Annotated in this window: 33 protein-coding genes (1 of these 33 running past the window's edge); 24 read left to right on the top strand and 9 right to left on the bottom strand. The window is 36.7% G+C overall.

Features of this window, described 5'->3' with window-relative positions; genetic code table 11:
• The 8 genes from DF185_RS09550 to DF185_RS09515 all read left to right on the top strand — a co-directional run.
• On the top strand, positions 1 to 380 hold the final stretch of the coding sequence (locus DF185_RS09550) for a SusC/RagA family TonB-linked outer membrane protein (RefSeq protein ID WP_110360512.1). The gene continues 2623 nt to the left of window position 1, outside the view; only the last 380 of its 3003 coding nucleotides appear in the window; its start codon lies beyond the left edge, outside the window; its stop codon occupies positions 378 to 380.
• Positions 381 to 392: 12 nt separating this feature from the next.
• The gene (locus DF185_RS09545; protein WP_110360511.1) at positions 393 to 1922 is read left to right on the top strand and encodes a RagB/SusD family nutrient uptake outer membrane protein; all 1530 of its coding nucleotides are present in this window, start codon (positions 393 to 395) and stop codon (positions 1920 to 1922) included.
• Positions 1923 to 2327: 405 nt separating this feature from the next.
• On the top strand, positions 2328 to 4163 hold the full coding sequence (locus DF185_RS09540; RefSeq protein WP_110360510.1) for a surface glycan-binding family protein: 1836 nt from the start codon (positions 2328 to 2330) through the stop codon (positions 4161 to 4163).
• Positions 4164 to 4176: 13 nt separating this feature from the next.
• On the top strand, positions 4177 to 4851 hold the full coding sequence (locus DF185_RS09535) for a choice-of-anchor J domain-containing protein (protein WP_110360509.1): 675 nt from the start codon (positions 4177 to 4179) through the stop codon (positions 4849 to 4851).
• A 29-nt stretch (positions 4852 to 4880) separates the two neighbouring features.
• The gene (locus DF185_RS09530; RefSeq protein ID WP_110360508.1) at positions 4881 to 8024 is read left to right on the top strand and encodes a SusC/RagA family TonB-linked outer membrane protein; all 3144 of its coding nucleotides are present in this window, start codon (positions 4881 to 4883) and stop codon (positions 8022 to 8024) included.
• 64 nt (positions 8025 to 8088) lie between these two features.
• Entirely contained in the window at positions 8089 to 9678 is a 1590-nt protein-coding gene (locus tag DF185_RS09525; protein WP_110360507.1) for a RagB/SusD family nutrient uptake outer membrane protein, read from the top strand.
• Between the two features lie 91 nt (positions 9679 to 9769).
• A complete protein-coding gene (locus DF185_RS09520; protein ID WP_110360506.1) occupies positions 9770 to 10984 on the top strand; it encodes a glycoside hydrolase family 88 protein in 1215 nt (404 codons plus the stop codon).
• A 202-nt stretch (positions 10985 to 11186) separates the two neighbouring features.
• Positions 11187 to 14039, top strand: coding sequence for a ligand-binding sensor domain-containing protein (locus DF185_RS09515; RefSeq protein ID WP_110360505.1), 2853 nt, complete (start codon positions 11187 to 11189; stop codon positions 14037 to 14039).
• A 330-nt stretch (positions 14040 to 14369) separates the two neighbouring features.
• Here the strand turns inward: DF185_RS09515 and DF185_RS09510 are convergent, their stop codons facing one another.
• The 6 genes from DF185_RS09510 to DF185_RS09485 form a co-directional block, all read right to left on the bottom strand.
• Positions 14370 to 16709: a TonB-dependent receptor gene (locus DF185_RS09510; protein WP_110360504.1), complete on the bottom strand. Its 2340-nt coding sequence runs from the start codon at positions 16707 to 16709 to the stop codon at positions 14370 to 14372.
• 321 nt (positions 16710 to 17030) lie between these two features.
• The gene (locus tag DF185_RS09505; RefSeq protein WP_110360503.1) at positions 17031 to 17882 is read right to left on the bottom strand and encodes a DUF1961 family protein; all 852 of its coding nucleotides are present in this window, start codon (positions 17880 to 17882) and stop codon (positions 17031 to 17033) included.
• Between the two features lie 140 nt (positions 17883 to 18022).
• Positions 18023 to 19522 carry a sulfatase family protein gene (locus tag DF185_RS09500; RefSeq protein ID WP_110360502.1) on the bottom strand — a complete coding sequence of 500 codons (1500 nt, stop codon included), beginning with the start codon at positions 19520 to 19522 and terminating at the stop codon, positions 18023 to 18025.
• A 3-nt stretch (positions 19523 to 19525) separates the two neighbouring features.
• Positions 19526 to 22612, bottom strand: a complete 3087-nt coding sequence (locus DF185_RS09495) for a chondroitinase family polysaccharide lyase (RefSeq protein ID WP_110360501.1) — start codon at positions 22610 to 22612, stop codon at positions 19526 to 19528.
• A gap of 162 nt (positions 22613 to 22774) precedes the next feature.
• Positions 22775 to 23998, bottom strand: coding sequence for a glycoside hydrolase family 88 protein (locus DF185_RS09490; protein ID WP_110360500.1), 1224 nt, complete (start codon positions 23996 to 23998; stop codon positions 22775 to 22777).
• A gap of 12 nt (positions 23999 to 24010) precedes the next feature.
• A complete protein-coding gene (locus tag DF185_RS09485) occupies positions 24011 to 26263 on the bottom strand; it encodes a polysaccharide lyase family 8 super-sandwich domain-containing protein (RefSeq protein WP_110360499.1) in 2253 nt (750 codons plus the stop codon).
• A gap of 707 nt (positions 26264 to 26970) precedes the next feature.
• On the opposite strand from DF185_RS09485, the gene DF185_RS09480 reads away from it, so the two are divergent.
• The 5 genes from DF185_RS09480 to DF185_RS09460 are packed head-to-tail and all read left to right on the top strand — an operon-like array spanning position 26971 to position 36457.
• Positions 26971 to 27702, top strand: coding sequence for a DUF6250 domain-containing protein (locus DF185_RS09480; RefSeq protein WP_110360498.1), 732 nt, complete (start codon positions 26971 to 26973; stop codon positions 27700 to 27702).
• Complete coding sequence (locus tag DF185_RS09475) at positions 27695 to 29146, top strand: polysaccharide lyase 6 family protein (RefSeq protein WP_110360497.1); 1452 nt, start codon at positions 27695 to 27697, stop codon at positions 29144 to 29146. The genes DF185_RS09480 and DF185_RS09475 overlap by 8 nt, the downstream gene beginning before the upstream one ends.
• 22 nt (positions 29147 to 29168) lie before the next feature.
• Positions 29169 to 31580 carry a DUF4962 domain-containing protein gene (locus DF185_RS09470; RefSeq protein WP_165835992.1) on the top strand — a complete coding sequence of 804 codons (2412 nt, stop codon included), beginning with the start codon at positions 29169 to 29171 and terminating at the stop codon, positions 31578 to 31580.
• A gap of 60 nt (positions 31581 to 31640) precedes the next feature.
• Complete coding sequence (locus DF185_RS09465) at positions 31641 to 35171, top strand: chondroitinase family polysaccharide lyase (RefSeq protein WP_110360495.1); 3531 nt, start codon at positions 31641 to 31643, stop codon at positions 35169 to 35171.
• A 20-nt stretch (positions 35172 to 35191) separates the two neighbouring features.
• The gene (locus DF185_RS09460; RefSeq protein WP_110360494.1) at positions 35192 to 36457 is read left to right on the top strand and encodes a DUF4861 family protein; all 1266 of its coding nucleotides are present in this window, start codon (positions 35192 to 35194) and stop codon (positions 36455 to 36457) included.
• A 418-nt stretch (positions 36458 to 36875) separates the two neighbouring features.
• Here DF185_RS09460 and DF185_RS09455 read toward each other — a convergent pair whose 3' ends face one another.
• Positions 36876 to 38387, bottom strand: a complete 1512-nt coding sequence (locus tag DF185_RS09455; RefSeq protein ID WP_110360493.1) for a sulfatase — start codon at positions 38385 to 38387, stop codon at positions 36876 to 36878.
• Between the two features lie 394 nt (positions 38388 to 38781).
• Between DF185_RS09455 and DF185_RS09450 the strand changes: the two genes are divergently transcribed.
• The 4 genes from DF185_RS09450 (at position 38782) to galE (ending at position 43842) form a co-directional block, all read left to right on the top strand.
• On the top strand, positions 38782 to 40365 hold the full coding sequence (locus DF185_RS09450; RefSeq protein WP_133250010.1) for a sulfatase-like hydrolase/transferase: 1584 nt from the start codon (positions 38782 to 38784) through the stop codon (positions 40363 to 40365).
• 51 nt (positions 40366 to 40416) lie between these two features.
• Positions 40417 to 42012 carry a sulfatase gene (locus tag DF185_RS09445; protein ID WP_110360491.1) on the top strand — a complete coding sequence of 532 codons (1596 nt, stop codon included), beginning with the start codon at positions 40417 to 40419 and terminating at the stop codon, positions 42010 to 42012.
• Between the two features lie 143 nt (positions 42013 to 42155).
• Positions 42156 to 42797 carry a sugar-binding protein gene (locus tag DF185_RS09440; protein ID WP_110360490.1) on the top strand — a complete coding sequence of 214 codons (642 nt, stop codon included), beginning with the start codon at positions 42156 to 42158 and terminating at the stop codon, positions 42795 to 42797.
• A gap of 22 nt (positions 42798 to 42819) precedes the next feature.
• Positions 42820 to 43842, top strand: coding sequence for a UDP-glucose 4-epimerase GalE (gene galE, locus DF185_RS09435; protein ID WP_110360489.1), 1023 nt, complete (start codon positions 42820 to 42822; stop codon positions 43840 to 43842).
• Between the two features lie 172 nt (positions 43843 to 44014).
• On the opposite strand, the gene DF185_RS09430 is transcribed toward galE, so the two are convergent.
• Positions 44015 to 45244, bottom strand: coding sequence for a type II toxin-antitoxin system HipA family toxin (locus DF185_RS09430; RefSeq protein ID WP_110360488.1), 1230 nt, complete (start codon positions 45242 to 45244; stop codon positions 44015 to 44017).
• Between the two features lie 2 nt (positions 45245 to 45246).
• A complete protein-coding gene (locus DF185_RS09425; RefSeq protein WP_110360487.1) occupies positions 45247 to 45522 on the bottom strand; it encodes a helix-turn-helix domain-containing protein in 276 nt (91 codons plus the stop codon).
• Positions 45523 to 47358: 1836 nt separating this feature from the next.
• Here DF185_RS09425 and DF185_RS09415 point away from each other — a divergent pair.
• The 7 genes from DF185_RS09415 to DF185_RS09385 all read left to right on the top strand — a co-directional run bounded on the left by DF185_RS09415 (position 47359) and on the right by DF185_RS09385 (position 57528).
• Positions 47359 to 48681 (top strand): sensor histidine kinase, encoded by a 1323-nt coding sequence (locus DF185_RS09415; protein WP_110360485.1) that lies wholly within the window; start codon positions 47359 to 47361, stop codon positions 48679 to 48681.
• Positions 48682 to 48695: 14 nt separating this feature from the next.
• Complete coding sequence (locus DF185_RS09410) at positions 48696 to 49409, top strand: LytR/AlgR family response regulator transcription factor (RefSeq protein ID WP_110360484.1); 714 nt, start codon at positions 48696 to 48698, stop codon at positions 49407 to 49409.
• A gap of 1307 nt (positions 49410 to 50716) precedes the next feature.
• Positions 50717 to 51832, top strand: coding sequence for a T9SS type B sorting domain-containing protein (locus DF185_RS09405; RefSeq protein WP_165835991.1), 1116 nt, complete (start codon positions 50717 to 50719; stop codon positions 51830 to 51832).
• Positions 51833 to 51899: 67 nt separating this feature from the next.
• Complete coding sequence (locus DF185_RS09400) at positions 51900 to 52886, top strand: type IX secretion system membrane protein PorP/SprF (RefSeq protein ID WP_110360482.1); 987 nt, start codon at positions 51900 to 51902, stop codon at positions 52884 to 52886.
• Positions 52870 to 54786, top strand: a complete 1917-nt coding sequence (locus tag DF185_RS09395) for a LysM peptidoglycan-binding domain-containing protein (RefSeq protein ID WP_110360481.1) — start codon at positions 52870 to 52872, stop codon at positions 54784 to 54786. The genes DF185_RS09400 and DF185_RS09395 overlap by 17 nt, the downstream gene beginning before the upstream one ends.
• A 76-nt stretch (positions 54787 to 54862) precedes the next feature.
• On the top strand, positions 54863 to 56581 hold the full coding sequence (locus tag DF185_RS09390) for a phage tail-like protein (protein ID WP_133250009.1): 1719 nt from the start codon (positions 54863 to 54865) through the stop codon (positions 56579 to 56581).
• 68 nt (positions 56582 to 56649) lie between these two features.
• The gene (locus DF185_RS09385; protein ID WP_110360479.1) at positions 56650 to 57528 is read left to right on the top strand and encodes a hypothetical protein; all 879 of its coding nucleotides are present in this window, start codon (positions 56650 to 56652) and stop codon (positions 57526 to 57528) included.
• Positions 57529 to 57671: the final 143 nt, after the last annotated feature.

The following is a 57671-nucleotide window of genomic DNA, read 5'->3' as shown; positions in this document are numbered from 1 at the left end:
AGGATCCTACAAATGTTGATGTTCTAAATCGTTGGTCACCTGAAAATCCAAGTAATGAAATTCCAGCATTTAGTACTACCTACAAGACTTCTTATTTGGATAACTCTTCTGCAACGGTTCAGGATGGTTCATACATTCGTTTAAGCAATATTTCTTTAGGATATACATTTGATAAATCATTCCTACAGCGCTTTAATATTGAAAAGATGCGTGTATATGTAAGCGGACAAAACTTATGGACATCTACGAATTATAAAGGTTATGACCCAGAGGTAAATAATCCTGGCGGATCGGATAATTCCGACTATAGAGTTGGATTTGATCGAGCTCCTTACCCAATGGCAAAAGTTATCAATTTTGGTGTTAATCTTACTTTTTAAACTTACAATCACATGAAACGATTTATAAATAAATTAAATATTGGTTTTAGCTTGTTGATAGGAGCGAGCCTATTAGGAGGCTGTAGCTTTTTAGATGAAGAGGATACCTATCTATTAAGCCCAGATAATTACTTTTCTACAGAACAGGAGTTGGATGCTTCCATTTATCCAATTTATAATTACATCTATAAGGATGATGCCAGATTGCTAGGATTAAGTAGTCGTGGTTGGGGTTTGAATTGTGGTGCTGATGATATTACTTCAACACGTGGACTAAACAAACAAAGACTACTTGAGTTTGATGATTTTGAAGTTTCTACTGAGAACAACGATCTTGAGATGGTTTGGAAGGCTTTGTACAGAGGGATTGGTGCTGCAAATAATATCTTGAATAATCTTGATAGAATTCAAGAAATACCAATGGCTGATGAAGTAAGAGAAGCACGTATCGCAGAGGTGCGTTTTATGAGAGCTTTTGCTTATTTTAACCTTGTACGTTATTGGGGAGAAGTACCAATTGTAACAGAGTTGTTGAATGGTGGAGATGCACAGAATGTAAAAAAATCATCTATTGAAGATGTATATGATTTTATTTTAACTGATGCATTGGAAGCAGAAAAAGGGTTGCCTGTAGAACAATCAGAGAAAGGGCGCCCTACATTAGATGCTGCAAGAACACTTATTTCATATGTGTATTTGCATATGGCAGGTTGGCCTCTTGAAAAAGGGACTGAATATTACCAGAAGGCTGCCGACAAGGCCAAGGAGATAATTGATGCTGCAAACTATCAATTAGAAAGTAATTTTTCTACGCTTTGGAGTTATGCAGATCAATTGACCGAAAAAGAGCATATTTTCGCGTTTTATCCTGATTTTGCTTCTAGTAGAAACTATGGAAGTTTTGGAAATAAAGCTTTTAGAGGTAAGGATGAAGGTGGATGGAGAGAAGTTCTTGTAGAAAAAGAGTTTGCTCGTAACTATCCTAACGATAACCGTAAGGAATGGACCATCTATGAAACCATTAAATATGACAAGAAGGGGAATTTGATGCCTGAGTCTAAATGGTTTTCTTGGGAGAATTCTGTGGAAGCACATCCTTTCATTGCAAAATTTAGAGATATTGGTGGTGCTACTTGGAAAGAAGCTACTTCTAACTGTTTGTTCCCGATTTTCCGTTATGCTGATGTTTTGTTGATTTATGCTGAAGCCGCTAACTTGGCAGAGGGATCTCCATCAGCTGAAGCGTATGCTGCATTGTGGGAAGTACAAGATCGTGCTTACCTGGGAAGCGCAGATGAAGCTCAAAAACTTGGTGCTGGAGCTACAAAAGAACAATTTGATGCTGCGGTACTTCAGGAGCGAGCTTGGGAATTTGCATTCGAAATGAAGCGTTGGCACGATTTAGTTCGTCGTAAGATGGTAAAGGAAGCAAATATGAATCATGCTGATGAGCGAAGTGACTTCGATCCTTCCACAATTACAGAAAACAAATATTTATTCCCTACGCCAGCCAGAGATATTCTTATTAATCCAGATTTATAATAAAAGGAAGTCGGTACAATTTGTACCGACTTTTTATTTTCTATTTCTTTCCCATATCCTCAGAAAAGGAATAGTTTTCTATTTAGTTGATCTAATACAGAATATTTAGGATCAATTCCCAAATGCAATTCCTGCCTTTTATAAGCTGTTTTTATATCACATTGTTATATAACTAGTTTGAGAAGTTTTGAACTTTGATATTTTTGCATCCAAAATTATTCATCAATAGGTGAAAAACGTTTGCTTAGTTGGATTTTCGTACTTGAAGTGTACATACTGAATGATATTGGACATGTTTTGAATAAAAATGTCACATAGGCTGATATCAGCAAAGATACATTTACGCAGTCGTTTTCGGAACGATCTTGGAAATCTTATACTAATCTAATATCAAAACGTAATTCAATGAATTATTCAAAAAAGTGTAAAAACAAATGGCGTTTTGGATCCAAATGGTTGGCAGTGGCATTAGCCTTGCTTTCAGTAGTTGCATATTCATGCGATGATGAAAGTGATTCTGCAGATGATATTTTGGTTCCAAGTGGTTTGCGTTATGCTTCAGTTACCGAAGTGTATGAAGGTAAAGGAATGGAATCTGCACAACCTGTGATTTTTTCCGATTCTCAACCTATATTCGAAATTGCAGGTGGAGTTGCAGAAGACAATGGTGTCTACATTGAAGATGTATTTACTATTAAGGATTCAACAGGTGTAATTAAACTTGCCAATGACAATGAGTTGGTTGCAGGATTATACAAGTTGGATATTAAAGTTACGAACAAGGCAGGGGAAGGAAATTTTGCTTCGGCATTTGAATTGAGAATTTTACCAAGTTCAATCGAAGGCCTACAATATGCTCCTTTTAAACAGACTATTGTACGCGGAGTAGAAGGTCAGAAAACAACTAAACCTGTGTTCAAAGGAACAAAGCCTGCAACATTCTCTTTGATTGAGGAAAGCAATTTTGTAATTGATGCAGCTACAGGTGAAATCTCTCTTCCTGTTGATTCAGATCTTGAGGCAGGTAATTACAAGTTGAGTGTTAAGGTTAGCAATATCGCTGGAGATACAGAATTTAGCGAGGTGGTAATGGTTAATTTGGAGACCAAGCCTTATAGTTTAGTATACACACCTCAACAATATCTTGACGTACAACAAAAGCAAGCAAAGAAAAGTGCAGCTCCAACAGTAAAAGGTACAGGTCCGTTTACATATGCTCTGAAGGATAATTATGGCGAATTTACGATTGATGAAAATACAGGGGTGATTTCATTACCTGAGAATCATGCGCTAGAAATTAATGATTACCCATTAACAGTTGTAGTAACAAATACTCATGGAAGTGTGGAATTTGAAAATGCAGTTTCTTTCCAAATTGTTGAGATCAAAGCTGTACTACCATCAGATCTACAGTACTCAACTACTTCTTATATTGTAAATGAAGGTTTTGCATTTGAATCAACACAGCCAACTGTGGTAGGTACAACACCAATTACCTATGCATTGGTTGATGATAAAGGAGCGTTTGCAATTGATGCTGCTACTGGAGTTATCAGTCTTGCAAAAGACAATACTCTTGCGGTAGGAGATTACACTCTATCTGTTAAAGCAACAAATGTAAAAGGTGAAGTTACATTTGCTGATGTGATTACTGTTACTATCCAAGTAGCAACACCAGAAGTTGTTTTCGAAGATGGATGGGATGCATTAAGTGCTGTTACTGGCGAAAAGAACCTAGGTAACATGAAAGAAGTGAGCTTGGAGACAGATCCAGTTCAGGCAAGTAATAATAAGTGGAACTACGGTTGGGGTAACTGGGGCGTTAAAGATGCAAATAATGAAAGTGCCAGAGGAGCAATCATGATTCCAAAGAAATCTGTAAATGATGATTGGTTGTATGCTGAGAATATTGATTTGACCAATTACATCAATTCTCAATTGGATTTTGCAGCTTATTCTAAATATGGAACTGATGCGAATAATACTCTAGAGCTTGTAATTTCTGAAAACTTTGCAGGCAATGTAGAAACAGCTACTTGGATTAATCTAAACTTTGCATCTGTTCATAATTTCGCCTTTTCTCAGGCAAGAACCATTGATTTAAGTGCATATGATGGCAAAATTGTTACCATTGCATTTCGCCACAAAAGTTTCTTGATTCCTGAGGATAATGGAGATCCTAAGAATCTTTCCAGAACTACATATATACAGGATTTCAAAGTAAGTGGTTTAAGAAAATAAAACCTTTGAATAGATGATTCTAAAGAGATTAAAATATAAAAGAATGATATCAGCAGGAATGCTGATATCAATTCTGTTACTTTCTTCGACGGGAGCTTGGGCTGTTAACAAATCTTCTAAGAAGAATAAAGGAAAAAAAGTTGTTCTTTTTGAAGATGGTTGGCAAGAACTAAAGCCTGTTGAAGGAGAGAGTCAAACCGGAAACTTTTCTCCTGTAAGTTTACAAGGAGAGCCAGAACAAGCAGATAACAAAAAGTGGAATGCTGGCTGGGGAAATTGGTCGGTTACTGGTGTTGATGGAGAATCTAAGCGAGGTGTAATTATGGTGCCGAATCGTATGGAGAATGATGATTATTTGGTATCCACCGAAATAGAACTTAAGAACTGTAAAAAGGCAGAATTACTGGTTGAAGCTTACTCTAAATACGGTACTGATAATGTTAATGAATTGAAGGTACTGATTTCTGCGAACTACAATGGTGATGTTGAAACTGCCCAGTGGGATGAATTGTGGATGGAAAGTATTCACAAGCAAAAGCAAGCGGTTGAACGAAAGATAAGTTTGAAGAAATATTTGGGCAAAAATGTTGTAATTGCATTCCGATCGGTTCAGTCGGGTAAGTCTGTAAAGAACATGACCAGAACGACATTCTTATCGAAAGTGAATGTTACTGCAGTATGTAAATAATATGAATTGAAGAATCTTAATTTGTGAAAATGAACTTCATAAAATCAAATAACAGAATAAGTAGCGTAATGAAATACTTTTTGGTATTGGCGCTTACATTTACCACTAGTATTTCCTTTGCACAAGGGAAAAAGGTTAGAGGAATTGTTTTCGATGATACGGGTGTTGAACTTCCAGGGGTTAGCGTTCTAGAAAAGGGAACTACCAATGGTACCATCACCTCTATTGATGGAAAATTTGAATTTAAAGTTGGAAAGAATGCTACAATTGTAGTTTCGTTTATTGGTTTCGAGACACAGGAAATTAGTGTTGGAAATAAAACTGATTTCAAGGTAGAATTGGCTCCGGCAATGCAACAGTTGGACCAAGTTGTGGTTGTTGGTTATGGTACCAAGAGTGTGAAAGATGTTACCGGATCAATTGTATCAGTTCGTCCTGATGAGTTGGCAAAAGCTCCTGTAGCAAACTTCGATCAGGCACTATCTGGTCGCATGGCAGGGGTGCAAGTAACCAACACAGATGGTCAGCCAGGTTCTGGTATGCAAATTGTAATTCGTGGTGCCAACTCGGTAACAGGAGATAACTCACCTTTGTATGTTGTTGACGGTATTCCAATGGAGAGTTTTGATCCAGGTATGATCTCTACTCGTGACATTGAAAGTTACGATGTATTGAAAGATGCTTCTGCTTCTGCAATTTATGGATCTCGTGGTGCTAATGGTGTTATCATTATTACAACTAAAGGTGGTAAAGTTGGTCCTTCGAAGGTAAGAGTAAATTCGTCGGTGGGTGTTCAATGGATTCAGGAAAGACTAGATGTGATGAATCCTTATGAATTTGTTTTGTTGCAACAAGAAGTGGCAAATGCTAAAGGTGGTACTTCAATCGATGATTTTAAAGAGCACTGGGTAGATCCTGAATTGTATAGAAATGAAAAGGGAACCAATTGGCAGGATAAAATCTTTCGTGAGGCAGTGATACAAAACCACAATGTTTCAATGAGTGGTGGAAACGCGAAAACAAAGCATTACGTTTCTTTCGATTTTCTTAATCAAGAAGGAACCATGATAGAAACAGGATATGAGAAATACAACGGAAGATTGAAGCTTGATCACAACCTTACAGATAAAATAAAGGTTGGTGTGAATATGAACTATTCTGTAATGAAGCAGACTGGTGATAAAGTATCCGGTAACAACAGAGTAAGTATTCTTGCGGATGCGATTACTTTCCGTCCTGTAGAGCCAATCAATGACGATGGTTTGCAAAACGGTATCGATTTGGAAGATCCAAACAATATGCGTTTTAACCCAGTTAAAACTTTGAAAAATACTGATAGACAAACTGACTGGAATGTATTCCGCGCTAATGCCTATGCAGATTTTACATTGGCTAAAGGTTTGAACTTGAAAATGACAGGTGGATATGTATCAGATAACAGACGTCAGGAATTGTTCTATGGTCAGGAAACATTGGAAGGATACAAAGGAGCAAATGGTATTAATGGTACTTTAACTGATAGAAGATACTATACTCTTTCTACTTCTAATGTATTGACTTACAAAACTAAGTTTAAATCTCACAAACTGACAGGTTTGTTAGGATATGAATTTATTACAAAGAACAGTGATTGGTTCAGAGCTAAGAACACTCACATGCCATTGGATAACCTTGGTGTTGACAATATTGGATTGGGAGAACAACCTATCGTTCCTGAATCATATGCTGAAAAGTCAACCATCATGTCTTATTTTTCTCGTGTTGATTATTCATTCCGTGAGAAGTATTTGTTAACGGCATCTTTCCGTATGGATGGTTCATCTAAGTTTAGAAACGGAAACAAGTGGGGATATTTCCCATCTTTCTCTTTTGGTTGGAGAATGATTGAAGAATCTTTTGTGAAAGACTTGAACTTGTTCTCAAACTTGAAATTAAGAGCAGGTTGGGGTGCAACAGGTAATAACAGAATTCCTACTTACTCAGCACACAGCCAGATGAATGCTGATATTTCCAATGGTTACAATTTTGGAGGTCAATATTCAAAAGGGATTTACATGACCAACCTTGCAGATAAGAACCTAAAATGGGAAACTACCTATCAGTACAATGCTGGATTGGATATGGGATTCTTTGATAACCGTTTATCTGTAAACGTTGATGTTTACAAGAAGAATACAGTGGATTTGTTGTTACGTAGATCTATGGCGCCATCTTCTTCATTCAAGAGTGTAATCACCAACGTTGGGGAAATTGAAAACAAAGGTTTGGAGTTAGCAATTACATCGAGAAATATTGATAAGGAAGACTTCAAATGGACAACCAACTTTAATATTTCATTCAACCGCAACAAAGCAGTTAAATTGAATGATGGAGAATCTTTCATGCTTACCAATCCTGAGTGGAACTATAAGTATACAGAATATCAGTACATCACTGAAGTTGGTTCTCCTGTAGGCCAAATCTACGGTTTGCAGTCGGATGGATTGTATCAGGTGGAAGACTTTGACTACGTAAATGGAGATGGTTATGTATTGAAACCAAATATAGCTGATAATGGAGGAGCTGTTGTTCCTGGATCAGTAAAATACAAGGATTTAAATGGTGATTTAACCATCGATGAGCGTGATAGAACTGTAATTGGTAATCCGGAACCAAAGCACTTTGGTGGTATTAACAATACTTTCAAATACAAGAACTGGGATTTCTCATTCCTTTTCCAGTGGTCATATGGTAACGATATCTTAAATGCAAACAGAATTGTATTCGAGAGTCCATCGATTAAGGAAAACCATAACTTCTATGCTTCTGTGGCGGATCGTTATACTCCAACAAATCCAAGCAATGATATTCATATTATCAGAGGTGAGAAGGCCATTTTAGGTTATGCTCCTGAAGGAAATAAAGTTTCTGATAGAGTAGTGGAAGATGGTTCATACCTAAAACTAAAAACAGTTTCGTTGGGATATAACTTTAGCAAGGAGTTCTTAAAGAAAACATGTTTCTCTCAGGCAAGAGTATATGCTTCGGCACAGAATCTTTGGACTTTGACTAATTATTCAGGTTACGATCCTGAAGTTTCTGTAGGAAAATTTGGAGCATTAACTCCAGGTTTAGATTATTCGGCTTACCCAGTTAGTACAACTGTAACTTTTGGTGTCGACCTAACATTTTAATTAAATGATTATGAACTGTCATTTCGGGTTCAGGCTCGAAATGGCATTTTAAAAATAAAATCAAATGAAAAGATCATTTTTTATCATATTAACACTTTTAACAGTTCTGTTTGCTTCTTGTGAATCAGAATTGGATCAGAGCCCGCTTTCTACCATAAGTCCTGATAATTTTTACAGGAATGAGGCAGATTGTAGATTAGCCTTGAATGCGGTTTACAGTGATATAGGTAACCGATATACTTATGGAGAGCAATTGCCAATTCAGTTTATGGTTGGTACCGATGAGGCTGTTTTCTCAAGATCTTATAATTCATGGACTGTTGGACTTTACATCCACAATGCTTCAACTGTTGATTTGGAAAATACATGGAGAACTTTGTATAGAGGAATTAATAGTGCTAATATATTGCTTGAAAATTTACCAAATGCTGATTTTAGCGATGAGAGTAGAAAGTTAAGATATGAAGCGGAAACTCGCTTTATAAGAGCTTTTTATTATTTCGAGTTGGTTCGATGGTGGGGAGGAGTTCCTCTAAGAACAAGCTCGGTTGGAGATGCTGCATCGAATGATATTGCTCGTACTTCGGCTGATAAAATTTATGAGTTTATTATTACTGAATTGGAAGCTAGTGCGCCAAACTTACCTTTACCTTCAGAGGAGCTGGAATATGGTCGTGTGAGCAGAACTGCAGCATGGGGATTATTGGCAAGAGCATATTTGACCAAAGCTGGTGTACCTTTGCAATTATTACCTGAAGAATCATATGGAAAAGTAATTGAGTATTGCGATTTAATTATTGATAGTGGTGAGCACAATTTGATTGCGAATTATGAAGATGTATTCCTTAATGAAATTACAGGAGTTAATGATGATACAGAAGTAATTTTTGAGGTTCAGTTTGAAAATCAAAGAGCATCAGGTATTCAGGAAGATGGAAAGCATGGAAACCTGAATGGAATCATGTGTCAGCAAAAAGATTCTCCTTATGGATATGCCTTTACTTATGCAGGTCTTTCTCTAATCAATTCGTATGATCAGAATAATGATGATCGTTACGATTGGAATATTGCCGACTTTAAAATTGACAAGAAAGGTGCAGTTAAAACTCAAAAGAACAGATATGAATGGTTCCCGGGAAAATTCAAAAGAGTTCAAAAAGTTACCAATGCTGATGGATCTCTAGGTTGGGAAGGATTAGAACCTGGTGATATTGATAAAAATTATACAGGAATTAATTTCCCAATTCTTCGATATGCTGATATTCTATTAATGAAGGCAGAAGCTTTAAATAATTTAAATAGAACTTCAGAAGCGATTCCTTATTTGAACATGATTCGTAATCGTGCAGGATTGGCCGATATTGATGCTTCGTTGGTTTCATCTGTAGCTGATTTCCACGAAGAGTTGATGACAGAGAGATTAAGAGAGTTCTGTTTTGAAGGGATTCGTAAGCATGATTTAATCCGTTGGGGTGTATTAGTTGAGAAGCTACAAGAGCTAAAAACTGAAATGCAGGCTGCTAATATTGCTTCATCTAGAGAATGGTTGTACAGATCATCGGATAATGTAGAAGAGAAACATTATTTGTTGCCAATTCCATTGAAGGAGATGAATGAAAACAAATTAATCGAACAAAATCCACTTTGGAAATAAAACACAAAGAAACCGGGTGCTACTCGGTTTCTTTAATTCAAATTTAAGAAAAGGAAAAATAATGCGTTTTATTTCAATAGTGATCATTGCGATGACAATTTTTGCATGTCAATCCAATAAAGGAAAACAGGCAGAAGAGAAGAGCAAGCTGATTGCAAATCAAATTTTTCAAGAAGAATTAGAGGTGGATCTTCAAGAGGAAATGGAGTTTTGCGAGGAACAGTTGAAAAAATCAGTTGTTGTTAATAGTGATTACACAACTCATCCTCGTTTAATTGAACTTGGAGAACAACATTGGAAGATGCCAAAGAATGATGTCCTTCTTTGGACGGTTGGATTCTATCCTGGAATTCTTTGGCAGATGTATGATGTTACTAAGAATGATTATTGGAAGGAAGAGGCTCTGAAGAGGACCTTGCCTTTGGAACCATATAAGTTCAATAAAGAGCATCATGATGTTGGATTTATGATGTATTGCTCTTATGGACAGGCTTATAGATTGACAGGAAAGAAGGAATACAAGGAAGTGTTAATCGAATCAGCCAATTCTCTAATAACAAGATACAACCCTAAAGTAGGTACGATTAAATCGTGGTCTAATGAGTTGCATCCACAATGGAAACAGCACATTACCATTATTGATAACATGTTGAATCTAGAGTTGTTATTTTGGGCTTCGAAAGAAACTGGTGATCCGAAATACAAGGATATTGCAGTTAAGCATGCCGAAACAACAATGAAGCACCATTTTAGAGATGATTTTAGCACTTATCATGTGGTAGAGTATGATGAGAATACTGGTAAGGTTAGAAACAAAAACACCTCACAAGGATTTGCAGATGAAAGTGTGTGGGCCAGAGGACAAGCATGGGCACTTTATGGTTATACAATGGTATACCGTGAAACAGGAGATAAAAAGTTTTTGGACTTTGCCTTGAAAGTGTCTGATCGATTCATAGCAGGATTGCCAAAGGATCACATTCCATACTGGGATTTTGATCTAACAGGAAAAGAAGGTGAACCTCGTGATGCTTCTGCCGCTGCAATTGCAGCATCTGGTTTAGTTGAATTGAGTAGTTTGCTGAAAGATGCTAAATTGAAGAAGAAGTATTGTGCAGCTGCAGATGGAATTCTGAATTCATTGGCTTCTTCAGCTTATTCGGCAAGAGGTGTTAACGATGCATTCTTGCTTCACAGTACAGGTGCAAAGCCGCAAGGAAATGAAATTGATGTAGCTTTGGTGTATGCCGATTATTATTATTTGGAAGCCTTGCGTAGACGAAAAGCCATGGAAAGATCCATGTAAGAATCAATAAAATTCAGATAAGCTTAATTTGAATTTAAAATAGTGAGAATGTTAAGCCTGGAGGCTGATGCATTTATTTGGTATAAAGCTCTCTAAGGTATTATTCTTAGAGAGCTTTTTTAATATCTCTGTAAATTGATTTCATCTCAGAAAAGGATGCATTATTTTTGTAGTTTCCGAAATGTACTAGATTAAGAAAAGAATGAGAGGAATAAAACTGATTGTAACGATTTGTTTCCAGCTAATTGTAGTGTTGGAAGGATTTGCAGCCGAGAAAGAGTTTCGTTTTAAAAAATTGAATTCTTCTAACGGATTAAACTCTAATGTTGTTTATTCTATTTTTCAGGATACGAATGGCTTTCTGTGGTTTGGTACCAAAGAAGGTTTGAATCGATATGATGGATTAAATATTACTCCTTACTTACTTCCCGATGTACCATTTTCAGAATCTGTTGATAAGCGTATTAATGGCATTACTCAAGATAAAGATGGAATGTTATGGATAGCAACCCAATTAGGTGTTGTGTCTATTAATATCGACAGTGCAAAAGCCAAATACTATGCTTTGCCCTATGAAACTAAAAAATCTCAAAGTAGGTATGCAAACGATATTGTAGTTTCAGAAGATAACCTTGTGTGGGTAGGTACACGAAACGGGCTTTATCATCTAAATAGAACTAAGGATGAATTTGAGATATACAAGCATTTTCCTTTTAATAGTAAAATCGTTAGCTACTCTAAAGGCGAACGAATAATTAACAATTTGTGTTTTGATAAAGATGGTCGCTTGTGGATTGGTACTGCAGGTAATGGAGTCACAATACTTGATATCTCGAAAAATAAGAAACAGATATTCAAGAGATCGTCAAAAAGAAAGTCTGGTGAGCTGAGTTCTAATTTTATTGAAGATATCTACAAAGACAGAGAAAACAGAATGTGGATTGCTTCTGCAAGTGGTCTGAATTTATTTGATGAGAGTAAAGAAGAGTTTCAGGTATTTCGCCACAAAAAAGATAACAAGAATAGCCTATCTGATAATTACGTAACGGGAATTGCCGAAGATAAATCAGGTAATATATGGTTGGGTACGAAGACCGGATTGAATTTATATGATACAGAACAAAATCGCTTCTATCATTACTTGCATCATCCAATGGTAGATGAAAGTATTTCAAGTAATAATGTTCTTTCTGTGTTGGCAGAGAAATCAGGAAGTGTATGGATTGGTAGCATGCAAGGACTGAACCATTTCGTTCCGGATAATCTTATTTTTCAGTTGTATCAAAATACACCGGGGGATGAGAATTCTTTGGTAGATAATACCTTAAGAGCAGCAATAGCAGATAAAGAAGGAAATGTGTGGCTGGGAACCATGCGCCATGGAATTAGTTTATTCAACTCTAAAAATAAAATCTTTAAGCAGGTTGAAATCGGGAAGCAAATTAAGGGGTGGAAAAAACATAAGAATGTTAGAACTGCCTATTATGATGTGAAAGGTAATATTCTATTTGGTACTGATAAAGGTGTACTGAAATACAATACTTCGAAAAGGGAATTTGAAGCATATCCTTCTCCTAAAAAATTGAATTTCAGAAAAGGAGTTTTTGAAATATTACAAGATGATGAAGGAAATTATTGGTTTGCAGAACTAGATAAAGGAATCTGGAAATGGAATCCCAATAAGAAAGCATCAGACCTTTACAATAGAGAAAACAATGGATTGACCAACTTGAATGTGAAAGTGATGACCCAGATGAAGAATGGAGATATTTGGGCGGCTTGTCATATGAAAGGTTTGTGTGTTCTAAAAAAAGGAGAGAAAAATTTTAAGGCATATCGTTCAGGAAAAACAAGTGGCACTTTGAGTAGCGACAAAGTTTATGCAATCTTTCAGGATAGCAAGAACAGAATTTGGATTGCTACCGGAATGGGCCTGAATCTTTATAATGATACAACAGATTCATTTCAAGTATTTGATGAGAAAAATGGCTTAGCAGGAAATGTGGTTTTGAGTATACAGGAAGATGAAAAAGGACGCCTGTGGCTGGGGACAAACAGAGGAATGAGCTGTTTTAATGTAGAGGAAAGGCAATTTGCAAACTTCTATCAGGAAGATGGTTTGCAAGGAAATATATTTGAATACAAGGTGGCTTGTAAAGCCCCAGACGGATTGATGTATTTTGGAGGGAATAATGGATTAAATTCCTTTGATCCATTAAAATTTGAAATGAATGATTTGCAACCAGAATTGAAGCTGATTTCTGTAAAGGCAGAAGAGTCGGAAGCAAAGATAAAAGGAAATGAGCTTCAGGTATACCATACATACACAGGCTTAAATCTTCAGCTGGCTAGCATGTCTTTTTGTGAGCCAGAGAAAAATAGGATTCAATACAAGTTAGAATCTGATTCTATTTGGAAAATGATGCCCATGGGAAGTCAGAAAATAAGTCTGCCAGTACTGCCTGTTGGTACCTATAAACTGGACGTGATGGCTTCAAATAACCACATGAGATGGAGCGAACCTGTTAGCATGCTAATTCAGGTAAAAAGAGATTGGTTAGAATACATATGGATAATTTATTTGTTGGTCATCTTCGTTTTAATTTTTGTGTTTGCCAAATTGTACCTGAAAAAATCAACCCATAAAGGAAGGAAGAAAACGAAAGAAAAGGCGGATTCAAAACTTCCTGTAAAGAACGGCAATACTAAAATTTGGAATGAGGAAATTGACAGTTTGGAAAACTTCATGAAAGACAATACTCCATACAGAGATAAACGATTGACGAAAGCCCAGCTGGCAGGTATGATGGATTGGAGTGAGGTGCAATTGTCTAATGTGTTACGAGATGGTTTACAGGTTAGCTTTAATGATTTTGTAAATGCATATAGGGTAGATGAAGTAAAGCAAAAATTGAAGGACCCTCAGAACAAGGATTTCACCCTCTTGGCAATTGCGGAAGACTGCGGTTTCAATTCCAAAACTTCCTTTTACAGAATTTTTAAGAAATTTACCGATTTAACGCCTAGTGAGTATTTGGAACAGTTCAATTCATAGAATGTAATTTGTTACTTTGGTTTATCCGTAGCACCTTTCTGTTTCAAAGTATAAAACCATTCACACTTAGGCTACCACACCTCGTGGTATTAGGCTACCGCATCTCGCGGTATAGAAATCCTTAAAATCCATTCGTAGGAATCGACACAAAACCTTTCAGCGAAAAATATATTTTTCATTTCAGAACTACACTAATTAATATGAAATGATCTTCACAAGTAAGTGTGAGCGGTCTTCACAGGTAAGTGTGAATGGTCTTCACAAGTAAGTGTGAATGGTCTCATATTTGAAAACAAAAATTCATGATTAATAAGGAAAGCATCGACAATATCAATGGTTTTGGTGACTCCACTTGTAAACCATTCCCAGAATTATTCTTCGGCTTTCCTGATGTTGTTTATTGCGTGAAATAAATTGTAGGTTCTCCACATCAGTCCATTGTCTTTTACTATCTAATAAATTGGCTCCTTTTAAGGATATTTTCAATTTCTTATCCAAAAATTCCTTACTCAAAGCCACATCCAAATTGTACAATTCACCTTTTAAGCCGTTTGTTTTCAATGTTTCTGAACTATAGGCATAATTTACCATCATTCTTACCTGTTTAGGCAATTGGAACTGACTGCCTATTTTAAATTGATAACACCAAGCTTGTTTTTTGGGTAAGGCAAGTCCTTTACCAGTGAATTTCTGGTGGTAAAACGTACTGCTACCATTCATACGGCACCAGGAAGTTGGTTTGTAGTTAAAAGTATACTCATTTCCACTAACAAATAAATCGGCCATATTCTCAAAACTTCTGAAAAGAGTATCTCCATGCGTATAATATTCTTGCATCACGACATCTTTAACCATACGATGGAAGAGTGCTACACCCAATTGGAACTTCTCTTTTTGAATGGAATAGTCGAGTGATAGAGAATGTTCTTTTTCTGGTTTTAAATCGGGATTTCCGAAGTGGATATTCAGTGGATTCGCATCGTTTTTATAAGAGTTCAACTGGCCTGATCGTGGCAGCTTCTGGCTTTTTTTGTAGGAGATACTCAAATCGCTATGTTCCCAATTTCTTCCTGCATAAAAAGTTGGTAAAACACTTAGGTAAGAGTTGTGTTGTTGGTTTACAATTTCGTTACGGGCATTGTTGGTCGATCTGTCAACATATCGTAGTCTTGAACCGACTGTAACGAACCAATTTTTGGTTTTAAAGTCAATAATCCCGTAAAGGGCAGAACTGTTGTTTTTATATTGGTAGTCGAATGTTTTAGAAGGAACCATGATCCAATCCTGTTCACTATGATTGTACTTCTCTTGAATAGAGTTTTGTGTGTGCTTTTCCAGGCTCCAATCAGCTCCTCCTTCAAGACTCACTTTATCATTCAATTCTCTTTCGTAGTCTAGCTTGCCTTGAAACTTTTCAACGGTTAAATTAATATCATCTTTTTTCTCTGCCGGAAGGGTACTGATTGGCTTTCCTTTAGAATCAAAATTCAGAATAGACATCAATCTGTCTTCATATTGTTTTTGACTGCGATAGCTGCTATGTACTTTCAAAGTTTGCTTGTCCCATTTGCCGATGTATTGCCCACGATACTGCTGTGTAAATTTGTCCTTCTCAAATGTTTGTTCCTGTTCAGTGTATTTGGTCAATATATGTTCTTCATTTAATAGCTCTTTAAAGATGTTTACATCTGGATCTAGCTGATTGTTTTGCCACAGGCCATCTATTTTGAACAGGTGCTTTTCCGATGGTCGGTAGTTTATTCCCGTTCTGGCTTGTTGGCTGTTGCTTTTTTGCCATTGGTCTCTGGCTTGCCTGATATATGGAGAGTTGCCTGGAAAAAGATTTTTTCGCAGCTGATTAATGGTGGTATTGATTTCGTTGATGTTGGAGTTTGCCTGAAAGAATCCGCCCCACTTATTGTGCTTTTTGTTGGTTGAGAAGTTCTCCAGATGATTTCCAAAGTGATCAACAGAAGCTCTGAACTTACTCGAAGAACGAGATTGTATTGGCGATTTAAGTTGTATGTTGATTACGCTTCCATTGGCATCATACTTTGCTGAAGGATTTTGAATGACCTCAATTTTAGCGATAGAGGAGGGAGAGATTTGATTCAATTCTGATTGATCATCAATTTTAACTCCATCAATTAATATGCTGGCTTGACGGCCTCGAATACTTACTTCTTCTTCCATATCAACGGAAACTGACGGAATGGAACTTAGTAATTCGATGGCTGAGTTAGTTCCTCCTTCAGGTAATTTATCGGGATACAAGACCCAATTTCCATTTTCCTTACCAATTGATTTTTTTTCGGCAGTTACAAATACTTCTTGTAGGTTGTGAGCCGATGGAGAGAGAGGAATAACACCCATGTCTATGTTTTCAGTTGTTACATTCAGGAGCTTCTCATAGGTCTCATATCCCAGGTACTGGATAATGATTTTATAGGTGCTGTTTTGTTGTACGGCAATGGAAAAGCTTCCTTCGTCATCGGTCAGGGTTCCACTCATGCCACTCTCCGAATTAATATTGGAAATGGCAACCTGAGTAAATGGCAAGGATTGATTGAGTTTTGTATCGAAAACTTGTCCAGTAATGGATAGGTCCTGAGCTTGCATATTTGCAGAAAACAGACAAATGAAAAATAGGAATAGAAGGCTTGAACGCATGTTTTAATTTTTCCTGAATTAATATTTTGAAAATTAGTTTAGCACGAATAAATGGAAATAGAATGTGTTTCAGGTGGATTTAGAGTACCGGGAAGTGCCAAAATTAGGATTTGGGATAGAATGGAAGTGTTTTTGGGCTTAATTGACAAGTATGCTTCACCTTTTTATTAGAGTGGCAGGAATTGTAACTTTTTTGTTTTCCTGAAATCAGAAAGGCTTAATAGCTTACAAGTGCACTTTTCTTTTCGGGAAAGTGATTCGAGTAAAAAAAATCCCCTTTGCCGCAAGGGAAAAGAGGAATGCAATTTATGTGCTGAATCTCTATTTTAATTCAAAGATTTGGTAGTTGTCGTAATATCCTCTGGCAGGAACCATCAATCGAATGGCTGTTTGTCCGGCTCCCAGGGCAGCATCCGATTCTTTATCATGATATTGGAAAATCAATTGACCATCTATCCTGAATTCAATCTGGTCTTTCCATTTAATAACCTTCATGTGATGTTTTCCGGTAAGGTTTTTAAGCGTTAGATCTGGTCCTTTTGTTACCAATCTTCTACCGGGACATTTGCGCATATTGGCAGTGCCACGTTTGGGAGCCAAAAAGGAAATGCGATAATTGTAAATGTCACCCTTAGTATACTGAGCGGCTACACCACATCGCTTCTTTAGGGAAGGATGGAATACATTTTCCCCTTTTGTACCTGTTGCTGAAAACATGATCATGTGCAATGGGAAGGGAATAGGACTCTGAAAATCGAACTCTATCACGTAGTTTTCCGGTGTAATGATTTTGTTCCAGTATACCAGGTGTCCACCTCTAAAAGTATCGCCTAACTTGTAGGAAGGATACATGTGCGGTTCTGCTTTTAAAGCCAGTCCATCTGTGTAGTTCTGATACCATTTGTTTGTACCTTCTTCAAAAACAATCTCACCCTTTTTTATTTTGCGATACACTTTCTTGTGATATCGGGAATAAAGTTCTAGCCTACCTTTGTTGATTTTTGCAATTCCAGGACCTTCCATCACCCAATCATCTAAAGCGGTTTGGCTATCAAAATTGCATTGGTAGAATAAGGTCTTGGTTTTTCCTTCCTCCAATGATTTCTGACTAAAGGATTCTTGAGAACCCATAAGTACAAACAAAAGAATGAAATATTTAAATAGTTTATTCATGTTCAAAATAAATTAGAAAAGGAGAGCATTGATTATCCCAATTGAAGCGATAATACGAATGAAAAAATTAAGGATAACACTAACCCCATACAGTGTAACTCAATGCTCATCCTTCTCCCTATCACGATATGCTAAAAGTTTTATAGAAGAGAAATAAACGGATCGTTGGTTCTGATAAGGATCTCACGTAACTTTTCAGTTAAATCCTGCTCCAACTCTGTATTTTCTCCATAAATATTATTCATTTGGTACGGATCTTTCACATCATCATACAAGAAGTGATTTTTTTCTCCTTTGTTATCATATGCGATCACATAGGTATGGTTATGTGTTTTCACACCTCTGCGTTTTTCCGTCTCATCTTCTGGTTTTGCAAAGAAATACAATGCAGCTTCCGGGCGATCTACTTCCTCATTTTTGAAAATTCCAGAGTAATCCTTTCCTTCCACTTCTGTAGGGATATCTTCTTTCATTCCCATTAAGCTTAGTAGGGTTGGCATTACATCTGGTACGCTTAGAAGTAAATCATCGGTTCCAGCTTTTATTTTCTCTGGCCAACGAATGATAAATGGAATATCATAAGCTTCGCTGTACCAAACATTTTTGTGCATCATTCCGTGACTTCCTAGCATTTCCCCATGGTCAGAAGTGAAGATTACAATGGTATTTTCATCCAAACCTTGTTCTTTTAAGGTTTCAAGTACTTTTCCAATTTGTAAATCTACCCCTTCACACATCGAGAAGTAATCAATGGATTGATCGATTCGTTTTTCAACAAACATATCACCAAAACCTTTATCACCCATTTCTCTGTTGTCGGTAAACTGTACGTTAGGACGGTTCAGAACATCTTTTTCTGTTTTTCCCTCAAAACGTTCTTTGTACTTCTCAGGTACCAGGTTAAAAGGGTGATGAGGAGGGTTGATGGCCCAAAACATGGCAAATGGCTTGTCATCATTTCTGAATTTATCACCCACATTTTCCAAGTACTTCTCCACAACTTCGGCTTCGTGCTCAGGGGACCACTGTTTAAAGTATTTTGCCTGATCTTCACCTGCATCATTAATCCAATAATGTGGAGTCAAATGGTTGTCATCTGCGCCATAAGAATACCAGAAATTAAATCCGTGACGATGTTTTCCTGGTTTGCAATAGGAATCCCAGATTTTAGGTTCTCCCTTTTGGGTTGGTGTTGGTCCATCAAGGTGCCATTTTCCAACATATGCAGCATCGTAGCCATTGTTCGATAATACATCTGAGAAACAAACGTCATCCGGCTTTAAAAAGTTTCCAAAGGCTGTTCTTGCCGAGTTACAGTTTGATAATACTCCATTCGAAAGTGGATATTTTCCAGTAAGTAACATTCCACGATATGGACTACACAAAGGATGATTACTTACGGCATGACTAAATACAACACCTTCTTGTGCCAGTTTATCAATGTTAGGTGTTATCACAGGATCTTGATTCATAAAACCCATGGCTTGCTTTCTATATTGATCTGGGAAGATGAATAGCAAGTTTGGTTTTTTCCCCTTTCTGGTGCAAGAGCTTAGTAAGCCCTGTGGAATAAGAGTCATACCTGCAGTAATTGCAGCGGTATTACGTATAAAATTTCTTCTTGAAATATCTTTAGCCATGATTTATTTTTTTTGTAGTTCAACTTCTCTTGTCAAGCCATGCTGACAGCTGAATTCCAATGTTGTATTGTCGGAATTACTTTCAAGCAATTTGCAGTATTCATTAGGCTGTAAACTCCATTCACCTTTAATAGTAATTCTTATTTTTGAGGTTTTACTTTCGTTTTTGTACCAGTCTCTGGAATATACACTTCGTTCTTTGCGTTTACCATTTTCGATTACAACATCTGCAGCACCTTCATATAAATGCAGGTCTGGATCACAAAGGCTTAGTTTGGCTTTGTTGTTATTTTTGCTAATCATTACCAAAGCAGGAGCACTGATGGAAGTAATGTCACCCTTTGTTAATTTGGTATTCTCTTCAAAAAGAACGTATCCTGTAGAATTGCTTGCTCTGTCAAATACGATATGTGCTTTGGAATCTTTTTGTAGTAACAGGTAAGGCGCTTTTTTATTCTTCTTCATTTGTTTGGCAAAAGAAGAGATATATTGTCCTTTATCCTGAACTAGAATTGCATACTCGTATTCTGATTTTTGAGGTGCTTTACCATGAGATATGATTGCGGAAGCAAAATTACCTTGGTTAGGTGTTTTTTTCTTTTGATCTTTTGAGTGCTGTAACTTTTTCTCAATCTTCACATTATATTGAGAAGGAATGTAGTAGCTATTTCCAACAAGATCAGTTAGAGTAGTAGCTTTCTTATTTTCCCCTGTCCAATTGTAAGGAAATTGAGAGATGAACTTGCCATTGAAAAGAATTTCATCCTCCTTATTCTTCAAATGATTTTGAAATAGGGTAGTAGCAGTTTCATATTTCTGATTGTTATTCTCAATATTACTACCCAAAAGAACGATTCGATTATCAAAGAAGAATGCTGATTTATTGGCACGCAAAGATCCATTGTATTTGTCGTGTTCATGAAGTTTCATGGCCCAAAGTCCATTGTTTCCTTCATGTGATAGAGCACCTGCGAATGCTTCATCAGAAATCAACATCTCCTCATATCCGGTTACTTGATCAACATTCAGAATATTGGCTTCCAATTCGTCAATTGGCAGATGAATAGCAGTAGTGCCAGGGAACTTGTTCCAATCCCAACCTTTTGGTTCAAAGCCAGAAGTAAAGTTGCTCACCTTTTTATCTCCACAAAGTATTTGAACTTGACCATGTTTCATATAACGGCCGTAGTAGTTAGCCCCAATATAGTGTTCAGCAGCCCATAAGTATCGGCTGTGTCCTTGTGCCGTAACCGACCAATTGTCTCTTCTGTGAATGCCCAAAGCAGCATAGTTCATTGTCCAGTTTCCTTGAGGATCATTTTCAGCTTTGAATCCTTTTTTCTCGAATGTTTTTACCCACTTGCTTGATTTTTTTCCTTTAGCCAAACGAAGGTATGCCGAGGCCATTTCCGGATCAATCTTTTCTTTGCCATCAGGAGTTCCCGCCAGAGCCATTAACCCGTAATGGATTGGGTTTAATTTTCCAGTTCCCTTAGGGTGACGACCTGACATAGAAAGAGGCCATGTTTCTTTATTACAGAACAAACGGGTTTTTAGCAGTGACTCCTTCAAAATACGATGTCCCTCTTGAGAAATATGGAATGGGGTGCGGCTGAAGAAATAAACCATTGCAGTAGCACCATCATATCCTCCCGTAGCGTAAGCAGGATAATTATTACCATGGTGAAACACAGAACCATCTACTTTAAAGCTGTCTTCTAGACCGGGTGCATATTCCAAGCCATTGTTAATCCAAGCAATATAGGCATTAAGGTAACGTACTTTTTCAGGAGAATCTTCAAGAATAAGAATACTTGCCAAACGACCCATTACAGATGTGTTGAAAGCATCAATGCTCATTCCTTTGCCATGAAAAGGAGCATATATTTCCTTCACACCCGAATACCATTCCATAGCCTTTTGAGCTTGGTCTAATCGCTTGGTTTTGATTAATGATCCACGCATAAGGAAATAGGCAGAGTAGTAGGTTCTCATGCTATATCCCAGATGATGAACTGTTCCGTTAGCGCTTCCTTCAGCCCAGCCTTGATCGATTAGGTGATCAGATAGATTGAAGAACAATTCCTCCAGCTCACTTTTATATTCGACATTGTCTGTTTGATTATAGGCACAGGCAACATCATACATCAATTTGGTATACTTTTTAAAGCCTTTGTTATGCTTGTTGAAGTAGTTTTTCCATTCTTTAGTGTATGGGCGGTATATTTCTGAGAAACGACAGAACCAGATGTTTTCTCCAGTAATTTGATCCTCACTTCTGGAAATTTTGTATTTGGCATAGTCTTTTCTGATTTGATTCATCAACTTGTCGGTAACTTTTACTTTTTTGATGACAGATTTAGTATACCTTTTATTGATTACCTGAATCCCTTTGATCAGTTTATCAGTTAGTATTCCAAGTTTTTGCTTCGGCTTGTTTAAGCTCGATTTATAAAGAACCAACCAATGGTTTTTAGTTTTTGCATTTACAAATGGAACCTGGTAATCTGGTGTGTTCCATCTGCTGTCGGCAGGAGTGCACAACATGATATGATCGAAATACAAGCTACCAGAAGTATTTTCTGGGGCAATGATTTTCATCTTGTTCATGCTGGTTACAGGTGTCCCTTTCATGTCGCGCTCGAAAGCTACCCAGGCAGCTCTCCATCCTTTGTAGTTTAATCCGAATTTAAATTCACAGTTTACCGTTGTATCTGTGGCAAACTGAACCGTGATTTTTTCATTTTTAGGAGTTTCATTGTAAACCCAAAAGCAAAAGGTTGGAATTGATTTATCTACTGCTTCAGGATTAAAGGGAGTAAAGTTTATATTCTGATCCAATTCCAGAATTCCTTTTTGTTCCCATGTCCATTTTAAACTTTGGTTGCCATGCTTAAAATGACGTTTGCTAACTTGTAATTCAGATTTTGAATCAGCACTCCATTGAGAGTTTACTTGCTCTCCTTCGAAGGAGATGATTTCAGGCACGAAAATGTCTTGAGCTGATAACTTGGCACTGATCAGAACACAGGCTATGAGTAAGACCTGCTTAAAACAGTGAAGTAGTATAGTATGTTTTTTTGTTTGCATTGTTTATGTATTGGGTTTTGCAGTTGCAAGAAAAGAATACTTGCTCGATACAAGATAATGATTGAGGAATAAAGTGTACCAAAATCAATATTTGATACTTTTTCTATTATAGTAATGTAAAAATAGAGCTTGTCCCCGGAAAATGTCGGGGACAAGTTGAACTTATTTGGCTGCTAGTTTTTCCAACTCTCTTTTTCTGCAAAGAGCTTCCAGGAAGTAATAATCAGCATAATTTAAAGGAACATCAATTTCGGCTCCATGAGGAATACTTCCTACACTGTGCATCAATAAAAAGTTGTTGTTCTCGCCCAGTTTAGCACGATAAGCAGGTGAAGAAAGGTTTACAACAATCTCATCGGCCAATTTCTTGTAAGATTCAGATTTTTCAGGAGAATAAGTGCTCAACTCATACAAAGCAGAAGCAATTACACTTGCAGCTGAAGCATCTCTTGGGGTATTTGGAATATCTTTGCAATCAAAATCCCAGTAAGGAACAAGATCTTTAGGCATTCTTGGGTGAGAGAATAGGTAGTTGGCAATAGCTTCCGCTTGTTTCAAAAACTTAGGGTCTTTGGTTTCACGGTAACAAAGTGTATATCCGTAAATCGCCCATCCTTGTCCACGCGACCAGGCAGAATGATCAGCATATCCTTGTGCAGTTACTTTGTTGCGAACTTGTCCTGTGATGGTATCGTAGTCGATCACATGATAAGAGCTATAATCATCTCGGAAATGGTGCTCCATAGTTGTTTCAGCATGTTTAATAGCAATACTTCTAAAGCTATCATCTCCGCTTAGTTTAGTCGCTTCGAACAACAGTTCCAGGTTCATCATATTGTCAATGATCACTGGACATTGCCAGCCTCTTTTGGCTTGCCATCCACGGTGAACATTCCAAGACTGAATTGCGCCCACATTAGGACGATATCTGGTACTCAGTGATTTTGCAGCTTGAATAATTACATCCTTATATTCTGGTTTTTTGGTTAGTCTGTAGCCATTACCATAACTGCAGTATACCATGAAACCTACATCGTGATGCCATGTTAGGTACTGAACTGTATCTAATGTTTCAGTAACTTTTTCTGCTTCAACTTTCCATTTGCTATCACCTGTTAATTCATACAGATACCATAAAGAACCAGGGAAGAATCCACTGGTCCAGAGCTCTGGAGTATTATATCTGGTGGTTCCATCCTTGTGAATGGTTCTGGGATTCAAGATTTCTCCTTTGGCATTCATACTTTCTATTTCACGACCAATTTGCTGGGTCGCGAACTCTACATTTTCCTCTACAATATTGTTAGAAGAAGTTTTTGGACTATTACATGACCAAAGAAAGGCCACTAAAGTCAAAAGAATCGTAAATTGAAGGTTTTGCTTCATTTTTGAACTTTATTATTTAAGATTTAATTTTATTTCAGTTGATTTTCCAACATTGATTCCTTGTGGGAAGTCAATGATTGATTCATAAGTTTGCTTCTCTGTTTTGATTTTAATCTTACCACTCTTCTGCTGATGAAGAGGATCAGACACTTGAATTACAGCCTCTTTATCGTTAATAGATAGCATGGCAATAACAGGTACATCACTTTTCAAGCTAATTCCATCTTTTAGAGATATTGATCCTTTTTTGTAGAAGACCATCATATAAGTGTTGGCATCAATTTGAATAGCCTGCTGTCCATCATTGTTTTGAATGATATGAGGGAAATTCTCCTTACAGATTTCTTTTACCGTATTGATTTCAATTCCTGGAATTACGATATATGAATAGTCAGCTTGGTCGGGGTGTTTGCCATGTGATAAGGAAAGCTGAAAAATGGATGTTTCTTCCAATTGACCTTCCTTGTTGTTTGCATTTAAATAGCGGCCATCCATATCAGCCCAGTTACCAGTTCTATCTTCGGCAAATAGCAACAGCGAACTTTCTTTTTTTGTTGGGAAAATCAGGTAAGCTGTACCATCATGATAAACCCACGAAGTTTTCTTGATGTCTTTGAACTTCAGCTTTGAAGATTTACCTTCCTTGATCTTTCCTTTTTTACCATTGATATTGTAATGAATCGATCCGTTTCTGATACTTTGATTCAGTGTTGTCCATACATCGAAATCATCATCATTGTTTTTTCTGATGCTATTTCCCAGGGCAAGAAGCACATTGTCATAGGTTAAATATGCTTTGTTGGCTTGCAGGTTTACATAGCTATTTACACGATTGTATTGAAAGGCAGCAATTCCTTTTTTGTTGGCTGCCAATCCGCCGGCAAATTGATTTTTACTTTTACTCTCACGTCCCCATGGACTCAATGGTAACTTTCCGGTTTTTTGAAGAGCAGTAATTCCAGGTAAAGCTCTCCAATTCCATCCAATACGTGCTTTGTCGTATTCTTTTCCATTTCGGTAGATCATGGTAGAACCATCACCACTAAAAAAGTTGTTTTTCCCGTGAGCTCTTTCACTTTCAGAGGTTTCGCATCCTGTAGTTCGGTTTGATAACATCTTGATTGAGAAGTAAGCATTCGGGGTGCTATGTATCAACAAATCTGTATTCCAGAAATACTTGGTAGAATCAAGAGTTGCAGTATGTGTAGTTCTCTGCTTCTGAAGAAGTGTTTTTAATTCAGCTTCTCTTTCTAATGTATATGGAGAGATTGCCATCAGTTTGGTGATCTTTTTCTTCATATCTCCATTGTCGGCTGGAGCTTTCTTCAATGCATTGTGTCTTCCTGCTAAATTCAGGGCTGCACGGTTTTTAAAGTGATACCACTGTATGCCATCCAGATAGTAGTCAGCAATGGTGTTCCATTCTTTTTCAGTAAGAGCCCATCGAGTTTCCTTAGTTGCTTCAGCATAATTAAGAACATGGTTGATCCAGTGGACTCCATATCCAACCCAGTAATTTTGAGCACCTCCTGCATTGTGTTGGATCCATGATCCATCAGTTGTAAAACCAGTAGGGAAATCTGTAGGAGTATTTACAACCCTTGGAAACTGTTCTTTTACAATTTCGTGTACCCAATCCATTTCAGATTCATTTCCTGAACAAGAGGCTATGGCTGTCATTCCCCATAAGCGATAACCAACATTACCACCTCTGTTATGTCCACCATGTTTATCGAAGACCTTTGGGGTTTTGCCATTGTACCAACACCAATGACTAAATTCACTAATACTTTGAATTAATGTATCTATTGTACCTGCCATGTCTGGATTTGATTCTCGTTCGTTTATCATGTCATTATAGATAACCAACTCAATGGCAGCCATTGCCCTTAGGGTTTCAAAAGGTACTCTTGGAAATTTATATTTTGGTCGATGATTGATCCAATATTGGAGGGAACTGTAAATGGCTTTTCGCAATTCTTCTTTCTCGACTTGCTTAGCTTTTTTGTAAGCAATAGCTAATTGTGTGATGCGTCCTCTAATATGTTTTGTTTGTGGAGTTTCATCGGAAAAACTGCCATCATCCTGAAGTAAGGAGAGTGTTTTCTCCGTACTAAGACTTTCTCCTTTTGAGGATAACTTCTTCCCTTGGTGTGCTGTTCTTATTTTTTGAATATCTGCGTTTCCTTTTTCCTGTGACGATACATTTGTCGACAAGAGCAAGCAGGCAAAAAATGTGAAACAGATGGTGTGGATTCTGTTCATATGATTCTTGTTTTTTCGTTAATGATTCTAGGCATCTCCCTACTATTTCAATCATCAAATTTTGTCTATGAACGATTAAAATAGCAGTAAACTTCCCAGTGTTGTTTCTTCATTGCATCTCAAAAAGAGATGCTTTATTCTTGCATGATTCTTCTATGAGTTGCATTTAAAATTATGAATTGTGCACTGTGAGATGGAGGACTTTTTCATTTCTGGTACTTTTCCTGTAGTAAAGTTTCGTAAGTGTCAGTAAGACAGAAGTTAGAAGGTGGTGTGTTATGGGTTTCAAAAAATGTAACTGGTTTAATTTTCTTGTTGTTACGAGTGTTGCAATTGTTCGGAAAATTATGGATGGGAAGAAAACCTATTATCTCCATATAAATCAAGTGGTTTTGCTGTTGGTGGCGGTAATGTGCAGAAACCCAAAAGAAAAGCTGCATTAACGAGCAATTGTTAATGGTGTTTTTATGGTGTGTAAAATCGTACGGAAGATATTGTACGGTTTTTTAACACATAGTAAATCAGTGTGTTTTCGGGCTTCTTGCTTTGCTGGTGTGCCGAAATGGATATTTGGGACAGGCTTGGTTTGTGTGAGGTGATGCTTTCAGGTATCTTGAAATCGTTTTCAGGAGCAGTTAAGTGCTCTGAATTGTTGTTTGTTGACCCCTTTTGTAGAGTGGGGTGTAATATATTTAAAATAGAAGAAAATGATGCGATTATTTGGACTGGTATTTCTTGTCCTTTCTTTATGGGCATGTAATGCAAAACCTGAAAAAGAAAATTGGTATGAGATATCAGAATTACTGTTTGAAGATTCCTTTAGCGAGGGTAGTTTAGACAATTGGATTAGCGAAATTCAGGAAGATTCATGTAGCTCAGTTTTGGTGAAAAACGGCAAGATGGATATTGATGTTTGTAAGGGAGCTTCCATTTGGCTGGATCAATATTTCGAGGGTGGAGTTCTAATTGAATATGATGTGACAGTAATAGGAAAAGGCGGTCCAAATGATAGAGTGAGTGATTTGAATTGCTTTTGGAATGCAACTGATCCTAGAAGCCCGAAGGATCTGTTTGACTCTCCCCGAAAGGCGTCAGGCATGTTTCACGATTACGATACTTTACAATTGTACTATGTAGGAATGGGTGGCCACAATAACACAAAAACTCGCTTCCGTCGTTATGCAGGAGATGGGAACAAACCTCTGCTTGCTGGACATGATTTGGCCTCTCCAGATGTGTTAATAGAAGCAAACAAGACATACAAAATTCAGCTAATTGCTTTAAATGGTCGAGTGCAGTTTATCCGTGATGGAGTAATAATATATGACTTTAAGGATGAAGAGGCCTATGAAAATGGTTGGTTTGGAATACGAACGATAAATAACCATATGAGTGTAGACAATGTGAAGGTATTTCAAATAAAAGGAAGAAATGAATAAGATTTATAGAATAAGTATCAGCATGCTTGTTATAGTTTGGCTATCGGTGGTTATGCTTGCTGCTCAGAATGTGACCAGAGTAGGAAATCAGAAAGCGTTGATATCAGCATTAGAATCAGGAAGTAGATTGATTGAGTTAAAAGATGGAGAATACCATGGTCTTTGTTTAGACCTGAAGTGGAGTGGGAGCAAAGAGCAACCAATTGTGGTAAAGGCAGAGCATCCAGGAAAAGTAATTGTAATGGGAAATACTTCCATCGTACTTTCAGGAAGTAATATCGTTCTATCAGGGATCGATTTCAATAAAGGAAAAAGGGATAAGGATGGGGCATTGGTTTTGGTGTCAGGAGAAAATAATAGAATAACAAATTGTCGATTTCGCAATTACAATCAAGTTACCGGTGTTTGGGTGCAATTGAATGGACGCTACAATCGAGTGGATCATTGTTGGTTTGAGGGAAAAACTTCAGGTGCAAGTTACATTAATGTTGATGTACCCAAGACTGGTGGCAATCATCATCGGGTAGACTACAATTATTTTTCACGCCCTCCTCTTGGCAGAAATGGAGGTTCAGCCATGCGTATTGGTCATGGTTCAATGGCAAAGCGCTATTGTTATACTACGGTAGAATTCAATCTTTTTGAAGATTGCAGTGGGGAAAGTGAAATTATGTCATCGAAGAGTTGTGGAAATACCTTCCGTTACAATACATTCTATAATTGCAAAGGAGCATTGAGTCTTCGTCAAGGAGTAGAAGGAATTGTGGAAAGTAACTTTTTTATCTCCAATAGAGAAGGAAAAAACAGATGCGGTGGAGTTTCAGTTCGAAGCAGAAATCATTTGGTAGTTAATAATTATTTTAGTGGACTTGCTCCCAAGTCAGGAAGCGTTGTCAACTTTGGTTCTGGATCACCTTCCGATCCTAAAAGATTGGCCCTTGGGCTGATTGGAGCACACTTTCCAAAGACTGCAGAAAATACAATAGCCCATAATCTCTTTGTGAATAATAGATCAGTTTCAATTGATGTCATCCATGATTTAGGGCACCGAAATAAAGTGTTTCCACCGGATAGTTTGTACTTTTTTCATAATGTGATGGTAGGAGGAATGTCTCATATTAAAAAACATACAGAGCCTCAATATCTGGTTTTTGAAGGGAATGTATTCCAGGGAAGAAGTGGAATTAAACCAAACAAAGGCTTGCAGAAGATGAAGGTAAAGTTGAAAGATGAGAAACAAGTTCTCACAGTAAAGAACCCAAAGAGTTTGCCAACAGCTGATATTTCTGCATGGAAAAAGAATTTAACCAAGGAGATGTTGCAACGACTGGATTTTGATCTGGAAAAAGTGAAGACCTCGGGAGTGTATTATTCTCCAAAAGGGAAGCGTGGTGGATTACAACAGATACTTCAAAGAAAAGATGTTGGTCCTGATTGGATGTAAATTGAAAATATACAATACGATAATGAAAAAAAGATTGAAATTTAGATTGGGAGATCTTGTGATGGTAGTCTTGATGATTACTCTTTTTGCAGGAACCATCCGCAATTCACAGGCACAAAATGTAAAGAGTCATCCTCGTGTATTTTTTCAGAAGGATGAATTAAAAGAGTTTGCCGATATGCGTTTAACAACGCATAAAAATGAATGGGAGAGTTTACTCCTGATTTGTGAGAAGCTAAACAAAATGGAGCCCATAGAGCGCCCAAAATCGAAGTTGGTATTTTCATTTCCCGAAAAATTAGCGGCAGTTGCTTTGGTACAATTGCTTGATCCAAAACAAAAATATCAGAAAACTTTTGAGAAGCATTTCTGGACCATCCTGAAATGGAAAGAATGGGACAAATGGATAGAAGGAAAAGGCAAAGGTCCTGGTGGAGATTTGGGAATTGCTCAAGCCTTAATTGCGTTGACGGCCTGTTATGATTGGCAATATCAGAATTTTACCAAGAAAGAGCGTGAATACATCAATCAAAGGCTTATTCGTATTGCTCACCATTTTTATGAAGATTATTCAAGGTTTCATACAAACAGTTTTGCGATCATGAATTGTAATCATGGAACCAATGTGTATGCAGCCTTGAGTGCTGTTTTGTATGGTGTTGACGATGTGCCGAAAGAATATCAAAAAGAGTGGACGGACTGTTTAGAACACAAATATGAAACCCTAACAAGTCAGATGAATTCCTTGATGAGTGATGGCTTTTCTGATGAGGGAGCAACTTACTTCATGTTTCAGTTGAAAACCTATGTACAATGGATGGAGTTGCGCAGAAATGCTTTGGAGAAAGGTTATGGAGAACCTTACCAGAGTTTGGATTGGTTTAAAAATGCTTCAAGCTATTGCATGTATTCTATCTTGCCTGGCGGAAAGGATAACTTTGGAGGTTTGGCGCGTTATGCTGATGCGAATCCAAAGTTCTGGGGAAATCCATATTCGGTATTTCCAGCATTGGCTAAGAACTTACAAGATTCAATTGCGCAATGGTTGTCTTCTAAACTGGAATTAGGAGAGGTTGAGCTATGGCGTGCTGAAAAGAAAACAGAAAAAGATCAGGACCAGAAATCCAATTTTGATGTGTGGAGATACATTTGGAGAGATGCCTCTGTACCTGCAGTGGATTTAAATACACTTCCCAATTGGCACTTTTTTGAAGATGCAGGCATGTATGTTTGGCGTTCTTCGTGGGAGAATGATGCCAGTTATTTTACCATTAAATCAGGTCAACATTATCAAGGGCATGGACAGCCAGATGATGGGCAGTTCATGATTCATAGAGCAGGAGTTCCCTATATTATTGATATGGGTTACTCTTACCCGAAATATACCAACGAACACAATGTTTTATTGGTAAACGGCAAAGGTCAGGTTGGAGATGGAGATATTTGGTCTGAGTTTGGATTGTATCCTGAAAACAAGGATATCTGGGGAAAGACAGATGTGATTCTTAGCACAGGAAAACAAGATGGAAGTGATTACTTCAATTTAATCTGCGATCCAAGCAACATGTATCCTCTGGAAGAATTGGAGTACTGGCACAGAGAGGTAGTGGGCTTTAATGGCATCTTTCTGATGAGGGATGAGATGAAAGCAAAACAGGATGTAGATTTTGAATTACTTCTGCACTCATACACTAGCCGACAAGGAAAGAAGGATGCCTATGTATATGATAAGGATAGAAATGTGAACCCATTTAAATCGGAAAAGGGGAGAGAATGGAAGATAGATCCCCGAAAGGGTAAGGCTCCTTTATTGGTTATAAAGGATCTATCGAATGAGACTTGGATTGAAAAAGTTGAAGAGGCGTGGTTCTACGATAACTATCTGAGAAAGAAAAATGGTGTGGGACACGTTCAGTTAGGGAATGTTATAAAGAGAAAACAACATTCTTCAGAAGCTAACTCATTACTGTTTTTCGGGTTTGAAGATCAATTGGAAGGTAGAGAAATTAAGCCATTGAAAAAGGAAGATGGGCTTGGCATTTATAAAAATGGAAAGTTGGAAACCGAGATTTCATGGTCCGAAAAAGCCAAAACAAATCAATTGAATTTCAAGGGAGAAATGGCAGGTATCCACTTTCAGGATGGAGAGGTAAAAGAATATTTTGGACGAGAAGTGAATGCTTTATCCAGAGGTAATGAAATGTTATTGCAATCTGACAAGCCAATCTCAGTTCATGTACTGCATCAAAAAGAAAAGCTAATCTTACATCTGTCAGGTAATGAAAAATCAGTCTTGAGTTTATCAATGAGCAAGAAACCTCAAGAAGTATTGATTGATGGTAATTCCTCAAATATCAATTGGAGCAAAGGAGTTCTAATTGTACCAGTGGGAGGAAATGAAAAACAGAAAATTGAAATCATATTAAATAACTAATAAAACCATAAAGGGTGTTGCAATTGTTATGCACACCCTTTTTTAATATCAAACTACCCAATGAAAAGATATACCCTGTATTTAATGGGCTTGCTGTTGATGACTTTCACCAATGTGAAAGGACAATACATTGGCCTGGAGAATAGTGTTCCTTCAGGTTGGAGTACCAATAATGGAGCAAATCTGAGTATTAGTGATTCCCACTTTAAGCTGGGAAGTCAATCTGTAAAATGGGATTGGACCAGTGGTGCAGTTTTACAAATTGATAATCCACCTAATTTGAAAACAGCTGTAGATACCTACAAAGGAGGATTGATGCTGTGGATTTACAATGAGGAAGCGTTGGATGAGAAGTTGGTGTTTCAGTTTGGGAAAGGTTCAAATGTTGAGTATCATTTCGAATACGGCATCAACTTCAAAGGTTGGAGAGCTTGCTGGATTAGATTCAAAGAAGATATGAGTGGACCAAAATCGAGTAAGGATTTGGAATTTATGAAGATAATTGCTCCTGCCCATGCACAGGGAGGTAGCTTGTTTTTTGACAGAATGCAATTCCCTTCTAAGCGAATTCACGACAGGGTAACACCAGATAAGCAGCTGCCATACATTAATCCTGCCATGAATCATAACCACTGGGCAGCATTATGGCATTGGTATGATACATACACACATGACATTTCTCTTGAAGCTAGCGTAAGTACTGAGCAGCAGAAAGCATTTGATTCCATTAAGGAGGAAATGATCAAGGCGTATAAAGGAAGTGCACCATCAAGTAGTAAAATTGCTTCGACAAAAGACAAGTTCAGAGCTTTTGAAATCAAGAGAAATGGCGATGTGATTACAGGTAGACCATATGTGAGCGATGACGAATATGATACGGCACATAGAGATGTGAAAATGGATCAGGTAGGACCGGTTTTGCAATCATTGGCTCAAATTTGGTATCACAAAAAGGACAATGAAGCCAAGCAGATGTTTTTCGATTTGTTGGACTATGTGATGGATCAAGGATTGAATGTTGGTAGTGGTATGGGAACCAACCACCATTACGGTTACAATTTCAGGGAGTTTCCTCCTGCCATATTCTTGATGAAGGATGAGTTAAAGACAGATGGTAAACTGGAAGATGCTGCTGCCATGTTGAAATATTGGACAGGAATACAGGAATATAGACTGGCGCCAGAGGTAGGAACTTTGCAAGGTTTAATTGACTCATGGAACACAACCATATTACCTCGATTGATTGCAATTATAGCAATGGATGATACTCCCGATAAGGCAAGAGAAATGAAAGCCATTAAACGTTGGATGGATATCTCTTTGAAAATTGTTCCGGGAACCATGGGCGGTATCAAAGCTGATGGTAGTGGATTTCATCATGGAGGTTTGTATCCGGCCTACTGTAAGGGAGGTTATGCTGGAATAGGAAGTTTTTTGAAGTTTGTAAACGGTACCTGTTTTGCTTTATCTGATGAAGCACGAACGAACTTTGGGAAGGCGCTAATTTGTATGAGAAATTACTCCAACTTATTGGATTGGGGATTTGGAATTTGTGGTCGACATCCGCTTGCAGGAAACATGAGCAATGGTTTGAAGAATGCATTTGCTTATCTGGCCAAATCTGGTAAACCAAATACAAATGAAGAGGTTTGGAGAGAAATGGCTGAAGCTTATTTGCGTTTGGAAACAGCCAATACTAGTCTTGCCCAAGAGTTGATTGCAAAAGGATTTGCTGCGGAAAATGAACCTGATGGAAATTACACATACAATTATGGTGCACTGGGCATTCATCGTAGAGGAAATTGGATGGTGACAGTGAAAGGATATAACAAATATGTATGGGGATCTGAAATCTACTCGAAAGACAATCGATATGGCAGATACCAGAGTTATGGAACTGTTCAGGTGATTGGTTCAGGGAGTCCAGCTAAGGCATCGGAGAGTGGTTTTGTGGAAGAAGGTTGGGATTGGAACAGGTATCCGGGAGCAACCAGTATTCATTTGCCATTGAATTTATTGGAAAGCCCTAATAGTGGTACACTGATGGAAAAATCAGATGAAGGATTTACCGGTGCGTCAAATTTAGATGGTGAGAATGGAATATTTGGAATGAAGCTTAGGGAGAAGGCGCGTACTAATTTTACTGCAGATCACCAGGCCAACAAATCGGTATTTTGTTTTGAAGATAGAATTATCTGTTTAGGTTCTGATATCTCCAATTCCAATTCACAATATCCAACAGAAACCACTTTGTTTCAGGTGAACCTGAAAAATCAGTCGGATGCCATGTTTGTGAATAGCAGCAATGCAGTGACTTCTTTTCCGCTTCAGAACGATTTGACTACAGATAAGGATCACTGGATGGTAGATCCTGTAGGAAATGCGTATTGGATTAAAACAGGGGCAAAAGTTAAGATTTCAAGACTTTCCCAGGATTCAAAACACAATAAAACAAAGAAGAACACTCAGGGTGATTTTGCCAGTGCATGGATCGATCATGGAAGTGCTCCAAGTAATCAGACCTATGAGTATGTGATTCTTCCCGATGCGGATTTGTCTAAAATTCAATCTTTCTCGGAGAGCATGAAGCAGGAGCAGAATGCTGCTTACAAGGTGATTAGACAAGATGAATTCGCCCATATTCTTTGGGATAGAAATACAGATATTACTGGATATGTTTTCTTCCAGCCAACATCAGAGCTTGGTGATCAATTTCTGAAACAAATAAATGCACCTAGCTTGGTAATGCTTCAACCAAAGGAAGACAATAGCAAGTTGAATATGAGTGTTTGCGATCCAGATTTACACTTGCCAGAAATTGCCTATACAACAGCGAAAGCAAGTCAGGAATCGTTGGTAGAATTTGTTTTGAAAGGAAATTGGGAATTGGACGGACAAAACTCAGCCGTAAATATTTTGGAAAGACAAGCGACTGAAACCAGGATACAGGTAAGACTGATAGATGGTATTCCTCAACAGTTTCAACTGAAAAAAGGGGAAGAATTCACTGATGATACTAAGCCAATTATTGGTCATGTTAAGGTGAAGGACATCCAGGAAAAAAGAGCCAAATTGGAATTGACAAGTAATGAAGATGGAACTTTGTTCTGGTATTTGAATTTAGAGAGTAAGGCTGCTCCCACCATTGAGATGGTAAAAAGTGGTAATGGAGCAGAACAGTACGGACAACAAATATGTGTTGCCAACCAGATGTGGAACACCGACCTAACAAACCTTGGGGAGAATAAAAACTATATTTTATATGCTGTAGCAGAGGATGAAGCGGAGAATATCTCCGCTTTGGCTTCATCAGAACCATTCAATACTTTGCTTACAGGTATTAATGATATGGCGAGCAATAAGGTGATTGTGTTTGGAAAGAATGGCAATATCATTATCAAATCACAGCAAATGTTTTCAAAAGATTCTTCGGTTCAGGTTTTTGATCGTTTGGGGCGTGCATTAAGCAGTAAACTCACGCTAAATTCCAATGAATTTAGTATCCCTGTTCAAAGTAAAACAGACATTTTCATTGTGCGCATTCAACAGAAAGGTCAACTCCTTACAAGAAAGGTTTTAATGAGTAAATAATTGGTAGAAAATTAAATTAGATGTTTTTCTTTAGTATGGATCAAAAGAAATATCAATTCATATCTCTATGGATAATTCTGACATTGTTCTTTGTTAGTTGTAAAAGAGATAGCAATCAGCCTGTGCCTGCAGCTGAACAATTGGGCAGTCAGGTAATCGAAATTACAAATACAAGCCATCAAAACAGAACGAAAAGTAATGTAGAAGTCGATTTGCACCGATTGAAAAAAGAGATGATACCTGAAAAGGGGAATACTCTTTTGGTAGTATTGGGTGATAAAATTATCCCATCACAATTGGATGATTTGGATAATGATGGCAAGCCAGATGAATTGGTTTTTCAGGTGAATATCGCAGCCAATGATCGTATAAAGGCTTTGATATATAAGGTAAGTAAAGAGTTTGCTGCCAATTATCACTATAAGAAAAGAACCCATGCTCAACTGGGCTTAAAGAATGGCAAGAAACCGTTCATTATTCGTGATAGCATTTTTTCTGAAAATGGTGATTTGTATAAGGAAAGCATGCATCATGGACCAGCTTTGGAATCTGAAATCATGGCCTACAGAATGTATTTCGATAATAGGAGCAGTATAGATATCTATGGAAAAATTCACCAAAGATTGGAGTTGGATACTACCAAATGGTATTCTAATGATGAATTTATTGCAAATGATTATGGAGGAGATATCCTATTTGTTAGCAAAACCATAGGGATTGGTTCGTTGCGCACATGGAATGGCAAAAATGCTGAAGTTGTAAAAGCAAACAAAGGAAGGTATGCGATTGTAAGAGCAAGCGGACCTGTACGTTCTGTAATTGATATGTGTGCTCTGGGTGTAAATGGTAGTGAAGAGTTGTTGTCAAGGATGATGATTTATGCCGGACATCGTGAGATGATTTACAGAGCTTACTTGCCCAAAGAAATGAGTGCTGAATTCTGTACTGGAGTGCGAAAAATGGACGGAGCTGATGTAAGGATCAATAAAGAGGCCGGATACATTTCACTTTGGGGAACAGATTATCCAAGAATTAATCATGAGAAGTATCCCAAAGTTACGGTTGGTTTAGGTGTTGTGGTACCAGAGCAGTGGCAATCCAAGCAATTCATGGATGATGAGTTGAACCATTTGATAGGTGTGCAACCAAAGGATCTATTCATGGAGTATTACGTGACTGCTGCCTGGAATCAGGAAAGAAATGGAATTCGAACAGCAGATGAAATGGAGGAGTATATGAAGAATCTTTCTCTAAGAGTGAATGCTCCTTTGCAGATTTCATATTAAAAAGCTTAGAAGATATAGCTTGAGTTTATAAATGAACCTGTTTCTTTAAATTCAAGCCCAAAGCACAGCAAGAATAAATTGTTCTTATCGCAATTATGCTGGGTGCTTTGGGCTTGTTTATTTGGTTTTCTGGGTAAAATTCCAAAGTTTCGGAAACTGCCCGCTTCAGTTCGGAAAGTGTCCGCTACGGTTCGGAAAGCATCCGCTTCAGTTCGGAAATTGTCCGCTTCAGTTCGGAAAGCATCCGCTTCAGTTCGGAAAGTGCCCGCCCGAGTTCGCCGAATGCCCGCCCGAGTTCGGCGAGTGTCCGCCCGATTTAAAAATTGCCCGCCGCAATTCGACCAATCCAATTGCAAATAGGATAAGCATTCGCTCAAAAATCTGGGGCGTATTTTTAATCTGTTTTACATCGATCTCACTATAATTTAGGATATGCCAAATGCTCTCCACTGTGCCTATCGACAGGAGTTTGTGCATCAACTTTTTGCAGATACGATTGTAATTGAGTGCAAAGTTTTTTCGCTATTTCAGGATGCTCATCAATCAAATTGTTTTTCTCGGCAATGTCATTTTCCAAATCGAATAGCTCTGCCTTTTCATCTTCATATCCGTAGCAAAGTTTCCATTTTCCCATTCTAATAGAGCTAAAGGGTTTGATACTTGGATAGGTTTCTCTTAAGCCTTTCCATGCCCAGTAGTGTGGGTAGTGAAAACAAATCCCTTCAGGACGATCAAAGGATCCCTTGCCGGTAAGAAGAGGTGTCAAGTCTTTTCCATCAATAGTTTCCAGAAATTCCTCAGGAGAAATTCCTGCCATTTGAAGAATGGTTGGGAAGAAATCGTCGCTGCATACAGGTTCGTCACATTGAGTGCCAGGTTTTACTTTTCCAGCCCATTTTACCATCATTGGAACTCTGATGCCTCCTTCACGGCAAGTCCCTTTTCCATCGCTAAGGGGAGCATTGGTGGTTGGATGTCCTGCATGAGTCACCAAGCCTCCATTATCTGACATGAAGATGATGATGGTGTTGTCAGCAATTTTAAGCTCATTCAACTTGTTCATTACAGCGCCCAAACTGTTATCCATACTGGCTACTATGGAAGCATATTTTGCTTCGGCTTCGGTTTTTCCTTCCTGAATAAATTGTTGAACCAACTCTCTGTGCTCCTGAATGGGAGTGTGAACGGCATAGTGTGCAAAATTCAGATAAAACGGTTTCTTCTCATTCGAAAGTTTTTCGATTAGCTGTGTTGCTTTTACAGTTAGTGCATCGGTAAGGTAGAGACTGTCTTTTTCGAATTCGTTTAGATCGGGAACCTTGTATTTGCTGCCTTCTTTTCCGTAAGGATAATAGTAAGAGGCTGGGTGACCCGCATGATGTCCTGCAATATTGTAATCGAAGCCTAACTGTTTTGGATCAGCACCAGAGGTTCCCGCTTTTCCGAAGTGCGCTTTCCCAATGTGAGCCGTTGTGTAGCCATGTTCGCGCAATATTTTTGGGAAGGTGATGTCTGATGCTGTTAATCCATTAATGTTCCAATCAGGAATGAATAATTTCTGTTCCGATTCAGGAACATCATTTCCCTGTCCTGGAATCCAGTTGGTGATTTGACTTCTGGCTGGGTTTTTACCCGTAAGAATGCTGCATCGGGTAGGTGAGCAAACCGGGCTGGCTGCATAAGCATTGGTAAATTTGATGCCCTGTTGAGCCATCAATTCCATATTCGGTGTTTTCTGGTATTTGTTATTTGGCGTTGCAGTTTTGCCAAAAGGAACCGAGGTGTCGGTCCAGCCCATATCATCAACCAGGAACAATATGATATTGGGTTGAGTTTGTTGTTCAGAAATTGTACAGCCACTAAATAGCAAAGTACCTGCGCATGCAATCAAGCTTATATAACTTGATATTTTTGTTGCTAGTTTATTCATTCTTAGAATTAGGTTGATTTAGAACTAAAATTAGAAATTAAAGTTTATGATTAAAAATAAGATAAATAATATGGTAATGGTCCCAATATTTGAAACACTTGTAAATAAAGTAGATTAAGTAGATGTGTACAATAGTGGTGTATGATATTGGAATTGATTTGTATGATTTTGCACAAGTAGGATGGAAGGATGTAGCAACTTTGAGAAAAATCCTAGAATCTGTTTAAAATTTGTTTTTAGAATTTTTTTATCGATGAAAAATGAAGGATAACAAGGCAAATTTTATGCGAATAGTGGTTCTATTTAAATAGAATTTAACGCAGTTAGGCTTCAGTTTTCATATAAAAAAGCTAAAGGATAAAGTTTAATAAGATTCTTATAAAACAAATCATCAGTGAAATTAAACAAGATTATACATGCAATGTGGCCTTTGGTTTTAGGTGCTTGCGCAACAGGAACGAGTAAAACAGCAGATGAAAAGTTGCAACAACCCAATGTAATTTTGGTTGTGACCGATGATCAGGGATACGGTCAGTTGAATTTCGATTCCGACTCCTACACCCATGATCAGTTAAAAAATACCAAGGTAACGAATCGATATACGACTGCGGTAGAAGCGGCATATGAGGCAGCTCAATCGGCCATGCCACAAACTTCAAAATTGGCCAACGAAGGAATAAAGTTTACCAATGCCTTTGTAGCTTCAACAACTTGTGCTCCATCACGTGCTGCATTGCTTACAGGCAAGTATACGCAGCGTTTTGGAATCTATAATAATTACGATGCAGAAGCAGGAGTTCGTCCTAATGAGAAATTTCTGTCAGAAACTTTTCAGGAAAATGGTTACAAGACTGCCATGATTGGAAAGTGGCATTTGGGAGAGTTGACGATTGATTCTTTGGTAGAGAAGACTCGGGATTATCATCGCGACGCCATTTACGGCTGTGTGAAAAATCAACATCCATTGAGTAAAGGTTTCGATTACTATTATGGATTTAATTACCATGGTAGCAATTACTACAATGCAACAAGTTTGTTTAGAAACTACAAACATGTAAAATCTCAGGGATACATTACCGATGAGTTTACCGATGAGGCATTGAAGTACATTGAAGAAAACCAGAATGATCCTTTCTTCATGTTCTTATCTTACAATGCTCCGCATATTCCACTAGAGGAACAGGCACCAAGAAAATACCAAAGATTTGATACTGGGAATCCTGAGGTTGACAATTACTATGCTACTTTAGCAGCAGTTGACGATGGTATGGGACAGATTGTATCAAAATTGAAAGAGCTGAATCTTGATGAAAACACAATGATTTTGTTTGTAAGCGATAATGGTGCTGTGGTTGATTCACCACTACCACTTAATGGAGCATTCAAAGGCAATAAAGGTCTGATGTTCCAGGGAGGTATTCATGTTCCAATGTTTGTTTGGGCGCCAGGATTAATCAAATCAGGAAAAGTGATTACCGAAAATGTTTCGGCAATGGACCTTTTGCCAACAGCATTGGCTGCTGGAGGTATTGATGTTTCCAATTCGGTAGATGGGATAGATTTGCAGAAGGTGATAAAAGGTGAGAAACTAAATGAGCAAAAAAGACAATTGTTTTGGGCAGGTTGTCAGGCCTACCACTGGAGTGATAAAAATCTTGATTTTTGGGCAGGCTACGAGCAATATGTGAAAGGTAGCAAAGAAGTGACTGTATTTCCATCAAGTCAGTACCGTGAATATTTGTCTGATCCGGCAGGAACCGTTTTGGAAGGTGATTACATGATGCACTATTATCCTGTGGGAGACAGATATGAATTGTTCAATATCAAACAAGATCCGGGTGAGCAGAACAACCTCGCTGAAGAAAAACCAGAATTGACTAGCCGATTGAAAACAGCTTTCGACCAATGGATCATTGAAATGGAAAAGCCAGTTGAGTGGAAGACGGAGACTTGGGCGAAACTATTGCCAAAATCATAATTGGTGAATTGAATTATTGGAATTAAATTACTCGAATATCAGAAGAAGGATATGATTCAAAAAATAAGTAATACAATATTATTGGGAGTTGGTACTCTGTTGCTGCAATCTTGTGGAGGAGAAGCTACAAAAACACAAGCAGAAACAGACAAGCCTAATGTTCTATTCATTTCGGTAGATGATTTGAATGACTGGACAGGAGTTTCGAAGGGACATCCTGATGTGAAGACTCCTAATTTGGAACGTTTGGCACAAAGAGGAGTGTACTTTACCAATGCTCATGCATCGGTTGCTGTGTGTACGCCATCTCGTTTGGCAGTACTTTCATCATTGGCGCCCACTACAACAGGTTGCTATACCAACAAGAGCGGCACACGAAATATGGATGTTTGGAATGAGGTGAACCTATTGCCTGTTCACATGCGTGAGAATGGATATCATACCATGGCTTGTGGAAAAATAGAAGGGCATGCTTGCTGGGAGATAGAGGAGAAGTTTGAGCATCAGAAATTGTGGGATGAGAGAAAACCAAGAGCTTATGCTTTAACAGAGAAATTAATTAAAGATGGGAATCGTTATGGAGCTCCCGATTTTTATCCTTTTCCTATGGGCGGCTCTGGAACTGTAAAATACAACAAAGAGCATGGTACAAACTTTCCAGGCTTTTCCTTATGTGCGGGGCCTATTGATAGAGAATATTTGCCGGAAGGTAAAATGCCTGATGAATTGAATGTAGAATGGGCCATTGAAAAGTTGCAGAAGGATTACGACAAGCCATTTATGTTGGGAGTTGGATTTTTACGACCGCACGTACCTTATACTGCACCTCGTGAATATTTCGAGATGTATCCATTGGATCAGATTGAAGTGCCAAAAGCGATTGATGGTGAATTTGTTGATATCCCAATTTACGGAAAAGCTATGGCTGAAGGAATTACAGAGCCAGGAGCTGAACACATTGTCAGAACTCTTGGCGAAGATTACAGAAAACAGTTGGTACAAGGTTATTTGGCATCCATTACCTTCATGGATGCTCAGTTGGGTAAACTATTGGATGCTTTAGACAAGAGTAAATATGGTAAGAATACCATCATTGTTCTTTGGTCGGATCATGGACAGTGCTTTGGAGAAAAAATGAACTGGCGTAAAAATAACATATGGAACGAGGCCACAGTTGCTCCAATGTTATGGGTTGTTCCTGGCGTAACAGATGGAGGACAGGTAAATAAAAATGCGGTTAGTTTACTGGATATCTATCCAACCTTAACTGGATTGTGTGATGTAAATAAGAGTAAGCAGCAGGATGGTGAGGATATTCTTCCTTTATTACAGGATATGAATGTGAAGAGAAAAAAGCCAGTAGTAAGCACATGGACTTATGGTAGCCATTCAATCCGCAGAGACAATTGGAGATACATTCGTTACAATGATGGATCGGAAGAACTATATGATGAGGTTAAGGACTTTGGTGAGCACACCAATTTGGCAAATGATCCAAAATACAAAGCTGTGATTAAAGAGTTGAAACAATATCTGCCTAAGGATATTTACCAACCAACAGATAAGAATAAGGAGTATCACATGATTAATAACAGAGTAGAAAGGTGGACCAAGAATCCGAAAAGTATGCCTGATTACTTGAATTAGCTATTGTAGTTTAACACAGGATGTATTACCTGAAGGTTATAGTATTGACCTTTTATATTTCTGTATTTGAAAAGAAATAAGAATTACATTATTAAAATTAATTCTCTGAATGTATTTAAATAATGCGATGTAAATTATAAATAATGAAAACATATAAAGTAAATAAAATTAAGAATGACTGTCTGAATATTACAGGCGGAGAAATGCACCCAGTATGGGAAATGGCTAATATAAATCAAGATTTTAATTATCCTTGGGAAGACAATAAAGTTTCTTCGATGATTTTTAGAGCTTTGTATGATGAAAAGAACTTTTACTTTAGATTCGATGTTGAGGAAGAGAATGTACTTACATTCGTTGATCAAAATCATAAAATGGAGGTTGTTGATTCTGATCGAGTAGAGATTTTCTTCAGAAGAGACAAGGAATTAACTCCATATTACTGCCTGGAAATGGATGCCCACGCAAGAGTTCTTGATTATGTGGCTAATTATTACAGAAAATTTGATTTTGTATGGCAGTGGCCAGCAGATAAATTGCAAGTAAAAGCTTCAAAAAGCTCTAAAGGTTATGTTTTTGAGGGAGCCATTGATTTATCATCATTAAAAGAATTAGGCTTATTAAATAATAATACATTAGAAGCGGGATTGTATAGAGGTCATTGTATGGCATTACCTGCTGATGAGAAAGAAGCTGATTTAAGATGGATTTCGTGGGTGAAACCAGATGCTGAAGAGCCGGACTTTCATATCCCTTCTTCATTTGGTAAGTTGATTCTAAGATAATAAGAGGTAAAAGATAAGAAGAATGAAGAAGCAAATTCTTGTAACAGGAGGAACTGGTTTTATCGGTTCTCATACTGTTGTTGAGTTACAAAATAGCGGTTACGATGTTGTAATTGTAGATAATTTATCGAATTCAAAAATTGAGGTTTTAGACCAGATTGAAGCAATTTCAGGCATTCGACCTAAATTTGAAAATTTTGATTTAACGGATAAGCAAAAGGTAAATGACTTTTTTAATGAATACGCTAATTTAGATGCAATTATTCATTTTGCAGCCTCTAAAGCAGTTGGTGAATCAGTTGAAAAACCTTTGATGTATTACCATAACAACCTGAATTCACTTATGAATATCATGGAATGCATGAATGAGTTTAATGTAAATAATCTGGTATTCTCATCATCATGTACTGTATATGGTCAGCCTGATAAGTTGCCAGTTACAGAGCAAACACCAAGGAAAGAAGCAGAATCGCCATATGGTAATACCAAAAGTATTTGTGAAGATATTATTCGCGATACAGTACATGCCAATTCTAGTTTAAAAGGTATTGCATTAAGATATTTTAACCCAATTGGAGCACACGAAACCGCAAAAATTGGAGAATTACCATTAGGTGTTCCCAATAACTTAATTCCTTTTTTAACGCAAACCGTAGCAGGTATTCGACCTGAATTGAGTGTTTTTGGGAATGATTATGATACTCCTGATGGGTCAGCAATTCGCGACTATATACATGTTGTGGATTTAGCAAAAGCACATGTTGTAGCCATTGAACGGTTGTTGGAGAATAAGAATCAAAATGGCTATGAATACTTTAATGTGGGTACTGGGAATGGAGTGTCTGTATTAGAGATTATAGAATCTTTTGAAAGAGCAACAGGAGAAAAAGTGCCTCATAAAATTGTAGATCGTAGAGCAGGAGATATTGAAAAGATTTATGCTGATACTACCTTTGCAAATAATGAATTAGGTTGGAAAGCAGAAAGTACATTAGATGAAACTTTGCTTTCAGCATGGAAATGGCAGGAGAACATTAACGAGTAAGCCACCATCAAATACAGAAAAAGCCATTAAATCATCGATTTAATGGCTTTTCTTGTTTGGTGGAGCTGCAGGGAGTCAAGGTTCGGGAGTAAGTGTTTAAAAATCAAGAGTAAAGGTTTTGTTGGTGTCCGAATAGGTGTCTGAAATTTTATATTTTTAATAAAAAATATTTCTAAAATCTTGAGCGAATGTTTTTCAAACTTGTCTCTATAGTTTTTATTGAGATATTGGAAACTCCACTTGATTCAGCATACATTCTCCAATTGTCGATGATATTTTTTATCTTATCGATAATTACCTTTGCTTTGTTGATAGAGAATATATTTGCCAATTCTAGCAACTCTTCCTTTCCTGGATCTACATAGTTTTTAGCGCAAGCTGTACTATGGTATCCCTGAGAAGATGAAGAGAATGTCAGGTCATAAGCAGGAGCAAGCGACCAGATTCCTTTAGCATTCATTAGGAACGCAAAGTTTTTGGAATGATCATCACGGTTATGTGCTAAAATATTAAATACAGTCCTGCGGAACATTTGTTCAGCTGCTTGTGCATTATTTGTTAGCTTTTTTGCTTGGAAGATTAAATTCCCATAGTCAAGTGTGCTGTGTTCATAGTCATCATGAAGAAGTCCTGCAGCTGAGAGCATATGAAGTTTATTATTCCCGACTCTATCAAAACGTTTGGTTCCAAAATAACTGTTCCCAGATTCGCTATTAAACACTCTACACTCAGACATTTCTATTCCTGAATCTAAAGCCATTTTATAATAGGCCAGTTCTATATTGGCAATATCCTTTGAATCTTCATTTGCTGCAAATTTTATAATCCAATGTTCATATCCTTCAGGGAGATTTGCGATGCCACTGATGAGAGAATCTGTCTGTGGATTATATCCTGCATAAATTTTTGGTCGTGCTCCACCGGGACTACCTCCTCTTCTGAAGAGCTGATCAATTACAACACTGCTTTCACCTCTTAGTACATCTGAAATATTGTTATTTAATTTATCCAGATTAATTTCTATAGTTTGTTGGTCCGATTCAACACTTGGTTTGTATTGTAGTGCTCCTAAACCATTTTTACCAGCAAATGTTAAGTGATCGAGTGCATTTAAAGATTCAATGGCTATTCGGTCAGCACTGAGGCGTTTCTTGATTAACAAGTACCCCCATGCATCTGGTAAAGAGTCAGCGAATACTCCAAAGAGACCATTGAATGGTTTTTCTTCAGTAGTCTGAGGGGTATCGTTAAACGCTAATTGATTGGGTGATAGATTTGTTCCTGATTTTAAATAAGCATCACTATACTTAAATAATATTTTCCGACCATCTATAACAATCTGACCTACTAATTCTTCTAGTTCAGAAAATTGTATATATACGTTAAGTTTTGTAGTCCCCATAATCAATAATCAAATAGATCTTTTTTTCGTTTCATATCGTTTGGTAGCAATATTGATTCAAAGTCTGACAGACGATTGAGAACCTCACAGATCTTTAGAAATGATTCAAGAGAAATAATACCTGTCAACTCGAATTTTCTAACACTGGCGTAAGCTACTCCAGACCTTTCTGATAATTCTTTCTGAGACATCTTCTCCTGTTTTCTTAAGGTTCTGATGTTTTTTGATAAAAGAATCATTATCTCTTTAGGTGAATTTTGATCTCCATACTCTCCCATATCTACTATTAATTTAGAATGTAAAGATACAAAACTTGCATTTAAAATGCTATAATAGTAGCATTTTGTTGGTGATTATGGCATGTATTGATACTTGGATAGCTATATGAAGTCAATGATTTGTTCCGTACTTAACTTACATCTTAAGTGAGCAAGTTTAATGTTTTCTACTAATAAAAATCTTCCTTTATTTTTTGGTAATTATCGATTATGTTGATATATAGTTTTTCGATAGAAACTGCTTGTTGTTATAAGAGTTCTACTTATTTAGCTTAAGTAATAAAGTTTTTAATGAGTAAGAGAAGTGGACGAGTGAACGCATCAGGATATGGTGTTCTCTTGTTTCGTTATACTTACTCGGGGTACTTTGTGATACCTGTCTCAGGTATAATGGAATAGAGGATATGCCTTTTTTTTGCGCATAATTCAAAAAATTATGGAAGCACTACTTAATCTTGATACAACACAAATTAATCTGAATGATTTATCAGTTAAAGAACGGTTTTGCCTTGCTTCTTTTTTAGAAGTAGCTTACGTATTAAATTCAAATGACTTAAGTGTAAAAATGAGCCCTTCCGAATACAGGGATAATTATATTTTCAAACACCTTATTAATAACTCAATAGCCATCCTAAAAGTGAGTATATTACTATAGGTATAAATATATTCTTGACAGATTTAGCGGATAATCAATTATTATCAAATCTTTATGATCTGGTAATTTCAAGAGACAAACAAATAGAGCTTGAAAAGTTGACCGAAGAAATTCTTGCCTTAGAATGTTTTGAATTTATTAGGTGTAAATTAAAAAAAATATTGATATTTCATTTCTCTCATGAAATTTTCGAAAGAATAAGGGATTATTAAATATTTTTCTGTTAGTCAGTTTTGCTACGTCTATTTGGAACAATTATAACCATTGAACTACGAAAGATCGGCAGGAATGATAAAATCTATTCAATTAATTAAAGATAGTGTTTCAACAACAATTAGTTACTTGAAAAAGTTAAGAAAGAGAATTGAATTCTGATTGCAACTTAGGTTATTAAAATTAAAGATTGTTTATAATTTGTGGTTTATTATTAATAAAATAAATATTTATTAGAATTAATTATTTAGTTGTAATAGAATGATTAATGTTTTTATTTTTCAGTTAGTTGAAAATTAACTCATAATTAATCACTTTGAGTTAATTTTTAAAATCAATATATTAGCTCCATACACTACACACAGTATTTTTTTGTTATTGTTATTTCTGCACTTGTTATAGTTACAAGCGTTTACTTTATTACTACATTGATCTTGTGGTTGGAACGGATGAATAAGTGCTGATTTTTATAAGTACTACTTTAATGTTTGGTGGGATGTATGAATGTTCATGTAATGAACTATAGGCATGAGACTTGAGTTTATATGTTATTACTGTGATTCTACTTTGAAAGGATGATCTATACTTAACATATGAGGTTCTGTGTTGATTGGTTTAGACGATAATGAATGGTTGTGAGTAGGAACTGAAGGAGATCTGAAATGGTTCTCGTTTCTGTTTTTCTTTTTGATACAAAATTATTTGACACTTTGAAGGAAAAACTTATTAATAAACTATTTTGAGAGGATATAAATTTGCTATTTAATATTAGAATTTTAATATTTGATTTGTTTAAATAATCAATTTTAATACATTTGCTAATCTAGTAAATGATCTTTTTATTAAAGATTGATTCTTTCAAATCAATATGGATTAGAGAATTCTTTTTCCTTTTATTCTGTTCTCCCCCCCCCCCATTAAAATAAGAATCGCATTTGAGTATTGTATAATATTATGTTTGGTTTATTATGAATGAGTGGATATTTTTCAATTTGATAATAATAATAGTTTGTTTTTTTTTAAGCTTAGCAATTGATTATATAAATAAACTTTATTTATCCAAAAATAAAACAAGATCCTGGTTGTGGTCTATGTTATTGTTTATGATTGGGGTTGTATTTTGGCTTTTTGGGGTGTTTTTAGAATCCGGATTTATTGCTGTCAGTTTTTCATTGGTCTTAATGGCGCATATTCATTATTATCTAGGTTTTAATAGTGTATTGGCTGAAAAAATTAGACAAAAAAGCTTTGGTGTAATAATATTATGGGGTGTATTTATTATTGTATCTAGTGTATTTTATATGGTACCTCAAAAGGTAATGGCTTGGTTGCATTGGGTAGGTTTGATGATTGTTGACATTGCAATGATCATTGAATTACTTAAAGGTGTAAAATCCAGGTATTTTATTTTTAAAATTCCAGGTTTGATTTCTGCCTTCATATCATTGTTTGTTGTAGTTTTTAGGATTTTGTCTTTAAAGAGCCAGGATACAATAATTACTGAAGTTGTTGATAATACATGGTTGTGGCTTATGGTGTCTATTGGATGTGTGTTTATTGTGATAAATATAGTGTCCATGAATATGGCATATGTATTAATATTATTTAGGAAAAGGAAAAAAGAGAAAGATGAGATCTGTCAGATAATCACACATGATTTGAATCATTTAATTTCAGAAATGTGTATGGAGCTAAATTCTGTTCAGAAAGATGCGAATTTGAAAGATGAACGAATTGAAAGATTGTTAACTGCAACTAATGTTATGAGAGATTCCTTGTATAATGTGTTGCGTTGGATGCTTAATGATTTTGGGGTGCAGATAGGAAATCTTTCCAAGATTAGTTTAAAATATGCTGTTAATAAAGTAATTGAAGATCTTAAATTGAATATAGATAGAAAAAGAATTCAAATTGTTTTCCGAAATGAGTTAGATTTTGAGGTTTCAATTAATATACTTGTATTTGATGCAATTGTTAGGAATTTACTCGAAAATGCTATAAAATATTCCAAAACAGAAGGTGTTGTATTTATCGATTTTGGATTAAAAGAAAAAAATATATTTCTGACCATTGAGGATATGGGCATTGGAATGAACAAACAAAAGTTAAGGCAGTTAAATTATGATGAAGTTGACTTTGGTATTGTAGGTCCGTATGGAGAAACAGGGAATGGATTGGGAATAAGTATCATCAAAAAAATGATAAGTGCCAATAATGGTACAATGCTTTTTTCTTCAGATTATGGTGTAGGTACTAAGGTGATTGTAAGCTTACCAAGTGATGATTTATAATTGTTTAGATAGAAATGAACAGAGAAATACGTGTTTTGATAGTTGAAAACGATAAAGGCTATGTTGATTTAATGTGTTCGCTTTTGAAAAATGAAGGGATAAATAAAATTGATGTGGTTGATTCATATGATGCGGCAATAGTGAATATGAAGAAAAGTAAGTATTCCATTGTCTTAATTGATATTGTTTTAAATAAAGATAAATCGGGAGTAAGGCTTGGTATGCATATTAAAGAAAATTGTGGTACTCCTTTTATGTATGTAACATCTAATATGAGTACTGCAATGCTAGAAGTATTGCAAGAATCAAAGCCTAAGTGTATAATATTAAAGCCAATTGATGAAAAAATGTTTGTTTACAATCTTAGAATAACACTTTATAATGAAAAAGTACCGCAAGCAAGTAATCTGGAATTAAAAGATAGAATTTTTGTAAAGAAAAATAATGTTTATGAAAAAATAGATATAAGTGAAATTAAATATGTTGAAAGTCATCAGATGTATAACTTTATATTTTTGAAAACGGGAGAAAGGTTAATGATTAGAGGTGGTTTGAAAGATTTTCATGAAAGATTTCCAGAAACATTTATTAAAATCAATCAAAGATGTGTTATTAATATGAATTACATTACAGGCTATGATAAGGATGTTTTAGTTGTGGATAACAAAGTTTTGAAAGTGAGTAGAAGATATAAAAATAAAGTATTTGATTACTTAATTTCAGTGTGAAATATAGAATTTATTTTAGTGTAAGGATTGGGCTTTTATAGTCTAATCCTTTTTTTTTCGATTTTTCAAAAAAAATCATAGAGAATTGTGTTTTATTGACTGTCCCAAAGAAGCAATGTCATTAAGTTAGCAGATTTTGCCTCACGCACACCCTTTTATTATTCCCTTTAGTCATGAGACGCTTCGCTTTGTACCCTAAAGGGAATAGCGCAAAGGATAAAGCCCCTTTAGAGCCTGTTCCGAGAATCGGAAGTTGGCAATGTTTATTAAAAGGATGTACCCTTAACTTAATGACATTACCCAAATTAGAGAGATTATACCTGTTTGCTTAATGTGGTTCAAAAGTAGCGATGATGTGATATTGAGAAATAATATATGTAATATTAGTATATGATGTCTTAGTCTAAAAGACTACAGTAATCACGATATGTTGGACTAGAAAATGTTGTTTTTAAGTTGAATTTAACCAGATCACTGATAGATTAATTCTGATTTGTTATTGTTTTATTCTTTAATGATTTTGAGTGTGATATCAAACCATTTTAATTCCTTGAAATAGTTTCATGTTGTCATTTGCAAGATTAAGGAATATGAATTATTAGGTTCAACAAATTTTTGTGATTTAAGTATTCTTTTTTTACCATTTATACTGATCTTAATCTGTTCTTTTTAGATATGCAAAATATTCTTTTCATGTAAAATGATTTCCTTGATTACCAGTTATGATCACAGGTTTTTCATGTGTATAGCAAACCGTACCTGACAATCCTTAAGAGAAATTTCACATCCTTAATTACTTATCTCCTCCTCCTAACTTTCCAGAAAATATGATATCAGCTATATGCATTGATTATGACTGTTGGAAACATGAATCCTTGTTGTGTAGGTTATAGTTTGACGCATAATATCAGTAAGATGTAAATTGTGTTGTAGGCTAAAAACGATAATTACGTAATAGGCTGTTTTTATGAGTGGTGATTGTTTTATTGTGAATTTCTAACTGCTTTAAAACTTGATAAAGTCGTAATGTTGATTTTTTACTGAACTTAATTTAGTAAAAGAGTGTGTTTTGTGCAACTTATTGCACAAAACAATCCAAATATTACAGGAAAACGACCACAAATCACAAAAAATTAACAAGAGTTAACTAAGAATGTACATTTGTGTATGGATTAATGATAAATGTTATAATCAAAGAAGAAGTGAAATGCTAATCTGTTAAAACAATGAATCTATTTAAGAAATGTTTCGGTGTACTGTTTTGTTTTTGTTCGTTTTGGGGGTATGGACAAAATGCGGATGTGTATATGAAGAATATTAGTGTTGTGATTGACGAGGGAGAAACTATGAGTTTTTTTGGGTCGTTTTATGATCAGACAGAAAATGAAATTGTACTGGGGGGTATGTTTTCATTTTGCAATACTCAGCCTGTTGAAGTCTTGTTCGGATCACAAAGTAATCTTGAAACATTAAAGTTGAGTTTTGCGGGAGAAAATGATGTTTCCTTGAGTTGTAATAATACTAGTTTGTCTGGCTTGAGTCTGGAAATGCCTAGTGGAAACCTCTTTCTTGAAGGAGAGGTGGGGGTGCAGGATTTCTTGACACTTAGCTCTGGAAAGTTGTTTGTAGAAGAAGGAGGAGTAGTATTATTGAATTCTGATGTTAGTTCTTTGGTGTTTAATAATCTTGCGAGTAATGATAGTTATGTTGTCGGAAATCTCAAAAGGAGAGTGGTAGCAGGAATGGAGTATGATTTTCCTGTTGGAGATGTTGATGCTTATCATCCTGTTGTATTAACAGATTTAAGTGATGATGATGATGTGACAATCTCTTATTCTGCTAGTCTTGATGACGAGTGGAGAGGTGTTGGAGGATCTGATGATGTGACTTTTTCTTTAGATGGGGGGTGGATTGTTAAGGATAATGACATGGGGAGTGAGTATAAGATACAGCTGTCGAGATTGGGAAATGATGCGAATTTGTTGGATGATAAGATGGCTGTGTTTTATACTTCTGATCATTTAAATGCGTTTGAGACACCTTATGTTGATAGATCTTCGCTTTTGATTGAGCCTTTTTATGTAATGGCAAATGAAAGGAAAGGTAGTGGAATGTATTCTCTTGTGAGAAATGATTACGGCTTGAATGAGGAGGAGGAGGATTTGGAAGTGGTGAATACACTGGTAGCAGATGATAGTTCGCCTAGTTATTTTAAAATTCCTGATTTACATAAGTTTAAAAGGGTAGATATAAGGGTTTCTGATTCATGGGGGCGAATTGTGTTTACAAGTAAGGAATATGCGAATGATTTTGATAGTAGAAAATATCCTAGTGGAACATATTATTATCATTTGACAGGTTATTTGTCTGATGGAAAGAAGATTGTGAAGGATGATATTATAGAGGTTATTCGAAAAAAATGAATGAAGATTTGTCGATAGGGGGTGTTGACAGGTTGATAATAAGGGAAACTAAATTAAAGAATTATTGATGAAACTTTTACTATCGTTTGTTGTAGTGTTTTTTGTAGGTATCGTTGTTGGGTATGCGCAGTATGAATCTTCGTCGCCATCTATACCAAGGCAAGAGTTTTTTAATCCGGCTTTTAATGCTTATAAAAATCATGGTTCTTTTAATGCGATGTTTAGGCAACAGTGGGCAAATAGTGGGGCTCATACGCCTGAGATGTTTGCGGCTAATTTGTTTGTGCCTACCAAAAAATATGGATTAGGATTGGGAGGAACCATTGTGTCGGAGGATATTGGCTTAAGGGTGGTTAATACTGTAACTGCTTCTGTTTCGCAGGGAATGCGTATTGGGCATAACGCATATTTGGCAGCGGGTATCGGTCTGGGACTTAAGTTGGAGTCTTATCAGCGTTCGAAGATAAAGGCATATCCTGAGGTTGATTTTAGTGATGTGAAAATGAATCAATCTCATCCAGTGGTGAAACTTGGTCTGATGGGCTTGTTTGGGTACAATTTTGTGGGTGTGAGTAGTAGTTTGAGGGTTAATGACCAGGATTTTGATTTTACCTATTTAACAGGTGTTGACTTTGTTGCTGGTAGAGTATTTGTGTTGAATTATGATTTTGCTTTTCGCACAACTCTAGTTGGTAAGTATTATAAGCAAACTCGTTATAATATATCGGCAGGTGAGATCGAGGATGAGTTTGTTTCTCCTGTGATCGATTGGTCTGTCTCCTGTTTAATGTACGATAAAATATGGCTGAGTGCAGGGGTTCGTTTCGACCAAGCCATAACTTCAATGGTTAATTATAGATTGAATGATCAGTTGAATATTGGAATGAAATATGAAATTGGAATAGGTTCCGGATACAATCGTTTCAATTCTCAAGGATTATACCTAACCTATAATTTTAAAAGGAAGAAACAAAAACGAGGTTATACTTTCTATAAAGGTGTATTTGGACATACTTCACGATGGAAAAAATCTCTTAATGAATACATGTATTAATATGGGAAAAAACTTTACTCTAATTACATTACTATTACTCCTATCATTTAGTCCTGTTTTTTCTCAAGAAACAGGGCATGCAAGAGGTATGACTCGTGAAATGCAAGGAGATAAGTATCATGAATATTTGCAAAAATGTAGTCACTATAAGTTACGTACATTGGCTAATGTTTATTATAAGAAAGGTAGCTTTACTAAAGCTGAAATGGCGTATGAATGCTTGTGTAAAAAGTTTCCAGATAAGGTTAATAAGCAGGATGCTGAATGTTTTTATGCGTGCTTATTAAAGAGTGATAGGATTGATGAGATACCTTATGTTGGTTTAGAAAAGTATGATGCGGAATTAAAGAATTTGATTCATATTGCCAAGGTAAGAAGAGAGGTGCGCGATGATAAAGGCATTTGCTTTAAAAAACAATTTTCTCAGATTGTAAGCCAGAGTAAAATGCATTTTGGATATAATATTCATGATGGAAAAAAAATAAGTTTGTTTCATGAAAAAGCGGAGCAAATTTATTTGCACGAATTGCATGAACGAGAATACAAAGAAGATGTTGAACTCTCTTTTAATAAAAGCAAAAAAGAAATTGTAGTAGCTTCAGAAAAATATGGAGAGAATACTTATTTAAACACAGTTTATAATTTCAATATCGGCTTGTATCAGATCGATATTGAGGGAGTGGGATTACCTAAATTTCCGTTTAACTCTCGAAAGTATTCGGTGTCAATGCCATTTTTTAGTGAAAAAGAAAAATGTTTGTTTTTTTGCTCCGATAATCCAAAAGGCTATGGTGGTTGGGATATTTATCGTTCACACCTGGTGAAAAACAAATGGCAAAAACCAGTGTTACTCGATGAAAGAATCAATTCAGTATTAGATGATATTTTTCCCGTAGTTTATGGTGATTACCTTCTTTTTAATAGTGATGGAAGGAGAGGGAAAGGAAAATTGGATGTTTTCGCTTACAACATGAAAGAAAATGTCGGTTATAACTTATTTGATTGTAACACTGCTCTTGATGACTATTGCTTGCGAATAGTAAATGATAGCGTAAACTTCGTTATCTGTAGAGATGCTAAAATAATGCATGGCAAGTTTTATGATTTTTGGGACAGGAAAGTAGAAGAATCTGAAATTGGCAAGCACCTGCTTCGACAAGATAGTTTAATTGTGAGTAAACTTGCTGAATTAGATAAACAGGAAGAAGTTGTGGTAAACAATGATCTTGCAACAGTTAAGTTTCCCGAAGTGTTTAGCTTTTACTGTGGAGCACCTATTTATTTTCCTTATAATGGAGATACTTTTGACCAGTCGTTCTGTGATTGTGTAAACGAATGCCTTTCCTATTTTTCTCAGGAAGTACATGCTAAAAATATAATGGTTTTTGGTTCTGCTGATCCAAGAGGAAGAGATGCTTATAATTCCTTATTGTCGCTTAATAGAGCCAAAAATGTGATCACTTATGCAAAGTCTCAGGCAAAAAAAGACTTCAATTATGTTACGATTGCTTTAGGGGAAAAATTATTTAACAAAGATGGAATTAAAAATATTGATGATTACCGCGAAGTGTTTTTAAGAGCCAGTAATTTCGATATGCCTTACAAAACCATGATAGCAGTTCGAAAAGATCAGTACAAGAGTTTGAAGTCAGTAGCGAACTGTTTTAATAACGACCCGGTTCTTTTGGATAAGTTGAATGAACTGATGTTCGAAAACGGGTTTGAGCCTGTCTATTTTGTGGGAATTCAAGGGTTTTACAAAGTTAAAAAAGGGGATAACCTGTATCGTATTGGGCTGAAATATTCTTGTTCAGTTGCCGACCTCATGAAAGTAAATCAGAAGAAAGGATATCGATTAAATATAGGTGAACTCTTAATTCTACCCATGCCTGAAAAATAGATTTCGGAATAATTTAATTGTTGTTTAAAGGGTATTTATAACAGATTATCGAAAATAAATAGAAACATATAATAAGATGAAAAAGAGACTTTTGATTTTTATACTACTAACAATGACTGTGGGCATATCTTTTGCTCAAAACGGTGGAGTTAGTATTGGTAAAGGCAAAGAGTTGGCACATGGTAAAGCAATACTGGAATTGGTGTCGGACTCCAAAGGTTTGCTGATCCCAAGAATTAGTACGAGTAATCGTTTGAACATGTTCAGTAGTGCCGACCCAACTGCAGTAGGTTTAATGGTGTTCGATAAGGATGTGAATGCATTCTTTTACTATACAGGTGATGCTTGGCAAAAGATGGGCGAAGGATCATCGGTCATCCAGGTAGGTGATGCACTTCCTGATGTAAGTGCCAGCTTAAAAGGTGAAATGTACTTTTTAACAACTAGTGATAAGCTTGCGGTATTCGATGGCACAGAGTGGAAATTTCTAGGTAACTCCAGTGTAAGCGATCTTGAATCGGTTCTGAAAAATGGAAACGATGCTGGAGGAAGAGTCATTAGTAACTTGGGTACACCTGTAAATGATACCGATGCGGCAAACAAAAAATATGTCGATGAAAATGCTCAGTTGATTAGTGAGAAGAATGTTGCTAACGGATATGTAGGTTTGGGGGCCGACAAAAAAGTGGCAGCGGAATACCTGCCGGGGATTACCCTAAATGCTGTTGATGTGGTAGCAAACGAAGCAGAACAATTGGCTTTGGATGCCAAAATGGGACACACGGTGATACGTACCGATATTAGTAAAACCTATGTGCACAACGGTGGAACGTCTAAGGATATGAGCGATTGGTCGGAATTGCTTTTTACCAACTCGGTTACCAGTGTGAATGGCAAAACAGGAAACCTAAGTATTGTGATTGATGATATTGCCGACTTACGAAATGAATTGAATTCGAAGATTAACAGTCCTGAAGGTTTGAGCAATAAAATGTTGATGATAAATGCCAGTGGCGACTTGGTATGGACTGCACCAAGAAATTTAAGCGATGTATTAAATGCTGGGAATGATGCCGAAGGAAAGGTAATTACCGGATTGGGAACACCTGTAAATGATACCGATGCGACAAATAAAAAGTATGTGGATGAAAGATTTGCAGCTTCGGGTAGTGGCGATATGATGAAGGTGGTTTACGATAAGAATGGAGATGATAAAGTCGATGATGCAGAAAAAGTAAATGGTTTAACTGTTGAAACAGCCGTACCAACTGCTGCCGTATTTACCGATAACCAAACCTTATCACAGGTTTTAACACAGGGGGCCGATGCCGATGGAAATGCCATTGCTAACCTGGCTGCTCCAACCAATGATACCGATGCTGCAAATAAAAAATATGTAGACGAGAAAGCTCTTGTTGCCGATTGGAATCAAACCGATGAGAATGCAGCCGATTACATCAAAAATAAGCCGGACTTAAGCGAAACCAAGAGGAAAATATATTATGGTACCCATGCTAGTTTTGCGACTACGACACCGCTTAGCGAAGCTGAAGTTATTGCGTTTACCAGTGTGGATAGCCAAAGTGGCTTGTTAGATGTTAATACAAACAGTCAGGCTGGATATTTTACTTTGGTGATGCCGGCCTCATGGCGCAAACCAGATTTAAAAATCGATGGTGATGATACTTTCCTGGTATTTACATCTGCTCAAATTATTGAAATTGAAAAAGTACAATATACCGTGTGGCAAACCGACGTGGCCTTGCCTGCCGGTTTAAACATTAAGCTTAAATAAAGGAAATGCGCTAAGCATGTAATCAGGATATTTTATCCAAATCACAAATTTTATAAAACAGTGTAGTTATGATGAGAAAATTTACGTTTTTAATGGCATGTGCAGCTTTTTTTGCGACGACAATAAAAGTTTCGGCACAAGAAACAAGAGTGACAAAACAAATTAAAACATTCGAATGGATGGATGTAGCGGTTGTTGACGGAAACCAGGTTGAAGGTGGTGCTCATGTTTACAACAAGTTTGCAGATTTAACAAGTTTAAAGCCTAAGCAACAGAAAGTTGGTATGTTAGTAACCATTTTAGATCCTAAAGGTGATGGAACTGAGCCGGGTGCAACCTACCGTTTGTTAAATGCAGGTTTAGATGCAACAAATGTGATTAAGCCTGTAAACTACGAGCGTTTAGATGGAATTATTGTTGCAAACATTACCGATAGAGATGCGCTTTTAGGGGCTGATAAAGCCAAGTTGGCCAAAGGAACCATTGTTGGTGTTTTAGAAGGTGAAACAGGAGAAAAAGTAGCATTCCTTTATACTGCAAGTCCTACTGCAGGTGAAGAGTGGATTCAGTTGGGTGGTGCCGGTACTGCTGGTTTTATCTTGATTGGACAAGGTGCTGTTCTTGATACGAAAGGTTACAAAGATGGTTCTGCTACTGCTGGAGCAATCGATTTTGTTGCTGATAAGGACAATAAGTTGAATTCTTTTATTGAAGCGCAAGTTGTACTAACAAAAGCTGGTGGTGCATGTTATGTAGCTTTCCCTGAGGCATGGAACAAGCCAACTTTCTACGTGAAAGATGCAACTGGTGAGTATCCTATTTCTGACTGTTGGACAGTATCTCACAATGTGAAGAAACACAAAGTTGATTACCAGGTGTGGACTGCTGATATCGATTTTGCTAAGGACATGGCAAATGATGATGACTTAACTTTAATCGTACGATAATAAAAAAGAAAAATCTGACAGTTACATATTGCAACTGTCAGACTTGAAAATAGTAATCAAAACGTGTCGAAGAGAGTCATCACAAAAAGTAAGCAAAAAATGAAGGCTTAAAGCCTCAGTATTTTGTGAGAAACTTTCTACGG

The organism is Marinifilum breve, assembly GCF_003202155.1.
GTDB lineage: Bacteria > Bacteroidota > Bacteroidia > Bacteroidales > Marinifilaceae > Marinifilum > Marinifilum breve.
The sequence above is the reverse complement of the archived record's forward strand: the minus strand, read 5'-3'. Positions and strand labels throughout refer to the sequence as shown.

Excerpts from the sequence above, each read along its gene's own strand:
- galE (WP_110360489.1), top strand. The coding sequence starts at position 42,820 with ATGAAGAAGCAAATTCTTGTAACAGGAGGAACTGGTTTTATCGGTTCT.
- DF185_RS09485 (WP_110360499.1), bottom strand. The coding sequence starts at position 26,263 with ATGAACAGAATCCACACCATCTGTTTCACATTTTTTGCCTGCTTGCTC.
- DF185_RS09515 (WP_110360505.1), top strand. The coding sequence starts at position 11,187 with ATGAGAGGAATAAAACTGATTGTAACGATTTGTTTCCAGCTAATTGTA.
- DF185_RS09445 (WP_110360491.1), top strand. The coding sequence starts at position 40,417 with ATGATTCAAAAAATAAGTAATACAATATTATTGGGAGTTGGTACTCTG.
- DF185_RS09405 (WP_165835991.1), top strand. The coding sequence starts at position 50,717 with ATGAAGAATATTAGTGTTGTGATTGACGAGGGAGAAACTATGAGTTTT.
- DF185_RS09400 (WP_110360482.1), top strand. The coding sequence starts at position 51,900 with ATGAAACTTTTACTATCGTTTGTTGTAGTGTTTTTTGTAGGTATCGTT.
- DF185_RS09510 (WP_110360504.1), bottom strand. The coding sequence starts at position 16,709 with ATGCGTTCAAGCCTTCTATTCCTATTTTTCATTTGTCTGTTTTCTGCA.
- DF185_RS09545 (WP_110360511.1), top strand. The coding sequence starts at position 393 with ATGAAACGATTTATAAATAAATTAAATATTGGTTTTAGCTTGTTGATA.
- DF185_RS09410 (WP_110360484.1), top strand. The coding sequence starts at position 48,696 with ATGAACAGAGAAATACGTGTTTTGATAGTTGAAAACGATAAAGGCTAT.
- DF185_RS09465 (WP_110360495.1), top strand. The coding sequence starts at position 31,641 with ATGAAAAGATATACCCTGTATTTAATGGGCTTGCTGTTGATGACTTTC.
- DF185_RS09475 (WP_110360497.1), top strand. The coding sequence starts at position 27,695 with ATGAATAAGATTTATAGAATAAGTATCAGCATGCTTGTTATAGTTTGG.
- DF185_RS09425 (WP_110360487.1), bottom strand. The coding sequence starts at position 45,522 with ATGGGAGAGTATGGAGATCAAAATTCACCTAAAGAGATAATGATTCTT.
- DF185_RS09470 (WP_165835992.1), top strand. The coding sequence starts at position 29,169 with ATGAAAAAAAGATTGAAATTTAGATTGGGAGATCTTGTGATGGTAGTC.
- DF185_RS09430 (WP_110360488.1), bottom strand. The coding sequence starts at position 45,244 with ATGGGGACTACAAAACTTAACGTATATATACAATTTTCTGAACTAGAA.
- DF185_RS09505 (WP_110360503.1), bottom strand. The coding sequence starts at position 17,882 with ATGAATAAACTATTTAAATATTTCATTCTTTTGTTTGTACTTATGGGT.
- DF185_RS09390 (WP_133250009.1), top strand. The coding sequence starts at position 54,863 with ATGAAAAAGAGACTTTTGATTTTTATACTACTAACAATGACTGTGGGC.
- DF185_RS09530 (WP_110360508.1), top strand. The coding sequence starts at position 4,881 with ATGAACTTCATAAAATCAAATAACAGAATAAGTAGCGTAATGAAATAC.
- DF185_RS09480 (WP_110360498.1), top strand. The coding sequence starts at position 26,971 with ATGATGCGATTATTTGGACTGGTATTTCTTGTCCTTTCTTTATGGGCA.
- DF185_RS09500 (WP_110360502.1), bottom strand. The coding sequence starts at position 19,522 with ATGGCTAAAGATATTTCAAGAAGAAATTTTATACGTAATACCGCTGCA.
- DF185_RS09535 (WP_110360509.1), top strand. The coding sequence starts at position 4,177 with ATGATTCTAAAGAGATTAAAATATAAAAGAATGATATCAGCAGGAATG.
- DF185_RS09440 (WP_110360490.1), top strand. The coding sequence starts at position 42,156 with ATGAAAACATATAAAGTAAATAAAATTAAGAATGACTGTCTGAATATT.
- DF185_RS09460 (WP_110360494.1), top strand. The coding sequence starts at position 35,192 with ATGTTTTTCTTTAGTATGGATCAAAAGAAATATCAATTCATATCTCTA.
- DF185_RS09520 (WP_110360506.1), top strand. The coding sequence starts at position 9,770 with ATGACAATTTTTGCATGTCAATCCAATAAAGGAAAACAGGCAGAAGAG.
- DF185_RS09455 (WP_110360493.1), bottom strand. The coding sequence starts at position 38,387 with ATGAATAAACTAGCAACAAAAATATCAAGTTATATAAGCTTGATTGCA.
- DF185_RS09415 (WP_110360485.1), top strand. The coding sequence starts at position 47,359 with ATGAATGAGTGGATATTTTTCAATTTGATAATAATAATAGTTTGTTTT.
- DF185_RS09540 (WP_110360510.1), top strand. The coding sequence starts at position 2,328 with ATGAATTATTCAAAAAAGTGTAAAAACAAATGGCGTTTTGGATCCAAA.
- DF185_RS09395 (WP_110360481.1), top strand. The coding sequence starts at position 52,870 with ATGAATACATGTATTAATATGGGAAAAAACTTTACTCTAATTACATTA.
- DF185_RS09385 (WP_110360479.1), top strand. The coding sequence starts at position 56,650 with ATGATGAGAAAATTTACGTTTTTAATGGCATGTGCAGCTTTTTTTGCG.
- DF185_RS09490 (WP_110360500.1), bottom strand. The coding sequence starts at position 23,998 with ATGAAGCAAAACCTTCAATTTACGATTCTTTTGACTTTAGTGGCCTTT.
- DF185_RS09525 (WP_110360507.1), top strand. The coding sequence starts at position 8,089 with ATGAAAAGATCATTTTTTATCATATTAACACTTTTAACAGTTCTGTTT.
- DF185_RS09495 (WP_110360501.1), bottom strand. The coding sequence starts at position 22,612 with ATGCAAACAAAAAAACATACTATACTACTTCACTGTTTTAAGCAGGTC.